The 56,571-nt window shown below is 53.9% G+C and carries 57 protein-coding genes and 3 tRNA genes (2 of these 60 only partly in view); 37 read left to right on the forward strand and 23 right to left on the reverse strand.

All coding sequences use genetic code 11. The annotated features are described in order from the left end of the window. Positions 1-958: the 5' portion of a class I fumarate hydratase FumA gene (gene fumA / locus AC1MKH_RS13360; protein ID WP_276220081.1), read on the reverse strand. 689 nt of this gene lie to the left of the window's left edge; 958 of the gene's 1,647 nt are visible here — the first part of the coding sequence; the start codon lies at positions 956-958; its stop codon lies beyond the left edge, outside the window. Between the two features lie 227 nt (positions 959-1,185). Between fumA and manA the strand changes: the two genes are divergently transcribed. Both manA and AC1MKH_RS13370 read left to right on the forward strand, forming a co-directional pair. Then, the gene (gene manA / locus AC1MKH_RS13365; protein ID WP_276220080.1) at positions 1,186-2,364 is read left to right on the forward strand and encodes a mannose-6-phosphate isomerase; all 1,179 of its coding nucleotides are present in this window, start codon (positions 1,186-1,188) and stop codon (positions 2,362-2,364) included. A 99-nt stretch (positions 2,365-2,463) separates the two neighbouring features. Continuing rightward, the gene (locus AC1MKH_RS13370; protein WP_276220079.1) at positions 2,464-3,999 is read left to right on the forward strand and encodes a YdgA family protein; all 1,536 of its coding nucleotides are present in this window, start codon (positions 2,464-2,466) and stop codon (positions 3,997-3,999) included. Positions 4,000-4,126: 127 nt separating this feature from the next. On the opposite strand, the gene AC1MKH_RS13375 is transcribed toward AC1MKH_RS13370, so the two are convergent. Further along, positions 4,127-5,155, reverse strand: coding sequence for a Mal regulon transcriptional regulator MalI (locus AC1MKH_RS13375; protein ID WP_276220078.1), 1,029 nt, complete (start codon positions 5,153-5,155; stop codon positions 4,127-4,129). A gap of 172 nt (positions 5,156-5,327) precedes the next feature. On the opposite strand from AC1MKH_RS13375, the gene malX reads away from it, so the two are divergent. The 3 genes from malX (at position 5,328) to add (ending at position 9,258) form a co-directional block, all read left to right on the forward strand. Then, positions 5,328-6,920 (forward strand): maltose/glucose-specific PTS transporter subunit IIBC, encoded by a 1,593-nt coding sequence (gene malX / locus AC1MKH_RS13380; RefSeq protein WP_149462606.1) that lies wholly within the window; start codon positions 5,328-5,330, stop codon positions 6,918-6,920. A 66-nt stretch (positions 6,921-6,986) separates the two neighbouring features. Then, positions 6,987-8,159, forward strand: a complete 1,173-nt coding sequence (locus tag AC1MKH_RS13385; protein ID WP_276220077.1) for a MalY/PatB family protein — start codon at positions 6,987-6,989, stop codon at positions 8,157-8,159. Positions 8,160-8,256: 97 nt separating this feature from the next. Next, a complete protein-coding gene (gene add, locus AC1MKH_RS13390; protein ID WP_276220076.1) occupies positions 8,257-9,258 on the forward strand; it encodes an adenosine deaminase in 1,002 nt (333 codons plus the stop codon). 49 nt (positions 9,259-9,307) lie between these two features. Here the strand turns inward: add and AC1MKH_RS13395 are convergent, their stop codons facing one another. After that, positions 9,308-10,348 carry an oxidoreductase gene (locus tag AC1MKH_RS13395; RefSeq protein ID WP_276220075.1) on the reverse strand — a complete coding sequence of 347 codons (1,041 nt, stop codon included), beginning with the start codon at positions 10,346-10,348 and terminating at the stop codon, positions 9,308-9,310. A gap of 251 nt (positions 10,349-10,599) precedes the next feature. Here AC1MKH_RS13395 and blr point away from each other — a divergent pair, with 251 nt between their 5' ends. The 13 genes from blr to gstA all read left to right on the forward strand — a co-directional run bounded on the left by blr (position 10,600) and on the right by gstA (position 22,491). Next, positions 10,600-10,737, forward strand: a complete 138-nt coding sequence (gene blr, locus AC1MKH_RS13400) for a division septum protein Blr (protein ID WP_015964285.1) — start codon at positions 10,600-10,602, stop codon at positions 10,735-10,737. A gap of 116 nt (positions 10,738-10,853) precedes the next feature. After that, the gene (locus AC1MKH_RS13405; RefSeq protein ID WP_276220074.1) at positions 10,854-12,254 is read left to right on the forward strand and encodes a GH1 family beta-glucosidase; all 1,401 of its coding nucleotides are present in this window, start codon (positions 10,854-10,856) and stop codon (positions 12,252-12,254) included. 281 nt (positions 12,255-12,535) lie between these two features. Continuing rightward, a complete protein-coding gene (gene ydgT, locus AC1MKH_RS13410) occupies positions 12,536-12,751 on the forward strand; it encodes a transcription modulator YdgT (RefSeq protein ID WP_015964283.1) in 216 nt (71 codons plus the stop codon). Positions 12,752-12,827: 76 nt separating this feature from the next. Next, the gene (locus AC1MKH_RS13415) at positions 12,828-13,268 is read left to right on the forward strand and encodes a DUF2569 domain-containing protein (RefSeq protein WP_276220073.1); all 441 of its coding nucleotides are present in this window, start codon (positions 12,828-12,830) and stop codon (positions 13,266-13,268) included. Between the two features lie 77 nt (positions 13,269-13,345). Continuing rightward, positions 13,346-13,927, forward strand: a complete 582-nt coding sequence (gene rsxA, locus AC1MKH_RS13420; RefSeq protein ID WP_015964281.1) for an electron transport complex subunit RsxA — start codon at positions 13,346-13,348, stop codon at positions 13,925-13,927. Further along, positions 13,927-14,502: an electron transport complex subunit RsxB gene (gene rsxB / locus AC1MKH_RS13425; protein ID WP_015964280.1), complete on the forward strand. Its 576-nt coding sequence runs from the start codon at positions 13,927-13,929 to the stop codon at positions 14,500-14,502. Before rsxA ends, rsxB begins: the two co-directional genes overlap by 1 nt. Next, positions 14,495-16,618, forward strand: coding sequence for an electron transport complex subunit RsxC (gene rsxC, locus AC1MKH_RS13430; protein WP_276220072.1), 2,124 nt, complete (start codon positions 14,495-14,497; stop codon positions 16,616-16,618). The genes rsxB and rsxC overlap by 8 nt, the downstream gene beginning before the upstream one ends. Then, on the forward strand, positions 16,619-17,671 hold the full coding sequence (gene rsxD, locus AC1MKH_RS13435; RefSeq protein WP_276220071.1) for an electron transport complex subunit RsxD: 1,053 nt from the start codon (positions 16,619-16,621) through the stop codon (positions 17,669-17,671). A gap of 9 nt (positions 17,672-17,680) precedes the next feature. Then, entirely contained in the window at positions 17,681-18,301 is a 621-nt protein-coding gene (rsxG, locus tag AC1MKH_RS13440; RefSeq protein ID WP_276220126.1) for an electron transport complex subunit RsxG, read from the forward strand. Between the two features lie 3 nt (positions 18,302-18,304). Then, positions 18,305-19,000: an electron transport complex subunit E gene (locus AC1MKH_RS13445; protein WP_276220070.1), complete on the forward strand. Its 696-nt coding sequence runs from the start codon at positions 18,305-18,307 to the stop codon at positions 18,998-19,000. Further along, the gene (gene nth, locus AC1MKH_RS13450) at positions 19,000-19,635 is read left to right on the forward strand and encodes an endonuclease III (protein WP_276220069.1); all 636 of its coding nucleotides are present in this window, start codon (positions 19,000-19,002) and stop codon (positions 19,633-19,635) included. The genes AC1MKH_RS13445 and nth overlap by 1 nt, the downstream gene beginning before the upstream one ends. Before the next feature lie 593 nt (positions 19,636-20,228). Next, positions 20,229-21,734 carry a dipeptide/tripeptide permease DtpA gene (gene dtpA, locus AC1MKH_RS13455; protein WP_276220068.1) on the forward strand — a complete coding sequence of 502 codons (1,506 nt, stop codon included), beginning with the start codon at positions 20,229-20,231 and terminating at the stop codon, positions 21,732-21,734. Between the two features lie 151 nt (positions 21,735-21,885). Then, entirely contained in the window at positions 21,886-22,491 is a 606-nt protein-coding gene (gene gstA / locus AC1MKH_RS13460) for a glutathione transferase GstA (protein WP_015964273.1), read from the forward strand. A 118-nt stretch (positions 22,492-22,609) separates the two neighbouring features. Here the strand turns inward: gstA and tyrS are convergent, their stop codons facing one another. From tyrS to anmK, 4 genes are all read right to left on the reverse strand, one after another. After that, positions 22,610-23,884: a tyrosine--tRNA ligase gene (tyrS, locus tag AC1MKH_RS13465; protein ID WP_276220067.1), complete on the reverse strand. Its 1,275-nt coding sequence runs from the start codon at positions 23,882-23,884 to the stop codon at positions 22,610-22,612. A gap of 124 nt (positions 23,885-24,008) precedes the next feature. Then, positions 24,009-24,665: a pyridoxamine 5'-phosphate oxidase gene (gene pdxH / locus AC1MKH_RS13470; RefSeq protein ID WP_276220066.1), complete on the reverse strand. Its 657-nt coding sequence runs from the start codon at positions 24,663-24,665 to the stop codon at positions 24,009-24,011. Between the two features lie 57 nt (positions 24,666-24,722). Continuing rightward, entirely contained in the window at positions 24,723-25,046 is a 324-nt protein-coding gene (mliC, locus tag AC1MKH_RS13475; RefSeq protein WP_015964270.1) for a C-type lysozyme inhibitor, read from the reverse strand. Between the two features lie 97 nt (positions 25,047-25,143). After that, entirely contained in the window at positions 25,144-26,259 is a 1,116-nt protein-coding gene (anmK, locus tag AC1MKH_RS13480) for an anhydro-N-acetylmuramic acid kinase (RefSeq protein ID WP_276220065.1), read from the reverse strand. A 283-nt stretch (positions 26,260-26,542) separates the two neighbouring features. On the opposite strand from anmK, the gene slyB reads away from it, so the two are divergent. Continuing rightward, a complete protein-coding gene (gene slyB / locus AC1MKH_RS13485) occupies positions 26,543-27,010 on the forward strand; it encodes an outer membrane lipoprotein SlyB (protein ID WP_015964268.1) in 468 nt (155 codons plus the stop codon). A 244-nt stretch (positions 27,011-27,254) separates the two neighbouring features. Then, positions 27,255-28,619, forward strand: coding sequence for a sensor domain-containing diguanylate cyclase (locus AC1MKH_RS13490; protein ID WP_276220064.1), 1,365 nt, complete (start codon positions 27,255-27,257; stop codon positions 28,617-28,619). A gap of 46 nt (positions 28,620-28,665) precedes the next feature. Here the strand turns inward: AC1MKH_RS13490 and slyA are convergent, their stop codons facing one another. Beyond that, the gene (slyA, locus tag AC1MKH_RS13495; protein ID WP_276220063.1) at positions 28,666-29,106 is read right to left on the reverse strand and encodes a transcriptional regulator SlyA; all 441 of its coding nucleotides are present in this window, start codon (positions 29,104-29,106) and stop codon (positions 28,666-28,668) included. A 240-nt stretch (positions 29,107-29,346) separates the two neighbouring features. Here slyA and AC1MKH_RS13500 point away from each other — a divergent pair, with 240 nt between their 5' ends. From AC1MKH_RS13500 to AC1MKH_RS13510, 3 genes are read left to right on the forward strand one after another with little or no spacing between them, the layout of a single operon-like run. Next, positions 29,347-29,538 (forward strand): DUF1656 domain-containing protein, encoded by a 192-nt coding sequence (locus tag AC1MKH_RS13500; protein WP_051051017.1) that lies wholly within the window; start codon positions 29,347-29,349, stop codon positions 29,536-29,538. A 10-nt stretch (positions 29,539-29,548) separates the two neighbouring features. Continuing rightward, complete coding sequence (locus tag AC1MKH_RS13505; protein WP_276220062.1) at positions 29,549-30,406, forward strand: efflux RND transporter periplasmic adaptor subunit; 858 nt, start codon at positions 29,549-29,551, stop codon at positions 30,404-30,406. After that, positions 30,403-32,427 carry an FUSC family protein gene (locus AC1MKH_RS13510; RefSeq protein WP_276220061.1) on the forward strand — a complete coding sequence of 675 codons (2,025 nt, stop codon included), beginning with the start codon at positions 30,403-30,405 and terminating at the stop codon, positions 32,425-32,427. The genes AC1MKH_RS13505 and AC1MKH_RS13510 overlap by 4 nt, the downstream gene beginning before the upstream one ends. On the opposite strand, the gene sodC is transcribed toward AC1MKH_RS13510, so the two are convergent. From sodC to AC1MKH_RS13525, 3 genes are all read right to left on the reverse strand, one after another. Further along, positions 32,420-32,941 carry a superoxide dismutase [Cu-Zn] SodC gene (gene sodC / locus AC1MKH_RS13515; protein WP_015964262.1) on the reverse strand — a complete coding sequence of 174 codons (522 nt, stop codon included), beginning with the start codon at positions 32,939-32,941 and terminating at the stop codon, positions 32,420-32,422. The two genes, AC1MKH_RS13510 and sodC, sit on opposite strands and share 8 nt — an antisense overlap. Positions 32,942-33,017: 76 nt before the next feature. Further along, positions 33,018-33,914 carry an aldo/keto reductase gene (locus AC1MKH_RS13520; protein WP_276220060.1) on the reverse strand — a complete coding sequence of 299 codons (897 nt, stop codon included), beginning with the start codon at positions 33,912-33,914 and terminating at the stop codon, positions 33,018-33,020. 48 nt (positions 33,915-33,962) lie between these two features. After that, entirely contained in the window at positions 33,963-34,202 is a 240-nt protein-coding gene (locus tag AC1MKH_RS13525; RefSeq protein ID WP_015964260.1) for a DUF1289 domain-containing protein, read from the reverse strand. A 127-nt stretch (positions 34,203-34,329) separates the two neighbouring features. Here AC1MKH_RS13525 and AC1MKH_RS13530 point away from each other — a divergent pair, with 127 nt between their 5' ends. The 4 genes from AC1MKH_RS13530 (at position 34,330) to rnt (ending at position 37,320) form a co-directional block, all read left to right on the forward strand. Continuing rightward, a complete protein-coding gene (locus AC1MKH_RS13530; RefSeq protein WP_276220059.1) occupies positions 34,330-34,929 on the forward strand; it encodes a TetR/AcrR family transcriptional regulator in 600 nt (199 codons plus the stop codon). Positions 34,930-34,981: 52 nt separating this feature from the next. Further along, positions 34,982-36,079 carry an alkene reductase gene (gene nemA, locus AC1MKH_RS13535; RefSeq protein WP_276220058.1) on the forward strand — a complete coding sequence of 366 codons (1,098 nt, stop codon included), beginning with the start codon at positions 34,982-34,984 and terminating at the stop codon, positions 36,077-36,079. A gap of 84 nt (positions 36,080-36,163) precedes the next feature. Beyond that, the gene (gene gloA / locus AC1MKH_RS13540) at positions 36,164-36,571 is read left to right on the forward strand and encodes a lactoylglutathione lyase (protein WP_015964257.1); all 408 of its coding nucleotides are present in this window, start codon (positions 36,164-36,166) and stop codon (positions 36,569-36,571) included. A 104-nt stretch (positions 36,572-36,675) separates the two neighbouring features. Continuing rightward, positions 36,676-37,320, forward strand: coding sequence for a ribonuclease T (gene rnt / locus AC1MKH_RS13545; protein WP_276220057.1), 645 nt, complete (start codon positions 36,676-36,678; stop codon positions 37,318-37,320). 75 nt (positions 37,321-37,395) lie between these two features. On the opposite strand, the gene AC1MKH_RS13550 is transcribed toward rnt, so the two are convergent. Continuing rightward, positions 37,396-37,743: a Grx4 family monothiol glutaredoxin gene (locus AC1MKH_RS13550; protein ID WP_015964255.1), complete on the reverse strand. Its 348-nt coding sequence runs from the start codon at positions 37,741-37,743 to the stop codon at positions 37,396-37,398. A gap of 339 nt (positions 37,744-38,082) precedes the next feature. Between AC1MKH_RS13550 and AC1MKH_RS13555 the strand changes: the two genes are divergently transcribed. Beyond that, entirely contained in the window at positions 38,083-38,940 is an 858-nt protein-coding gene (locus tag AC1MKH_RS13555) for a C40 family peptidase (protein WP_276220056.1), read from the forward strand. A 122-nt stretch (positions 38,941-39,062) separates the two neighbouring features. After that, positions 39,063-39,644: a superoxide dismutase [Fe] gene (gene sodB / locus AC1MKH_RS13560; protein WP_015964253.1), complete on the forward strand. Its 582-nt coding sequence runs from the start codon at positions 39,063-39,065 to the stop codon at positions 39,642-39,644. A 38-nt stretch (positions 39,645-39,682) separates the two neighbouring features. On the opposite strand, the gene AC1MKH_RS13565 is transcribed toward sodB, so the two are convergent. Further along, a complete protein-coding gene (locus AC1MKH_RS13565) occupies positions 39,683-40,849 on the reverse strand; it encodes an MFS transporter (protein WP_276220055.1) in 1,167 nt (388 codons plus the stop codon). Positions 40,850-41,010: 161 nt separating this feature from the next. Then, positions 41,011-41,100 (reverse strand): cytochrome bd-I oxidase subunit CydH, encoded by a 90-nt coding sequence (gene cydH / locus AC1MKH_RS13570; RefSeq protein WP_015964251.1) that lies wholly within the window; start codon positions 41,098-41,100, stop codon positions 41,011-41,013. A gap of 294 nt (positions 41,101-41,394) precedes the next feature. On the opposite strand from cydH, the gene purR reads away from it, so the two are divergent. After that, positions 41,395-42,420, forward strand: a complete 1,026-nt coding sequence (purR, locus tag AC1MKH_RS13575; protein ID WP_276220054.1) for an HTH-type transcriptional repressor PurR — start codon at positions 41,395-41,397, stop codon at positions 42,418-42,420. Here the strand turns inward: purR and punR are convergent. Beyond that, the gene (punR, locus tag AC1MKH_RS13580) at positions 42,417-43,349 is read right to left on the reverse strand and encodes a DNA-binding transcriptional activator PunR (RefSeq protein WP_276220053.1); all 933 of its coding nucleotides are present in this window, start codon (positions 43,347-43,349) and stop codon (positions 42,417-42,419) included. The two genes, purR and punR, sit on opposite strands and share 4 nt — an antisense overlap. Before the next feature lie 108 nt (positions 43,350-43,457). Between punR and punC the strand changes: the two genes are divergently transcribed. Then, positions 43,458-44,642, forward strand: a complete 1,185-nt coding sequence (punC, locus tag AC1MKH_RS13585; RefSeq protein ID WP_276220052.1) for a purine nucleoside transporter PunC — start codon at positions 43,458-43,460, stop codon at positions 44,640-44,642. Between the two features lie 297 nt (positions 44,643-44,939). After that, positions 44,940-46,088: a cyclopropane fatty acyl phospholipid synthase gene (gene cfa, locus AC1MKH_RS13590; RefSeq protein ID WP_276220051.1), complete on the forward strand. Its 1,149-nt coding sequence runs from the start codon at positions 44,940-44,942 to the stop codon at positions 46,086-46,088. A gap of 34 nt (positions 46,089-46,122) precedes the next feature. On the opposite strand, the gene AC1MKH_RS13595 is transcribed toward cfa, so the two are convergent. Then, positions 46,123-46,767, reverse strand: coding sequence for a riboflavin synthase subunit alpha (locus tag AC1MKH_RS13595; protein WP_276220050.1), 645 nt, complete (start codon positions 46,765-46,767; stop codon positions 46,123-46,125). A gap of 237 nt (positions 46,768-47,004) precedes the next feature. On the opposite strand from AC1MKH_RS13595, the gene mdtK reads away from it, so the two are divergent. Then, a complete protein-coding gene (mdtK, locus tag AC1MKH_RS13600; RefSeq protein ID WP_276220049.1) occupies positions 47,005-48,378 on the forward strand; it encodes an MdtK family multidrug efflux MATE transporter in 1,374 nt (457 codons plus the stop codon). Between the two features lie 33 nt (positions 48,379-48,411). On the opposite strand, the gene zinT is transcribed toward mdtK, so the two are convergent. Further along, positions 48,412-49,062 (reverse strand): metal-binding protein ZinT, encoded by a 651-nt coding sequence (zinT, locus tag AC1MKH_RS13605; RefSeq protein WP_276220048.1) that lies wholly within the window; start codon positions 49,060-49,062, stop codon positions 48,412-48,414. Between the two features lie 239 nt (positions 49,063-49,301). Here zinT and AC1MKH_RS13610 point away from each other — a divergent pair. The 3 genes from AC1MKH_RS13610 (at position 49,302) to AC1MKH_RS13620 (ending at position 49,540) form a co-directional block, all read left to right on the forward strand. Continuing rightward, positions 49,302-49,378: transfer RNA gene (locus AC1MKH_RS13610), tRNA-Val, on the forward strand. A 4-nt stretch (positions 49,379-49,382) separates the two neighbouring features. Then, positions 49,383-49,459 (forward strand) — tRNA-Val (locus AC1MKH_RS13615). A gap of 4 nt (positions 49,460-49,463) precedes the next feature. Next, positions 49,464-49,540 (forward strand) — tRNA-Val (locus AC1MKH_RS13620). Positions 49,541-49,668: 128 nt separating this feature from the next. On the opposite strand, the gene AC1MKH_RS13625 is transcribed toward AC1MKH_RS13620, so the two are convergent. The 6 genes from AC1MKH_RS13625 to AC1MKH_RS13650 form a co-directional block, all read right to left on the reverse strand. Beyond that, a complete protein-coding gene (locus AC1MKH_RS13625) occupies positions 49,669-49,965 on the reverse strand; it encodes a fimbrial protein (protein WP_276220047.1) in 297 nt (98 codons plus the stop codon). A 253-nt stretch (positions 49,966-50,218) separates the two neighbouring features. Next, a complete protein-coding gene (locus tag AC1MKH_RS13630; protein WP_276220046.1) occupies positions 50,219-51,115 on the reverse strand; it encodes a MurR/RpiR family transcriptional regulator in 897 nt (298 codons plus the stop codon). Then, on the reverse strand, positions 51,112-52,056 hold the full coding sequence (locus tag AC1MKH_RS13635) for an iron-siderophore ABC transporter substrate-binding protein (RefSeq protein WP_276220045.1): 945 nt from the start codon (positions 52,054-52,056) through the stop codon (positions 51,112-51,114). The genes AC1MKH_RS13630 and AC1MKH_RS13635 overlap by 4 nt, the downstream gene beginning before the upstream one ends. 10 nt (positions 52,057-52,066) lie before the next feature. Continuing rightward, the gene (locus AC1MKH_RS13640; protein ID WP_276220044.1) at positions 52,067-53,119 is read right to left on the reverse strand and encodes a FecCD family ABC transporter permease; all 1,053 of its coding nucleotides are present in this window, start codon (positions 53,117-53,119) and stop codon (positions 52,067-52,069) included. Then, complete coding sequence (locus AC1MKH_RS13645) at positions 53,116-54,141, reverse strand: FecCD family ABC transporter permease (protein ID WP_442961925.1); 1,026 nt, start codon at positions 54,139-54,141, stop codon at positions 53,116-53,118. Before AC1MKH_RS13645 ends, AC1MKH_RS13640 begins: the two co-directional genes overlap by 4 nt. Next, on the reverse strand, positions 54,141-54,962 hold the full coding sequence (locus tag AC1MKH_RS13650; protein ID WP_276220042.1) for an ABC transporter ATP-binding protein: 822 nt from the start codon (positions 54,960-54,962) through the stop codon (positions 54,141-54,143). Before AC1MKH_RS13650 ends, AC1MKH_RS13645 begins: the two co-directional genes overlap by 1 nt. A gap of 407 nt (positions 54,963-55,369) precedes the next feature. Here AC1MKH_RS13650 and AC1MKH_RS13655 point away from each other — a divergent pair, with 407 nt between their 5' ends. Next, positions 55,370-56,571 carry the 5' portion of a TonB-dependent siderophore receptor gene (locus AC1MKH_RS13655; protein WP_276220041.1) on the forward strand. 955 nt of this gene lie beyond the right edge of the window, so only the first 1,202 of its 2,157 coding nucleotides appear in the window; its start codon is at positions 55,370-55,372; its stop codon lies off the right edge, out of view.

Here is a 56,571-nt window from a genome sequence, read left to right on the forward strand (position 1 = left end):
CCGAGCAGGAAACGCCCATGCCCACCGGGCAGGATGCGCCGTGGCGCGGCAGACGGATCACGCGGATGTCGTGAGCAAAGTATTTGCCACCGAACTGCGCGCCCAGGCCGAGGTTTTGCGCTTCAATCAGCAACTCTTTTTCGAGTTCGATATCGCGGAACGCCTGGCCGTGCTCGTTCCCTTCCGTCGGCAGACCATCGTAATATTTGGTCGAGGCCATTTTCACGGTTTTCAGCGTCGTTTCGGCAGAAGTACCGCCAATTACGAACGCGATGTGATACGGCGGACAGGCCGCAGTACCCAGGGTGCGCATCTTCTCAACCAGATAATTTTTCAGTTTCGCCGGGGTAATCAGCGCTTTGGTTTCCTGATAAAGATAGGTTTTGTTAGCAGAACCGCCGCCCTTCGCCACGCACAGGAATTTGTATTCGTCGCCATCGACGCTGTAGAGGTCAATCTGCGCCGGCAGGTTAGTGCCCGTGTTCACCTCTTTGTACATGTCCAGCGGGGCGTTTTGCGAGTAGCGCAGGTTATCTTCAATAAAGGTGTCATACACCCCGCGCGACAGCGCCGCTTCATCACCGCCGCCGGTCCACACGCGCTGGCCTTTTTTACCGACAATAATCGCCGTGCCGGTGTCCTGGCAGGTTGGCAGAATGCCTTTAGCGGCGATATCAGAGTTACGCAGGAACTGAAGCGCAACGTACTTATCGTTTTCGCTGGCTTCCGGGTCGCTGAGGATATCGGCAACCTGCTGTTGGTGCGCAGGACGGAGCATAAAAGAGGCATCGTGGAATGCGTGTTTAGCGAGGAGTGTCAGGGCTTGCGGGTCAACTTTCAGCACTTCCTGGCCGGCAAACTCGTCCACGCTGACGTAATCGGAACTGAGGAGGTAATACTCGGTTTCATCCTTTTTCAGTGGAAAAGGATCCTGATAGTAAAAAGGTTTGTTCGACATTGTATTCTCACTTACTGCTTCAGGTGATGTTTTCTACCCGTTTGGGAATGTAGGGCAAACATGCAGAGCACATATCCATTTGCCCGGCTCAAAAGCGAGTCACCCTATCGTACACAATTTTTTAACAAAAACTGAGACTAGTACGACTTTTTATTTTTCCGGTGACGCCATAGCGCATTTATTGCTTTAATACCGCCAAAGAATCCACATTGATACAGGGCTTGATAATGCAAAAACTCATCAACTCAGTGCAAAACTATGCCTGGGGCAGTAAAAGTGCGTTAACGGAACTCTACGGCATCGCCAACCCGGACAATCTGCCCATGGCAGAACTCTGGATGGGCGCGCATCCGAAGAGCAGCTCAAAAATTACCGATAGCCAGGGAACCGTACGTTCACTGCGCGACGTGATTGACGCCGACAAAGCCACTCTTTTGGGCCGCGAGGTCGCCGACCGTTTTGGCGAGCTGCCGTTCTTGTTTAAGGTGCTGTGCGCGGCGCAGCCGCTGTCCATTCAGGTACACCCAAACAAACGCGCCTCGGAAATTGGCTTTGCCAAAGAGAACGCGGCGGGTATCGCCATGGACGCGGCTGAACGTAACTATAAAGATCCGAACCATAAGCCGGAGCTGGTCTTTGCCCTGACGCCTTTCCTGGCGATGAACGCGTTTCGCGAATTCAGCGAGATTGTTTCACTGCTGCAACCCGTTGCCGGGGCGCATACCGCCATTGCCCATTTCCTCGAACAGCCGAACGGCGAGCGTCTGAGCGCCCTTTTCGCCAGCCTGCTGAATATGCAGGGCGAAGAGAAAGCGCGCGCGCTGGCAATCTTGCGCTCCGCACTGGAGAGCCAGCAAGGCGAGCCGTGGCAGACCATTCGCGTCATTTCAGAATTTTACCCGGACGACAGCGGCTTGTTCTCACCGCTGCTGCTGAACGTGGTGACACTCAAGCCGGGCGAAGCGATGTTCCTGTTTGCTGAAACGCCGCACGCCTACCTTCAGGGTACCGCACTGGAAGTGATGGCCAACTCCGATAACGTGCTGCGCGCCGGGCTGACGCCGAAATACATTGATATTCCGGAACTGGTGGCAAACGTGAAGTTTGAGGCTAAACCGGCGGCGGAGCTGCTCACCCAACCGGTGAAAAACGGTTCTGAACTGGACTTCCCAATTCCGGTCGACGACTTCGCGTTTTCGTTGCACGATCTCAGCGCACAGCCGACAGCTATCGCCCAGCAGAGCGCCGCGATCCTGTTCTGCCTGGAAGGTGAAGCTGTCCTGAGTAAAGGCGAAGAATCCCTCACCCTGAAGCCAGGCGAATCCGCGTTTATCAGCGCGGCAGAATCACCGGTTCAGGTGAGCGGCAACGGCAAACTGGCGCGAGTCTATAATAAGCTAAAGTAAATACTGAAGTTTTAGCGTGGGCTTGCTAATCTTAAACACAGCCTTATGACATAACCGGGCGATATGATTTCGCCCGGTTTCATTTTATGGATAAATGCTATGAAAAAATCGCTGGTCGCTGTTGGGGTTGTTGTTGCGTTAGGGGTTATCTGGACAGGTGGTGCCTGGTACACCGGGAAACAGCTGGAAAGTCGTTTTGCGGACATGGTGGCGCAGGCCAATGACCAACTGAAACGTACCGCACCGGAAGCAGGCCTGGAGCTGAGCTATCAGGATTACCAGCGCGGCATCTTTAGCAGCCAACTGAAAATGGTGGTTAAGCCGATTGCCGGCGCAGATAAAGCCCTGCTCAAACCGGGCCAGAGTGTCGTGTTTAACGAAGATGTTGACCACGGCCCGTTCCCTCTGGCAGCGTTAAAACGATTTAATCTCGTTCCGTCTATGGCCTCGGTGAATACCACTTTGGTAAACAATGACGTGACCAAACCGCTGTTTGATATCGCCAAAGGTGAAACTCCGTTTGTGGTAGACACCCGTATCAGTTATAGCGGTGATACCCACTCAGCTATTAATCTCAAACCGCTGAACTATGAAAAAGACGCTGAAAAAGTGGCGTTCAGCGGCGGTGATTTTGAACTCTCGGCAGACCGTGATGGTAACGTCGTGTCGCTTACCGGCGAAGCAGAAAGCGGCCTCGTAAATGCGGTCAATGAATACAATCAGAAGGTGCAGCTCACCTTTAATAATCTCAAAACCGAAGGCAGCAGCAAACTGGCGAGCTTCGACGAACGCGTCGGCAACCAGAAAATCAGCCTGGATAAAGTGGCGGTCTCCGTTGAAGGCAAAGAGCTGACCGTTCTGGAAGGTATGACGCTGGATGGTAAATCCGACCTTTCTGCTGACGGCAAGAAAGTGAACAGCCAGCTCGATTACGCCGTTAACAGCCTGAAGCTGCAAAGCCAGGATATGGGTAGCGGCAAACTGACGCTGAAAGTCGGCAATATTGACGGTCAGGCGTGGCACCAGTTTAGTCAGCAGTATAATGCGCAGGCACAGGCACTGCTGGCTCAGCCGGAACTGCAAAGTAACCCGGAACTGTACCAGGAAAAAATTACCGAAGCGTTCTTTAGCGCGCTGCCGGTACTGCTGAAGGGCGATCCGTCAATTACCGTCGCGCCGCTCAGCTGGAAAAACGCCAAAGGCGAAACCACCCTGAATCTGTCGTTGCTGCTTAAAGATCCCGCGCAGGCCACTCAGCCGGTACAAACGCTGGCGCAGCAGGTGGACACGCTGGTGAAATCAATCGACGGTAAGCTGGTTATCCCGATGGATATGGCGACCGAATTTATGACCCAGATTGCGAAACTGGAAGGGTATCAGCAGGAAGAGGCCCAGAAACTGGCCAGCCAGCAGGTTAAAGGCTTCGCCGCGATGGGCCAGATGTTCCGTCTGACCACCACGGATGACAACCAGGTGACCTCCAGCCTGCAGTACGCTAACGGCCAGGTGACGCTGAACGGCAATAAAATGCCGCTGGAAGACTTTGCGGGAATGTTTGGTTTGCAGGCGCCAGCCATTCAGGAGAGTGAACCGCAGCCGCCAGTCACGCCGAGCGAACCGGCTCCGGCACAGTAAACAACGTGCACTTTGTTCTTGCCGGATGCGGCGTAAACGCCTTATCCGGCCTACAAAACAGTGCAAATTCAATATATTGCAGAAACCCTGTAGGCCTGATAAGCGTAGCGCATCAGGCATTTTCGCACTATTTTCTTGCCACCAGCCTTGGCGGCATAATCACATTGCGGGTTGACGTCTGCCCGGTTTCAATGCGCTGTAAAATTCGCTCGGCTACGCTTTCGCCCATCTCACGCGCCGGGGTTGTGACCCAGGTTAACGGTACGTCATCTAATGCACTTTCCGGCACTTCGGCAAACGCCGCCAGCGTGACGCGCTGGTCAAAATAGCTCTCGACGCTGCCTTCTCCGCTTTGTCGCCCGCCGCGCATCAGGCCGAACCAGGCCCCCATGGCGATCACATTGTTGTAGCACAGCACCGCAGTGATGGTCGGGTTATGGCGCAATAACGACGTGATGGCTTCAGCCGCCTGCTTCTGGCTGGATTCGCACTCAACAACCCATTCACTGTGAAACGGCAGGCCGTACTTAATCAGCGTTGAGCAATAGCCGCCAACCCGTTCAGCACGCGTTAACGACGCGCTCTGCCCACCCAGCCAGGCAATACGCTGGTGCCCACGGCGAATGAGATCTTCGGTCACCACCTGCGCCGCCTGCATGTTATCGGGGCGAATTAAATCCACCTCATCGAGATAACTCGCACGAGAAGCGAACACCAGCGGAATATTCGACGCCTCCGCTTTCTCGCGCAGCTCGCTGGCTTGATCCACCGCTCCGGCAATTACCACGCCATCCACGCCTTGCGCCACCAGCGCATCAAAACGCGCCAGCATGTTCTCCCCCTTGCGCCCGCTTTGGGTCAGAAAAACCATTTTGCCCTGCGACTCCAGCGACGCCGTCAGCCCGGCGGTCAGCTCCGCATAAAACGGTGACGACAGTGAGCCGACAATCAGCCCAATGACGCCGGTTTGCCCGCCGCGCAGAGACACCGCCTGACGATTACGCACAAAGCCCAACTGGTCGATGGCCTGATATACCCGCTCACCGGTCGCGCTGGAGATCCGCCCTTTCCCGCTGAGTACCAGTGAGACCGTACTCACCGATACGCCAGCGGCCAGAGCGACATCATTGATCGTGACTTTTTTTGCAATTGCCATAAGGACTGGCGATTCCTTTTAAGTGATCGATAAAACGTTTTACCTAATAAGATACTTTATAAACGTTATCATCATTTCATTATGTGATTTCACTCGCACTAAAATTGGGTAAAACGTTTTATCTTGCGCTCCACAACATCTTCAACCCATTTTTTGTACAAGGAGTCGTTCGATGACGACCAGAGCAGCACAAAAAGTCACATTGTGGGAGTTCTTTCAACAGCTTGGCAAGACATTCATGCTTCCTGTCGCCCTGCTGTCTTTCTGTGGGATCATGCTGGGGATCGGCAGCTCCCTAAGCAGCCATGACGTTCTCACGCTCCTGCCGTGGCTCGACACCCCGTTCCTGCAGGCGCTCTTTATCTGGATGAGCAAAGTCGGTTCTTTCGCGTTTAGCTTCCTGCCGGTGATGTTCTGTATCGCCATCCCGCTGGGGCTGGCGCGTGAAAACAAAGGTGTTGCGGCCTTCGCCGGTTTTGTCGGTTACGCGGTCATGAACCTGGCGGTCAACTTCTGGCTGACGGCTAAAGGTATCCTGCCGACCACCGATGCCGCGGTTCTGAAAGCCAATAACATCCAGAATATCCTCGGTATTCAGTCTATCGACACCGGTATTCTTGGCGCGGTGATCGCCGGGATCATCGTCTGGCTGCTGCATGAACGTTTCCACACCATCCGCCTGCCGGATGCGCTGGCGTTCTTTGGCGGCACCCGCTTTGTTCCGATTATCACCACCGTCGTTCTGGGTCTGGTTGGCCTGGTGATCCCCTTGATTTGGCCGGTATTTGCGATGGGCATCAATGCGCTGGGTCATGTTATCAACAGTGCGGGCGACTTTGGCCCAATGATCTTTGGTACCGGTGAACGTCTGCTGCTGCCGTTTGGTCTGCACCACATTCTGGTCGCGCTGATTCGCTTTACCGAAGCTGGCGGCACGATGGATGTCTGCGGTCATTCTGTCAGCGGTGCATTGACCATCTTCCAGGCACAGTTAAGCTGCCCGGATACCCACGGCTTCTCCGAAAGCGCCACTCGCTTCCTGTCGCAGGGTAAAATGCCTGCCTTCCTCGGCGGCCTGCCGGGCGCGGCACTGGCGATGTACCACTGCGCTCGCCCGGAAAACCGTCACAAAATTAAAGGCCTGCTGATTTCTGGCGTCATTGCCTGCGTCGTGGGCGGCACCACTGAACCGCTGGAATTCCTGTTCCTGTTCGTGGCTCCTGTGTTGTACGTTATCCACGCGCTGCTGACTGGCCTTGGCTTCACCATGATGGCGATTCTTGGCGTCACCATTGGCAACACTGACGGCAACGTTATCGACTTCGTGGTCTTCGGTATTCTGCACGGCCTCTCCACCAAATGGTATATGGTGCCGGTGGTGGCTGCGGTGTGGTTCGTCGCCTATTACGCGATTTTCCGCTTCGCCATTACCCGCTTTAACATCAAAACGCCGGGGCGTGATATTGAAAGCAGCAGCGCCGTCGAAAAAGCGGTCACCGGGACTATCGGTAAATCCGGTTACAACACCCCAGCTATCCTGGCGGCACTCGGTGGGTCTGAAAACATTGTCTCTCTTGATAACTGCATCACCCGCCTGCGTTTGTCCGTCGAGGATATGTCAAAAGTCGACGTTGAAGCGCTGAAAGCGAATCGCGCGATTGGTGTCGTACAGCTTAACCAGCATAACCTGCAAGTGGTGATTGGGCCGCAGGTGCAATCCGTGAAAGATGAGATTGCGGTGCTGATGAATACCGTTCAGGCATAAAACGCCCTTTGCCCCTGCCGCTCGCAGGGGCAAAATAGCGTCCTCGCTAACAGTTAAGGATTTCACATGTTTGACTTCTCAACGGTGATAGACCGGCATGGCACATGGTGTACCCAGTGGGATTATGTTGCCGACCGTTTTGGTGACGCCGACCTCCTTCCGTTTACCATCTCCGATATGGATTTCGCCACCGCTCCCTGTATTCTCGATGCGCTGACCAAACGCCTGGCGCACGGCGTCTTCGGCTACAGCCGCTGGAAAAACGATGAGTTTCCACCCGCCATCGTGCACTGGTTCGCCCGCCGTTTTCATAGCGTGATCGACCGGGAGAGCATTGTTTACGGGCCATCCGTCATCTATATGGTGGCAGAGATGATTCGCCAGTGGTCCGCGCCCGGTGACGGGATTGTGGTGCATACGCCCGCGTATGATGCCTTCTTCAAAACCATTACCGGCAATCAGCGCACGATTGTCGGCGTGCCGCTGGAGAAAGTCGATAACCAGTGGTTCTACGATATGGTGAAGCTGGAAGCAGCCCTGGCACAGCCGCAAAACAAAATTCTGCTGTTGTGCAGCCCGCATAACCCCACCGGGAAAGTGTGGACGCGCGATGAGCTGAACACGATGGCTGAACTGTGTGAGAAACATGGTGTGCGGGTCATCAGCGATGAAATTCACATGGATATGGTGTGGGGCAACCACCAGCATACTCCGTGGTGCGACGTGGCGCGCAGCCCATGGGCGCTGTTCACATCGGGTTCAAAAAGCTTCAATATTCCGGCCTTTACCGGGGCCTATGGGTTGATAGCCGACGAAACCGCGCGCAACGATTACCTGTTTGCGCTGAAAAGCCGCGACGGCCTCTCTTCCCCATCGGTACCGGCACTGGTGGCGCACATCGCGGCTTACCGCGAAGGCGAGCCGTGGCTGGATGCTCTGCGCAGCTATTTACAGGATAATATGCGTTACATCGCGCAGACGCTGAATACCGCATTTCCGGAGCTGAACTGGGCGATGCCCGAGTCTACGTATCTGGCATGGGTCGATTTGCGTCCATTAAACATTGACGACAACGCGCTACAGGATGTGCTGATCAAACAGCAAAAAGTGGCGATCATGCCGGGTTATACCTATGGCGAGGAAGGCAACGGCTTTATTCGCCTGAACGCGGGCTGCCCTCGTTCTAAATTAGAACAAGGTGTCGAGCGTTTGATCGCGGCCATCAATACGTTACGCTAACGATTTTGCGCAACGATAATTTTTTGTTGCGCAAATAGCTTTTTGCAGTGAAATGTTTTTATAATAGCGCGCACTTAATCTAATAAAGAGTGCGACCATGATTGATACTACGCTCCCCCTCACTGACATTCATCGCCATCTTGATGGCAATATTCGCGCCCAAACTATTCTCGATCTTGGCCGTCAGCACAATTTAACCCTTCCTGCGTCCAGCCTTGAGGCATTAATTCCGCATGTGCAGGTCACCAGTAATGAACCTGACCTGGTGAGCTTTCTAAGCAAACTCGACTGGGGCGTCAAAGTACTTGCCAACCTCGATGCCTGTCGCCGCGTGGCGTACGAGAACATCGAAGATGCCGCCCGGAACGGTCTGCACTATGTTGAACTGCGTTTTTCACCGGGCTATATGGCGATGACTCACCAGCTTCAGGTTGAGGGTGTGGTAGAGGCCGTAATCGCCGGTGTGCGTGAAGGCTGCCGCGATTTCAACGTCGAGGCGCGTTTAATTGGCATCATGAGCCGTACCTTTGGCGAAACCGCCTGCCTGCGCGAACTGGATGCCCTGCTGGCGCATCGCGACGGCATTACTGCGCTGGATCTGGCGGGTGACGAGCTTGGTTTTCCGGGGAGCCTGTTCCTTAGCCACTTCAACCGTGCACGCGATGCAGGGCTGCGCATTACCGTGCACGCGGGCGAAGCCGCTGGCCCGGAAAGCATCTGGCAGGCGATTCGCGAACTGGGTGCGGAACGTATCGGTCACGGCGTCAAAGCCGTTGAAGACGCGGCGCTGATGGAATTCCTGGCGAAACAGCGTATCGGCGTGGAATCCTGCCTGACATCGAACATCCAGACCAGCACCGTGCCATCGCTGGCCCAGCATCCGCTGAAAATCTTCCTGGAACATGGCGTGCTGGCGAGCATCAACACCGATGACCCGGCGGTTCAGGGTATCGATATTCAACACGAATATCGCGTTGCCGCACCGGCAGCCGGGCTGACGCCTGCGCAAATTCGTCAGGCGCAAATCAACGGGCTTGAAATTGCTTTCCTGTCGGAAGCTGAAAAATCCGCGCTGCGCGCACGCGTACAAGGCGCATAAAAAAACGGGCGCACAGCGTGTGCTGCGCGCCCGTTCTTCATTATCTTCATCAGGTCAGAGAAAGCACCGCGCGATGTTTCGCGGATTCAATCCCCAGCTCAATCAATTCCATAATCTGAATGGCCTGGCTTGCCGGAACCGGATTCTCACCCGCACCGTTTAACGCATCACGGATCGCCGCGTAGTAAGCCGGATAGTTGCCCGGCGTGGTGAGCAGCGTCTCTTCAACACGATCTTCACCGTCTACCCGCGTCAGCACGCCATCGCGCATGTCGTAACCCCAGTCTTCCTGCGGCAGACGTTCACCGTTCTTCAGGCGCTCTTCCTGCGGGTCGAGGCCATACTTCACGTAGCTGGCACGCGAACCGTGCACGATATAACGCGCCGTTTCAGCAGCAGCCAACAACGTGCCGTGCAGCACCACACGGCGTTGCGGATACACCAGCACCGCATGGAAGTAATCCGTCGCCTGCGCGCCAGGACGCAGCTGCGCGAGATCGACGGACAAACTGACCGGCAGACCAAATAGATTTACTGCCTGGTCCAGCAGATGCGGGCCTAAATCGTACCAGATGCCGCTGCCAGGCCCTGCCAGCTCGCGCCAGCGGTTACGCACCTGCGGGCGATAGCGGTCGAAGTGCGATTCAAAATAAGCCACCTCGCCCAGTCGGCCTTCGTTAATCAGCGACTTCACGGTTAAGAAATCGCTGTCCCAGCGGCGGTTATGGAACACTGACAGCAATTTACCCTGGCTTTTTGCCAGCGCATCCAGCTCTCGCGCTTGTGACAGTGTCACGGTAAAGGGTTTATCAACCACCACGTGTTTACCCGCCTCCAGCGCGGCTTTCGCCAGCGGGAAGTGGGTATCGTTCGGCGTAGGAATCACCACCAGGTCGATAGTGGGATCGGCGAAAATGTGTTTAGGTTCAGAGACCACGCTGACATTGGGCCAGTCGGCTTTAACTTTGTCGGCGTCGCTACTGGACACCACGGCCAGCTCCATCCCTGGCGTTCCGCTGATAAGCGGCGCATGAAAGGTTTTGCTGGCATAACCATACCCAATTAATCCGACACGAATACTGTCACTCATAATAGCCTCTTATCTGTGCTGTTTTTGTCCGACCCGGTGAAGCACCCGTCGCCGTGTAATCGATTTCTTATTTCACAACATATTGCGGAGATGAACAACAGATTAATAACATTATGGCGTACAGAAGCGGGTAATTATCGGAAAAATGAGCGAAAGACATGAATCGTTTCGGCTGAGGACTTGCGTTGCGCGCCAGGCGAGGTAAGATCTTCGTCCGTATCATTAATTTTGTCGAAATTGTCTTAATTACTATGTCTATTGTCTTTACACGGATCGTTGAACTGATCGGTTGGGGCGTACTTAGCGTCTCGGTTCTTCTTCTTGTTATCGCGCACCATATTGATAACTACCAACCACCAGAGCCGATTGCGGCGGTACAAAAGAAATAAGTCTGTTCGCTGAACAGTGACGGCGATCGCAACTGTGTAACCGGTTTCTGAAACCGGTTGCAACACCCTCTTCCCCCTCTTTACACTCAACTTATTGCACAGATAAGGAGAGTTTCATGGCTGCTTTTCCAAAAGATTTCCTCTGGGGTGCTGCAACAGCAGCCTATCAGGTCGAAGGCGCACACGATGAAGATGGCAAAGGGCTGTCTATCTGGGACGTTTTTTCGCACCTTCCCGGAACGACTTATCAAGGAACCAACGGCGATGTCGCCGTAGACCACTATCACCGTATGCAGGAAGATGTCGCACTGATGGCGGAAATGGGCCTGCAAAGCTACCGTTTTTCCATCTCCTGGCCGCGTTTATTACCGAATGGTCGTGGCGAAGTTAATGAAGCCGGGGTTAAATTTTACAGCGATTTGATTGATGCCCTGCTGGCGCACAATATTGTGCCGATGATTACGCTTTATCACTGGGATTTACCCCAGGCGTTGCAGGATGAAGGCGGCTGGGAAGTCCGTTCAACGGCGGAAGCCTTCGAAGAGTACGCTCGTCTGTGCTACGCCCGCTTCGGTTCACGGGTCAAACTTTGGGCGACGTTTAACGAAACCATCGTCTTTATCGGTCACGGCTATATTACCGGTAGCCATCCGCCGTCGGTGAAAGACCCGGCCCGGGCGATTCAGGCTTGCCACCAGGTCTTTATCGCTCATGCCATGGCAGTAAAAGCCTTCCGTGAAATGAACATCGAGGGCCAGATTGGCTTTGTTAACGTACTGCAACCGCATACGCCGCTCACTGATTCGCCGGACGATACCGCCGCAAGCGAACTGGCTGACGCTATTCACACCCACTGGCTTTACGATCCGGTGCTGAAAGGCACCTATCCGGCTGAACTTCTTGCCCAAACGCAAGCCCTGTGGGGCGTGCCGCGCTTTGTGCCCGGTGATGATGAATTATTACGTAATTATCGCTGCGATTTTATCGGCCTGAACTACTACCGTCGCGAAACCGTGACGGCCAATCCGGGCGAGACGCTAACGCAGTCCAATCATAGTGGCGAAAAAAATAGCGGCGGCGAATTTGGCTTTAAAGGTTTGTTTAAATTTGTCCGTAACCCCAACGGCGTTTATACGGATTGGGACTGGGAGATTTGGCCGCAAGGGCTGACCGACGGCATTATGGCTATCAAACAACGCTATGGCGATATCCCCATCTACATCACGGAAAACGGCCTCGGTGCCAAAGATCCGATTGTTAACGGTGACATCGTTGACCAACCGCGCATCGATTATTTAGCTATGCATATTGATGCGCTGGAAAAAGCGATTGCGTTAGGTGCAGATGTCCGCGGTTATTATCCGTGGTCGTTCATCGACCTGCTAAGCTGGCTGAACGGTTACAAAAAACAGTATGGTTTTGTTTATGTCGATCATCAGCAAAACCTTGCCCGTAAGCGCAAGAAAAGCTTTTACTGGTATAAAGAAGTGATCAACAGCCACGGCAACGTGCGCTAATCCGCTCTGGGCGCCCTGGGGCGCCCAAACGCTTTTCCTGATAACGTCATTTCCTGCGATATATCAATAACGCCATTTTCTGTTCTTGAATTTGTCATTTATAACCCAAATAATTACAGCGTCCTGAAGAGAGTATGCCCGTTGCGGGCTGAACTCTTAATGAAAACGGGTGTCGATAAACTAACTTGTTGTCAAACTGAGTGATGCGCCATTGTGGTGCCGTGCTTTTGCGCCCCCTTCAGGCCCTGCGTGATTTAACATTATAAAATGGATACCTACAAATGACCGTCCTGGATTATTTATTGAAATTCCGTAAAGTCAGCTCGCTGGACAATCTCGAAAAACTTTATGATCATCTTAACTATTCGCTTTCCGACACCAATGAATTAATCAATATGTATCGCGCTGCCGATCACCGTCGGGCGGAGCTGGTTTCTGGCGGTCGTTTGTTCGATATCGGCCAGGTGCCAAAATCCGTTTGGCATTACGTGCAGTAACTATTGTTATCATCAGCGTCAGTTGCTTATACTCCACCGCCATATTTATAACTGACGCTGATAATCAGGAGACGAAATGTCGTCAAATTCTGCAGAACGAATTGGTGGATGGTTGCTCGGCCCGCTGGCGTGGCTGTTGGTCGCCCTGCTTAGCATTAGCCTGCAACTGCTGATGTTCGTTAACGCCCTGCTTAATCCGCAGATCCTGAACCTGTTAAAAGCACAAAGCAGCACGCATCTGGCCCTTTGGGTTCTTTCCTTAGCATTCGTGATTGCCATGTGGTATTACACCCTGTGGCTGACCATTGCTTTCTTTAAGCGCCGTAAAAATGTGCCTAAGCACTATATTATCTGGTTACTGGTCTCATTATTGCTGGCGCTTAAGGCGTTTGCATTCGCACCGGTGTCCGACGTCATCGCGCTACGCCAGTTATTGCTGCCGTTGGCCGCTGCGGCGCTGATTGTGCCCTATCTCAAACGCTCATCTCGCGTGAAGCGTACGTTTGTGAACCCTTAATAACCACACTCTTGCCCAGTTGTCGATGGACGCACTTTCGTCGATAATAGGCGGCTTTTTTTGTTACAGGTCGAATGATGACTGACTATTTATTGCTCTTTATCGGTACCGTACTGGTAAATAACTTCGTCCTGGTGAAGTTCCTCGGGCTGTGCCCGTTTATGGGCGTGTCCAAAAAACTGGAAACAGCAATGGGCATGGGGCTTGCGACCACCTTCGTGATGACGCTGGCGTCCATTTGCGCGTGGCTGATTGATACCTGGATACTGATTCCGCTTAATCTGATTTATTTGCGCACGCTGGCCTTTATTCTGGTGATTGCCGTTGTGGTGCAATTCACCGAAATGGTGGTGCGTAAAACCAGCCCGGCGCTTTATCGTCTGCTGGGCATCTTCTTACCGCTGATCACCACCAACTGCGCAGTGCTCGGCGTGGCGCTGCTCAACATTAACCTCGGACATAACTTTTTACAGTCGGCGCTGTATGGCTTCTCCGCCGCCGTCGGTTTCTCGCTGGTGATGGTACTGTTTGCCTCTATTCGCGAACGTCTGGTGGTGTCGAATGTGCCTGCGCCGTTTCGCGGTAACGCCATTGCGCTGATTACCGCAGGGTTAATGTCGCTGGCGTTTATGGGCTTTAGCGGGTTGGTGAAGTTGTAATGATGACCTTCTGGATTGCCGTCGCCGCTATCAGCGTTTTAGGGCTGATTTTCGGCGTCATACTGGGATACGCCTCACGCCGTTTCGCGGTGGAAGATGACCCCGTTGTTGAAAAAATTGATGAACTCTTACCGCAAAGCCAGTGCGGGCAGTGCGGCTATCCGGGCTGTCGTCCCTATGCCGAAGCGGTAAGCAACGGTGAAAAAATCAACTGCTGCGCCCCCGGCGGCGAAGCGGTAATGTTGAAAATTGCCGAATTACTTAACGTCGATCCGCAACCTGTCGACGGCGATACCGCCGTTCAGGAACCGGCGCGGATGCTGGCCGTGATCGACGAAAACAACTGTATCGGTTGTACCAAGTGCATTCAGGCGTGCCCGGTGGACGCCATTGTCGGCGCGACCCGCGCAATGCACACGGTAATGAGCGACCTCTGCACCGGCTGCAATCTCTGCGTTGCGCCCTGCCCGACCCAGTGTATTGAACTGCGCCCGGTCGCCACCACAACCGACAGCTGGAAATGGGACCTGCAAAGTATCCCGGTACGTAATATTCCTGTGGAACAACATGCTTAAGTTATTTTCCGCGTTCAGAAAAGAGAAAATCTGGGATTTCGATGGGGGGATTCACCCACCGGAAATGAAAACTCAGTCTAATGGCACGCCGCTGCGCCAGGTCCCCCTTGCGCAGCGTTTCGTCATTCCTCTGAAGCAACATATTGGTGCTGAAGGCGAGCTGTGCGTGAAGCCCGGCGATCGCGTGCTGCGTGGTCAGCCGTTGACGCGCGGCTGGGGGCGAATGCTGCCCGTACACGCGCCAACCTCCGGAACCGTCGTTGCCATTGAGCCGCACGCCACGGCACACCCTTCCGCCTTGCCGGAAATGAGCGTCATCATTGATGCCGATGGCGAAGATCAGTGGGTTTCACGCGACGGCTGGCACGAGTACCAGAATCGTTCGCGTGAAGAATTGATTGAGCGAATTCATCAGTTCGGCGTCGCGGGCCTTGGCGGCGCGGGTTTCCCGACCGGCACAAAACTGCGCGGCGGCGGCGATAAAATCACCATGCTGATTATCAATGCGGCGGAGTGCGAGCCGTATATCACGGCGGATGACCGGCTGATGCAGGATTGTGCGGCGCAGGTTATCGAAGGTATTCGTATCCTGGGTCATATCCTGCAACCGCAGCAGATTCTTATTGGCATTGAAGATAACAAACCGCAGGCCATATCAATGCTGCGAGCGGTGCTGGCGGGCGCACATGATATCAGCCTGCGGGTCATTCCCACCAAATATCCGTCCGGTGGCGCGAAGCAATTGACGCAAATTCTCACCGGCAAGCAGGTTCCGCACGGCGGCCGCTCATCCGATATCGGCGTACTGATGCAAAACGTCGGTACCGCGTTTGCAGTGAAACGCGCGGTGATTGACGGTGAACCATTAACCGAACGCGTGGTGACCTTAACCGGTGAATCCGTGAGCCGCCCGGGTAACGTTTGGGCGCGTCTGGGCACGCCGGTCAGTCATCTGCTTGAAGACGCGGGTTTCTGCCCCTCCGCTGAACAGCTTGTGATTATGGGCGGCCCGTTGATGGGCTTTACCCTGCCGTGGCTGGATGTCCCGGTGGTCAAAATCACCAACTGTCTGCTGGCACCATCGCCATCGGAAATGGGCGAGCCCGAAGAAGAAAAAGGCTGCATTCGCTGTAGCGCCTGTGCAGATGCCTGCCCGGCCGATCTTCTGCCGCAGCAGCTTTACTGGTTCAGCAAAGGCCAGCAACACGATAAAGCGACTGCGCATAATATCTCTGATTGCATCGAGTGCGGCGCCTGCGCGTGGGTCTGCCCAAGCAGCATTCCTCTGGTGCAGTACTTCCGTCAGGAAAAAGCAGAAATCTCAGCAATTCGTCTTGAAGAGCAGCGTGCCGCAGAAGCGAAAGCCCGCTTTGAAGCACGTCAGAATCGTCTTGAGCGTGAAAAACTGGCGCGCGCTGAACGTCATAAAAAAGCAGCCGTACAGCCAGCGGCGAAAGATCAGGATGCGATTAATGCCGCTCTGGCGCGCGTGAAAGAGAAGCAGCAGCAGGCCACGCAGCCGGTCATCATCAAAGCAGGTGCACTGCCGGATAACAGCGCCGTGATTGCAGCCCGCGAAGCACGTAAGGCGAAAGCCCGTGCTGCCCAGGCAGAAAAACAACCAAGCGATGCGGTAGACCCGCGTAAAGCGGCCGTCGAAGCTGCCATCGCACGCGCTAAGGCGCGTAAAGCGGAGCAGCAAGCGGTCAGTGAACCCGTTGCGCTAACAGAAACGGTTGATCCGCGTAAAGCGGCCGTTGAAGCCGCTATTGCACGGGCCAAAGCGCGTAAAGCGGAACAGCAAGCGGCCAGTGAACCCGCTGCGACAGTGGAAACGGTGGATCCGCGTAAAGCCGCCGTTGAAGCCGCCATCGCACGGGCCAAAGCGCGTAAAGCGGAACAGCAAGCGGCCAGTGAACCCGCTGCGACAGTGGAAACGGTGGATCCGCGTAAAGCCGCCGTTGAAGCCGCCATCGCACGGGCCAAAGCGCGTAAAGCCGAACAACAGGCCGCAAATGAGTCGGCTGCCAATGATGATCCGCGCAAAGCGGCCGTTGCGGCAGCGATTGCCCGCGTTCAGGCGAAAAAAGCCGCGCAAGCTGTAAACGAGGAATAAATGGTTTTCAAGATAGCGAGTTCCCCTTATACCCATAACCAACGCCAGACATCGCGTATCATGATGCTGGTGATTTTGGCCGCCCTGCCCGGCATTGCGGTGCAAAGCTGGTTTTTCGGCTGGGGAACCCTGATTCAGCTTCTGCTGGCCTCGCTGACGGCCTGGGCAACGGAATCGTTCATATTGCGTCTGCGTAAGCAGTCTATTGCCGCGACGCTTGCGGATAACTCGGCCTGGCTGACCGGCATTCTGCTGGCCATCAGTATCCCGCCTTTCGCCCCGTGGTGGATGGTGGTCCTGGGCACAGCCTTTGCGGTGATCATCGCTAAACAACTGTATGGCGGCTTAGGGCAGAACCCGTTTAACCCGGCAATGATTGGCTATGTTGTGCTGCTGATCTCCTTCCCGGTGCAGATGACCTCCTGGCTGCCGCCGCATGAAATTGCCGCCAACACACCCGGTTTTATCGACGCATTACAGGTGATTTTCACCGGCCATACGGCTGCGGGTCAGGACATGAACGCGCTGAAAATGGGCATTGATGGCATCAGCCAGGCCACGCCGCTGGATACCTTCAAAACGTCGCGTCACGCGGGTCATTCGCCAGACAGCATCATGCAATCGTCCATTTATCACGGCGCGCTGGCGGGCATTGGCTGGCAGTGGGTAAACCTGGCATATCTGGCAGGCGGGCTGTTTTTACTGTGGAAAGGTGCCATTCGCTGGCATATCCCGGTGAGCTTCCTGTTGAGCCTCGCCGTCTGCGCGACGCTTGGCTGGCTGTTTAACCCGGAAAATGTCGCCTCGCCGCAAATGCATCTGCTGTCTGGCGCGACCATGCTGGGTGCATTCTTCATTCTGACCGACCCGGTGACCGCCTCTACGACCAACCGTGGACGCCTGATTTTCGGCGCGCTGGCAGGCCTGCTGGTGTGGTTGATTCGCAGCTTCGGGGGTTACCCGGATGGCGTTGCTTTTGCCGTATTGCTGGCGAACATTACCGTACCGTTGATTGACTACTATACGCGCCCGCGCGTTTACGGCCATCGCTGAGGATTAATGATGTTAAAAACGATGCGTAAACATGGGGTAACCCTGGCACTGTTTGCCGCAGGCTCTACTGGCCTGACGGCGGCTATCGACCAGTTGACCAAAAATACCATCGCCGATCAGGCGGCTAAACAGCAGAACGCGCTGTTTCAACAGGTGATCCCGGCGGACCGCTATAATAACGATTTGCTGCAAAGCTGCTATCTGGTTACCGCGCCAGAGCTGGGGAAAGGCACGCATAAGGTCTATATCGCTCGTCAGGGCGAGCAGGCGGTTGCCGCCGTGATGGAAGCGACCGCGCCGGATGGCTACTCTGGCGCCATTCAGCTTTTGGTCGGCGCCGATTTCAGCGGTACCGTGTTGGGCAGCCGAGTGACTGAACATCACGAAACACCGGGGCTGGGCGATAAAATTGAACTACGAATTTCCGACTGGATCACCCACTTCGCCGGGAAAACCATCGCCAGCGAGAGCGACGCAACGTGGGCGGTGAAAAAAGATGGCGGCCAGTTTGATCAGTTTACCGGCGCGACCATTACCCCTCGCGCCGTAGTCAATGCGGTAAAACGCGCCGGGCTGTACGCTCAAACGTTACCGAATCAACTTTCTAACCTGCAGGCCTGTGGAGAGTAAACCATGAGCGAAGTAAAAGAGGTTATTGTCCAGGGGCTGTGGAAGAACAACTCCGCACTGGTTCAGCTGCTGGGGATGTGTCCGCTTCTGGCGGTGACGTCAACGGCCACCAATGCGCTGGGCCTTGGTCTGGCCACGACCCTGGTTCTGACGTTAACCAACTTTGCCATCTCCTGCCTGCGTCGCTGGACGCCTGCGGAGATTCGTATTCCTATCTACGTGATGATTATCGCGTCGGTAGTGAGCGCCGTGCAAATGCTGATCAACGCCTACGCCTTCGGCCTTTACCAGTCGTTGGGGATTTTTATCCCGCTGATCGTGACCAACTGTATCGTCGTGGGGCGTGCTGAAGCCTTTGCTGCCAAAAAAGGGCCAGCGTTATCGGCGCTGGATGGTTTTGCTATCGGCATGGGCGCGACCTGCACCATGTTTGTGCTGGGCTCCCTTCGCGAGTTATTGGGTAACGGTACGCTGTTCGACGGTGCAGACGGCCTGCTGGGCAGTTGGGCGAAAGCACTGCGTATCGAGGTATTCCATACGGATACGCCCTTCCTGTTAGCGATGCTCCCGCCGGGTGCTTTTATTGGTCTGGGCATGCTGCTGGCGATTAAATATCTGATTGATGAACGGACGAAACAACGCAAGGCGAAAGCCGTGCCCGCCACGGACGTCGGCGTTGAAACTGCTGAGAAGGCCTGATGAATAAAGCAAAACGGCTGGAGATTTTAAGCCGCCTGCGGGACAACAACCCGCATCCGACAACCGAACTCAATTTTAGCTCCCCTTTCGAGTTGCTGATCGCGGTGCTGCTTTCCGCGCAGGCTACGGATGTGAGCGTCAATAAAGCGACAGCGAAACTCTATCCGGTCGCTAATACGCCTCAGGCGATGCTGGAGCTGGGCGTGGAAGGCGTGAAGTCTTATATCAAGACCATCGGCCTGTTTAACAGCAAAGCCGAGAACGTGATAAAAACCTGCCGGATGCTGATTGAGTTGCATAAAGGTGAAGTTCCGGAAGATCGCGCGGCGCTGGAAGCGCTGCCTGGCGTGGGGCGCAAAACGGCCAACGTGGTGCTCAATACCGCGTTTGGCTGGCCGACCATCGCGGTTGATACCCATATCTTCCGCGTCTGTAATCGCACGCAGTTTGCTCCCGGCAAGAACGTCGAGCAGGTTGAAGAAAAGCTTCTGAAAGTTGTACCGGCAGAGTTTAAGGTCGATTGTCACCATTGGTTGATTCTCCATGGCCGCTACACCTGCATTGCCCGCAAACCGCGTTGTGGTTCCTGCATCATCGAAGATCTCTGTGAATTCAAAGAGAAGGTCGATATCTAGACTTAGAAGGCGGTCCTATTTCCTTCGGTGCCGCCGCTGTCTCCCCGCCATTACGCTGTTAATCATTAGAATATGGGAAATTATTGGTGTGAATGCCATGCATTAAACACTTATTCTGGTTAATTCTTTTTTTATCACCTAAATTTTCTATATCTCCTGGGTTTTGAACAGCCTGGTAACATTGTGTTATCTCAATGTTATCTTCTGCTCATATAACGCCCATCAATTCAATGTGTCACCCTTATGACACAAGACGATCAACCAGTTATTTTTCAGAATCCAGGCTATATCACTGCCTCAAAAGCGAATCAGCAGAAGATATGGTCACTACGCCATTTTTCGCCCTGGTCAGCAGAGTAAAACGCTACCTAATGGCGATGCGTGAAATTTAAATCTAAATAACATTTATATATCTGGTCATTTGTAGTAACTTACGTATTTGTAACAGAGTATGACAAAAGCCTTGTGCGAAAGCACTGGATAGTGAACATTACTCCCCGTTTCCCCTCCAGAATAACTATAAAGGCGGATGTCGATACGAATTTCCGCCCAGTAACGCCCCGTTAAGATGGGATGTAAAAAAAGAGGTATATGTGTCTACTGCAAACAATAAACCAACTGAAAGCGTAAGTTTGAACGCTTTTAAACAACCAAAAGCGTTCTATTTGATCTTCTCGATCGAACTTTGGGAACGTTTTGGTTACTACGGCTTGCAAGGTATTATGGCTGTCTACCTGGTTAAACAACTGGGTATGTCCGAAGCCGATTCGATTACGTTGTTCTCCTCCTTCAGTGCCCTGGTCTACGGTTTAGTCGCTATCGGCGGCTGGCTGGGCGACAAAATTCTGGGGACCAAACGCGTTATTATGCTGGGCGCAATTGTGCTGGCGATTGGTTATGCGCTGGTTGCATGGTCCGGTCATGACGCGGCTGTCGTGTATATGGGTATGGCGACCATTGCGGTCGGTAACGGTCTGTTCAAGGCTAACCCATCATCCCTGCTTTCTACCTGCTACGACAAAGATGATCCGCGTCTGGACGGTGCATTCACCATGTACTACATGTCCGTTAACATCGGTTCCTTCTTCTCTATGCTGGCAACCCCGTGGCTGGCTGCGAAATTTGGCTGGAGCGTTGCATTCGCACTGAGCGTTGTAGGTATGCTGATTACCGTCGTCAACTTCGCGTTCTGCCAGCGTTGGGTGAAACAGTACGGTTCTAAACCTGACTTTGAGCCTATTAACTACCGTAATCTGCTGCTGACTATCGTAGGTGTTGTCATTCTGGTCACTATCGCGACCTGGCTGCTGCACAACCAGGATGTCGCACGTATGGTGCTGGGCGTGGTTGCGCTGGGTATCGTAGTTATTTTCGGTAAAGAAGCGTTTGCGATGCAGGGTGCTGCTCGTCGCAAAATGATTGTGGCGTTCATCCTGATGCTGGAAGCGATTGTGTTCTTCGTTCTCTACAGCCAGATGCCGACCTCGCTGAACTTCTTCGCCATCCGTAACGTTGAGCATTCCATTCTGGGTATCGCGTTTGAGCCGGAACAGTATCAGGCGCTGAACCCGTTCTGGATCATCATCGGTAGCCCGATTCTGGCCGCTATCTACAACAAGATGGGCGACCGTCTGCCGATGCCGCACAAGTTTGCCATCGGTATGGTGCTCTGCTCTGGTGCCTTCCTGGTACTGCCGCTGGGTGCGAAATTCGCCACCGATGCAGGTATCGTTTCCGTAAACTGGCTGATTCTGAGCTACTGCCTACAGAGTATCGGTGAACTGATGATCTCCGGCCTTGGCCTCGCGATGGTTGCCCAACTGGTTCCACAACGTCTGATGGGCTTCATTATGGGTAGCTGGTTCCTGACCACTGCCGGTGCGGCGCTGATTGCTGGCCGCGTAGCCAACCTGATGGCGGTGCCTGAGAACGTTACTGACCCGCTGATGTCGCTGGACGTCTACGGTAAAGTCTTCATGCAGATTGGTATTGCCACTGGCGTTATCGCCGTGTTGATGCTGCTGACTGCTTCGAAGCTGAATCGCATGACTCAGGACGACGACAAAACCGTAACTGCGCAGAAAACTGCTTCCGCGTAATGTCATCGGGAAACATTTGAATTTGAGCCGTTAACGCGAGTTAACGGCTTTTTTTTTATCCCCGCTGGCACTAACATAGCGAAATGCCCTTCGTCACCTCTGCGTGGCTCAAGATAAAAAAACCGATGACATCTGCCAGAAGGAGTTAGCTATGAAGCTGTTTTATAAACCCGGAGCCTGTTCCCTCGCGTCGCATATTTCGCTGCGTGAAAGTGGGCTTGATTTCACCCTCGTGGGCGTAGACCTGCAAAAGAAAGTGACTGAAACCGGGGAAGATTTCCTGCAAACCAACCCTAAAGGGCAGGTTCCCACGCTCCAGCTGGACGATAACACCGTTCTGACCGAAGGCGTTGCCATCATGCAATACATTGCCGACAGTGTCGCCGACCGTCAGCTACTTGCACCGGTCAGCAGCATCAGCCGCTATAAGACGCTGGAATGGCTCAACTTCATCGCCACCGAGCTGCATAAGGGCTTCACCCCTCTGTTCCGCCCGGATACGCCGGAAGATTACAAACCGACCGCTCGCGCGCTGCTGGACAAAAAAATGGCCTATATCGATAGCGAGCTGGCCGATTGCGAATGGATTAGCGGCTCACGCTTTACGATTGCCGATGCGTATCTGTTCACCGTACTGCGCTGGGCATTCGCGGTAAAACTGGAGATGAGCGGTTATAAAAATATTGCGGCCTATATGGCGCGGGTCGCGGCGCGACCTGCCGTTGCGGCCGCGATGGCGGCTGAAGGTCTGAAATAACACAAAATTTGTACGATTTTGTAGGCCGGATAAGCGCCAGTGCCATCCGGCAATATGCCGCAACAGATGTAAAAAAGGGCGTGATTTCTCACGCCCTTTTCATCTCTGTCGCGCTGAATTACTTCCAGCACACCAGGCAGTAGTTTTTCTTACCGCGACGCAGCAGCGTGTAGCGGCCATACAGACGATCGCTTTCGCTGAAGGTATATTCCGGGTCGGACTGTTTCTCACCATTGATGGTGACCGCGTTGGAGGCGATAGTTTTACGTGCCTGACCGCGAGACGGTTGCAGCTCAGAGTCCACCAGCGCCTGCATCAGATCAGCGCCTTTCTCCATCTCAACCATCGGTACACCGTCCTGCGCCAGCTGTTCGAAGTCTGCTTCGCTCAGTGCGCTCAGGGTGCCATTAAACAGGCTTTCGGTGATGCGTTTTGCCGCCACCAGACCTTCTTCGCCATGGACCAGTCGGGTAACCTGTTCGGCCAGAACATACTGGGCACGCGGGGCTTTACCGCTGTTCTTGTCTTCGTCTTCCAGCGCATTGATCTCTTCAATGTCCATGAAGGTGAAGAATTTCAGGAAGCGATAAACGTCCGCATCGGCGGTGTTGATCCAGAACTGGTAGAATTTATACGGGCTGGTTTTCTTCGGATCGAGCCATACCGCGCCGCCTTCGGTTTTACCGAACTTGGTACCGTCTGCTTTGGTGATCAGCGGAACCGTCAGGCCGAATACCTGGTTCTGGTGCAGACGACGGGTCAAATCGATACCGGAAGTGATGTTGCCCCACTGGTCAGAACCGCCAATCTGCAGCGCAACGCCGTGCAGTTTGTTCAGGCAGGCAAAGTCATAGCCCTGCAACAGGTTATAGGAGAACTCGGTGAAGGAGATGCCCTGATCGTCACGGTTCAGACGCTGCTTAACCGCTTCTTTGTTGATCATCTGATTAACGGAGAAGTGTTTGCCGATATCACGCAGGAAGGTCAGCACATTCATGCCACCAAACCAGTCGTAGTTGTTCGCGGCAATGGCTGAGTTGTCGCCACAATCGAAATCGAGGAACGGCGCAACCTGTTTGCGGATTTTATCCACCCACTCCTGAACCGTATCTTCAGTGTTCAGTTTACGCTCGGCAGCTTTGAAGCTCGGGTCGCCAATCAGACCGGTCGCGCCACCTACCAGTGCGACGGGCTTATGGCCCGCTTGCTGGAAGCGTTTCAGGCATAACAATGGAACAAGATGCCCCAAATGCAAGCTGTCAGCGGTGGGATCGAAGCCGCAATAGAGCGCGATCGGGCCTTGCGCCAGTCGCTCTGCTAACGCTTCCTCGTCCGTCACCTGGGCCACGAGGCCCCGCTCTTGCAATTGTTTAATCAAGTTACTGCTTGCCATCAAATTCTCCATGTATAAACGACTGCACCTCTGTCGGTACACGACTTTTTCGCCTGACGCGAAAGGGATATAGAATAAAGCGCCAGCCCTTTCAGCACCAGCGCTTAACGCAACAATTTTGCCCTTAAGGCGCGAGTCGGTCGATTTTCCAGTCGTTCGCGTCACGCTGGTATAAAAAACGGTCGTGCAGACGGTGTTCACCGCCCTGCCAGAACTCCATCTGTTCGATAGAGACGCGATACCCGCCCCAGAAACTCGGCAGTGGGACATCGCCCTGTTGGAACTTCTGTTTCAGTTCAAGGAATTTGCTTTCGAGGATGCCGCGCGCAGAAATACGGCTGGACTGTTTTGAGACCCAGGCGCCAATTTGGCTGTCGCGCGGGCGGCTGTGGAAGTATTTAACCACTTCAAGCGTAGAGAGACGTTCGGCTTTGCCGGTGACCATCACCTGACGTTCCAGCGTATGCCAGGGGAACAACAGGCTGATACGCGGATTTTGTTCCAGATGATGCGCTTTGCGGCTGCCGAGGTTGGTGTAGAACACCATCCCTTTTTCATCATAGTGCTTGAGCAAAACGATACGCTGGTAAGGTTGACCGTTTTCATCAACGGTCGCCACCACCATCGCGGTAGGATCGGCGAGCTTCGCCTCACAAGCCTGAGACAACCAGCGCTCAAACAGCGTCAGCGGGTCAGAGGGAAGATCGCGGCGGCGAAGACCGCCACGGGTATACTCTCGGCGCAGATGCGCAATTTGCTGCAATTCGTCGTTATCGGACATAGCGATTGTGATTGTCAGAAATGGGTAGCGTTATTGTGCGCCGCCCGGGTGAAAATCTCAACGCTTAGGGTTTTGTAACTGACAGTTATTCAGCACGATACGGTCACGTTTGTAGACGGTAGCGTCGTTGCCTTTCGACCAGAAAACGTAAATGCCGTCAGTGTAACGCGCCCCGGATGCCGACAGCCCCTGCGGCAGATGCAACTGCTGATTGTCATAAACGAAGCTGACTTCCTGGCGCGGATTGTTCAGTTTGACGGTAAGTGGTTTCTCATCACACTGGTACTCCAGCGTGTCAGTTTGCATCCGTTCCATAAACTGGTTGTAGGTGCTGCAACCAGCCAGCATTAAAGGAATAACAGCGATAAGTAATTTTTTCATTGGCGTGCCTTACGACTTTCCTGGTCCACAGGAGGTACGAATCCCCCCTTTTCCCTGAGTTTATCGTGCAGCACGCCAGGATGATTTCAGCAAACTCCTATTTGCGCGGATTTGCTGGAAAAATAGCGCCCAGAACACTCTCCTGCGATGCGCCGGTCACCGAAGGCAGATTTCCCGGTAAACCCGCAAGAGTACGCCAGGCAAGCCATGCAAAGGCCAGCGCTTCCATGTCGTCCCCGCTGATACCGTATTCATCCGTCGCGGCGACTTCCGTTCCCGGCAGCATGCCGGCCAGGCGAGTCATCACCATCGGGTTACGGCTACCGCCACCGCATACCAGCAGACGATCGCAGCCACCGCTCAGCAACACCTGCTCGCTGATGGTGGTGGCCGTTAACTCGGCGAGCGTCGCCTGCACATCCTGCGGGCGTAGCGCCGGGAATTGCCCAAGGATGCGCTCAATCCAGCCATAGTTGAAGTACTCGCGCCCGGTGCTCTTCGGCGCAGGCGCAGCAAAATACGGGTCGCAGAGCATCTCCTGCAACAGCGGCAACAACACTTTGCCTTCGCTGGCCCATGCCGCATCTTTGTCATACGGTTTTTTCAGATTGCGCCAGATCCAGGCGTCCATCAGCATATTGCCAGGGCCGGTATCAAAACCGCGAACCGGCTGACCCGGAATGAGCAAAGAGAGGTTGGCAATCCCGCCGATATTCAGAATCATTCGTCGCTCGCCAGGATGCGCCAGCAACGCGTGGTGGAATGCAGGCACCAGTGGTGCGCCCTGCCCACCCAGCGCCATATCGCGACGGCGAAAATCACCGACCACCGTGACGCCCGTTCGCGCCGCAACAATATTGTTATCGCCAATTTGCAGCGTATGAGGCGCATCGCCCGTTGGTTCATGCCAGACGGTTTGCCCGTGACAGCCTATCGCCACGATATCATCAGGCCGCAGATTTTCCTGCTTCATCAGCGCCAGTACCGCATCGGCAAACAACCTTCCCAGACGTGTATCTAACTGACCAAACTGTGAGAGCGTCAGCTGTTGCCCCTGACAAACGGCCAATACCGCTTCTTTCAGGTCAATGGGAATGGGAAACGCGAGGCTGGCCAGTTGCGCCACTCTGCTTTCATCAATAGCCGCCAGCACAACATCAACCCCGTCGAGACTGGTTCCCGACATCACGCCAATATAACGGCCTGATTTCATACGCCTTCCTTAGTTGCATAAGCAGTGGAATTACACTCCACCATAAAGCAATGCCCAATGCTATGATGCAATAATAATTTTTAGTGATATTTTATACAGCAGCTGCACGCCTGGATAAAAAATGTGCGGTTTTCAGGAGGAGTGTTTAACGTTGGTTAAGTTATTCCACGTTATTATTTGCCTATAGTTGTGCAGAATATATAACCTGCCATGAGCAAATACCATATAATTACCTGATACGGATGCTCGCAAGAGCGTTTCTTGGTGAACAGGAGATTCATAAATGATGTTACGTGTTTTGGCCGCTTCTATGATCGGTTTATCGTTAGCAGGGTGCGTTAGCAGCAGCGGTCTGTCCGGCGATGTCTATTCAGCTTCCGAAGCCAAGCAGGTTCAGAATGTCACCTACGGTACCATCGTCAACACGCGTCCGGTACAGATTCAGGGCGGTGATGATAGCAACGTCATTGGCGCTATCGGCGGCGCGGTGCTGGGTGGTTTCCTCGGTAATACCATCGGTGGCGGTACAGGCCGTTCACTGGCAACAGCAGCCGGCGCTGTCGCGGGTGGCGTAGCAGGCCAGGGCGTCCAGGGTGCGATGAACAAAACCCAGGGTGTTGAGCTGGAAATTCGCAAAGATGACGGCAACACCATTATGGTGGTACAGAAACAGGGTGATACCCGCTTCTCTGCTGGCCAGCGCGTCGTGATGGCGAGCAACGGTAGCCAGGTGACCGTTTCCCCGCGTTAATGATTTTCAGCGTGGCCCACTCGGGTCACGCTTCCTTGCCTTTCGTTGCTGACACTTCCTTACCTATCTCCAGACTCATTTAGATTTATTGACGGCATGAATATAAAGAAGTCATTCCGTTCAATTATTATTTGCGCAAAAACAATATTCCTTTGGATAAATTACTCTAAGATTAATCCCACCAGGCTGGATGCCTTGTGAAGCTGAGAGTACTTTCACTCCGAATAATATTGGAATGTCGTCTATGCTGATGAAATTGAAGTTTCCGTTACAGCGTTTTTTGGTTTACTTCACCATTTGTATTATAGGGATTGTTATCCTTAACCATTTTTCGGCGGCGATAATTCATCGTACACCTACGATTGCGCCGTTGCTCTTCCCTATTTTGACTATGTTTTTAATGGTTTTTCATGCCATGATTGCCGCCTTCATGGTAATGAAATACTCCTGCGATAAACATCGTCTTTATCTCACGCCGATAGCCTTCGCCTTTGCGGGCTCAGCCATTCTGATGCTGGGCACGCTGGACAGCTTCCCGGACTGGTTTATGTGTACCGGCTTGACGAAGGTTAACTATAACGACACGCTAATTTTTTATTTTTTCCGAAATATCATGATGGCGTTTCTTTTTATTTTCGCTGTCATTTTGTATGCATTTAAAAAACGTGAGATGCATACCTTTAAAATCCATACGATTATTCTCGTAGGCATCCTACTATTTACGTTGGGCATGCTGTTATTATCCTGGCTTTACTCCAGTCATTACGAATTGCTGAGCGTCGATTTCGTAGATAATAACACCTATCAGTTTACGCAATTGTGGGGAAACCAGCTGGGATGGGTATTAATTGCCCTATGGGTTATCGCTCTGCTGGCAATTCTGGTTGTGACACAGCTCAATAATATATTCTGGTACAGCGGAGCCTTCTTCTGCGCCTGCTACATCTTTACCCTGATTGTGCTGATGTCGTCGGGGCATAGTGCGGGTTATACCTGGTATGAAGCCCGTTTGTTCGAAACCATCTCCACTATGTTCCTGATTCTGGTGCTGCTCTGCGATGTCTTTACGCTCTATCGTCAGTCCAACACCCGGTACATGCATTCGTATCAAAACTCTATCCGCGATCCGCTGACGCAACTTTTTAACCGTAGCTATTTCTACGACACGTTTACCGCATTGATGCCAAAAGTCGCTACCGGGCAGCCTATCTCGGTGATTGTCAGCGACCTGGACCACTTTAAACGTATCAACGACAAATACGGCCATTTGCAGGGCGATAAGGTGATTCAGTTTGTCTCAAAGGTGCTACAGGATTCCGTTCGGCAAAATGATGTTGCCGCGCGCATTGGCGGAGAAGAGTTCGCCCTGCTGCTGGTCGGCGCGTCCTCGAACGTTGCCGAAGGGATTGCCGAACGTATTCGTGTCGCCATCGCCAGCCAGGACGCTGAAAGTAGTCAATCGCAACTGCCGGAGCCTATCACTATCAGTATGGGCGTTTTCACCGCCACTGACCTGACGGTTAACGTAGAAGAGTGCGTACGTCGGGCGGATGAAGCGATGTATCGGGCAAAAGAAGCCGGACGCAACCGCGTGGTGGTGTGGGAATAAGGCGTAAAAAAGCCCTGCCTTCTGGCAGGGCTTCTGAGGAACAAAATCAATCTCTGGATTGCAGATCGATAATGTTTTGTTCCAGCTTATGGATGAGCGCAACCAGTTGGTCAGTCTCTTCCGACGAGATCCCCGAAAGAATTTCGCCCCGTGTCTTACTGATCACCGCTTCCATCTCTTCAATCAATGGTTCGGCTTTTTCAGTCAGTTTTATTCGCTTAGCACGACGATCGTTTGCGCACGTTTGGCGAGAGATAAGCCCTTTCTCTTCCAGCTGATCCAGAGTGCGAACCAATGACGGTTGCTCGATGCCGATCGCTTTAGCCAGCTGGATCTGCGACTGCTCAGGGGGCAACTGATGAATATTATGCAGCGTGACCCAGTGCGTCTGCGTGAGTTCCAGAGGTTTGAGGCGATGGTCGATCAGAGCACGCCAAATGCGCACCAACCGTGCCAGATCAGAACCTAATGGCGATTCCAATTTCATCTCCTTATAATTAGCTTGCTAAGTTATTATACTGATTTTAGAATAGTGTGCAGTATTTAAATACTCAAAACAAATGTATTGCTGCATACGCGCAAAGCAGAGCAATGATTTACACTGTGTTAAAATTGTCTGCATTTCGTTAGCGTTACGCTCACTATCGAGTCTTAACTCTTCAATTGCAAAGGATTTCTGCTTGTGAAGTCGATTCTTCAACTCCCGGGACTACCGCTGCAAGACCTCATGGTGGGTGCCTCTATCTATTTCCCACCGCTATTTAAAGCCGTCCTGCTCGGCTTTCTTATCTGGCTGGTTGCGCACCAGCAACTCCGTGACTGGATGTACGCGGGCGATATCTGGCATCCCTTGCTGATGGATCTCTCGCTGTTTGCCCTGTCCGTATGTGGCGCGTTGCTGATTTTAGTTCTGTGGTGAAGCTATCTAAATGAAAAAATTAAAATATTTCTCTACGCTTCTGGTTGCTGCTTTGGCGGCAATCGCGGTCTGGCTGTGCTGGAACTACTATATGCAGTCACCCTGGACGCGCGATGGGAAAATCCGCTCAGAGCAGGTCAATATTACCCCGCAGGTTTCCGGCAGCATTCTGAAATTGAATGTGAAGGACAACCAGTTTGTTAAAGCAGGCGACGTCCTGTTTGAGATTGACCCAACGCCGTGGCGCATTGCCGTGATGAACGCCGAAGCGCAGCTGGCAAAAGCGCAGTCCGACCTTGTGAAAGCTAACCATGAAGCCACGCGCCGTCAGAACCTGCCGCATAATTATATTTCAGCAGAAGATCTTGATAGCGCAAATATGTCGGTCAAAGCCGCTAAAGCCACCGAGGATGCCGCCGCCGCAGAGCTTGAACATGCCCGCTGGCAGCTGACGCAAACCCTCGTCAAAGCGCCGGTCGACGGCTGGGTTACTAACCTGTCTACACGCGTCGGCAACTATGCCACTCAGGGCCAACCGGTGTTTGCGCTGATCGACAGTCATTCATTCTATGTCGTCGGCTATTTTGAAGAGACCAAGCTGCGCCATATCGCACCAGGCGATAGTGCCTCTATTCAGCTCTACAGCAACGGCAAAACGTTACAGGGTCACGTTAACAGCATTGGTCGCGCGATTTACGACCAAAGCCTGGAAAGCGACAGCAGCCTGGTGGCCGACATCAAACCCAATATCCCGTGGGTTCGTCTGGCGCAGCGTGTGCCGGTGCGTATCGAATTTGATAGCCTGCCGGATGACGTCGTGCTGGTCGCCGGGACGACCTGCTCCGTGTCGATTGGCAGCCAAAAATGACCTTACCGAGTCTGAGCCTGGCGTCACTGCCCTGGTTTAAGGCAACCCCGGCGCAGTGGCGATACGCATTACGTAACGGTATCGCCATGTGCCTGGCGCTGAGCATCGCCTACTACCTGCAACTGGATGAACCTTACTGGGCGATGACCTCCGCGGCGGTGGTGAGTTTTCCTACCGTCGGCGGCGTTATCAGCAAGAGTTTTGGTCGCATCGCCGGTAGCCTGTTTGGCGCCTGGGCGGCGGTGATTATTGCGGGTCATACCTTAACCGATCCGTGGCTGTTTTTAGTCTGTATGGCAGGCTGGATAAGCTTTTGCACCTGGGCGTGCGCGATGTTCACCAATAACGTGGCCTACGCGTTTCAACTGGCGGGCTATACCTGCGCCATTATCGCCTTCCCGGTGATCAACGTCACCGATGCCACCGAACTATGGACTATCGCACAGGCGCGTGTTTGCGAAGTGATTGTCGGCATTTTATGCGGCGGGTTGATGATGATGATCCTGCCCAGTACGTCCGACGGCACCGCACTGCTGACCGCGCTTAAAAACATGCATGCTCGCCTGCTTGAACACGCCAGCCTGCTCTGGCAACCGGTGACGACCGATGCGATTCGCACCGCCCATGAAAGCGTCATCGGCCAGATTCTTACCATGAACCTGCTGCGTATTCAGGCATTCTGGAGCCATTATCGTTTTCGCCAGCAAAACTCGCTGTTGAATGCGCTTCTCCACCAGCAACTGCGGCTAACCAGCGTGATCTCCAGCCTGCGACGCATGCTGCTCAACTGGCCCAATCCACCGGAGAACATTCGCCCGGTGATTGAACAACTTTTGCAGGCGCTGGCGCGGCCCGGTTGCGATATTTACACCGTTGCGCGGATCATTGCGCCGCTGGCTCCGACCGACCCGCAGGATTACCGTCATCGCGCATTCTGGGATCGTCTGCGATATTTCTGCCGAGTGTATCTCAGCAGCAGTCGATGGCTTTCGCGGCTGGAAAACGCCACTGCCGTTTCTGAATTTACCGTACCTGCCGCGCCCGCCCTGATGCGCCATACGGACCACGCGGAGGCCGCCTGGAACGGCGTGCGTACTTTCTGCGCCCTGCTGGCTGTCGGCGCGTGGGCTATCAGCACGCAATGGGAGTCGGGTGCCGCAGCGCTGACGTTATCGGCTATCTGCTGTGTACTCTATTCCGTTTCACCTTCGCCGTTTAACTCACTGACGCTATTGATGCGCACCCTGGTGCTGCTCTCTCTGTTCAGCTTTGTGGTTAAATTTGGCCTGATGGTGCAAATAACCGATTTATGGCAATTTCTGCTTTTTCTGTTTCCGCTGCTGACCACTATGCAGTTACTCAAATTACAAATGCCGAAGCGCGCCGGGCTGTGGGGGCAACTGATTGTCTTTATGGGCTCGTTTATCGCCGTGACCAATCCGCCGGTCTATGACTTTGCGGATTTTCTGAATGATAATCTGGCTAAGATCCTCGGCGTTGGGCTGGCATGGATGGCCTTTGCCGTATTAAAACCCGGCTCCGATGCGCGAAAAAGCCGTCGCCATATTCGTGCGTTACGGCGTCACTTCGTTGATCAACTCAGCCGCCATCCCAACAACAGCGAGCACGATTTTGAGTCGCTGGTTTACCATCATATCAGTCAGTTAAGTAGCAGTAAGGATGAACTGGCTCGGCGCTGGCTGCTGCGCTGGGGGGTCGTGCTGTTGAACTGTAGTCACGTGGTGTGGCAATTACGCAGTTGGGAAGCGCGCTCCGACCCGCTTTCGCAGGTGCGGGATCTCTGTATCAGCCTGCTGCGCGATGTGATGAGCGAGCGCGGCGTACAGCAACGCCCGCTCACCACGTCATTACAGGAATTACAACGTATTTCCGAAGCACTGTCCCATCACCACCAGCCGGCCGCCCGTGAACTGGCGTCGATTGTCTGGCGACTGCACTGCTCATTATCGCAGCTGGAACAGGCGCCGGTAGCCGGGACGATTACCGAACGAACTACTTAATCACCCCACAAGCATAGCGCGCCCCGCCGCCGCCCAGCGGTTTGGGATGATCGGACATGTTATCGCCACCCACGTGGATCATCAGCGCTTTGCCTTCAATGTCCGCAAATTTCTTCAGGCGTGGCGCGTACACCGGCGTGGTGGCTTTTCCGTCTTTATCAACGATTAACGCAGGTAAATCACCGAGATGGCCTTTGCCATCCGGCCCTTCATGTTTACCGGTTTTTTCAGGATCGAAATGGCCACCTGCAGCTTCCGCAGCGCTGGCTTTCCCCTCTTTGATGGCGGGCTGGCAACTGCCGTTGGCATGAATATGGAAACCGTGTTCTCCAGGCGGTAATGCCTTGAGATCGGGCGCAAACTCCAGCCCTTTATCCGTTTCGCTAATTTTGATGCTACCAATTGACTGGCCGACGCTCTGGGATGTGACAAGATTCATTTCAACATTGTCACCCGCAGCCTGTGCGCCAGCTGAAAAAGCCAGCGCAAGGATCGTCAGAGTAAATCGTTTCATGAGACCTCCGTTACTGTCGTGTCCCCGTTAAGTGTAAACCAGGGACACGTTTTTCACCGAAGGTCGGGGAAATGGCTCAGGGAACGTCAAAGCCCAACGCTGCTTTGCGGATGCGGAACCACTGCTGACGCGTCATTTCCAGCGACTGAGATTCAATCGCTGAACGTACACGCTCGATTTTACCGGAACCGATGATTGGCAACGGTTTCGACGGCAGACGCATCACCCAGGCGTAAACCACCTGCTCGATGCTGGCAGCGTTTAGCTCTGTGGCCACCTGCGCCAGTTCAGCGCGTAACGGCTGGAACTCATCATCGTTAAATAAGCGACCACCGCCAAGGCAGGACCACGCCATCGGGCGAATACGCAGTTGCTGGAGTTGATCCAGCGTGCCGTCCAGAATCGTCGGCTGATGAATGGGCGAGATTTCTACCTGGTTGGTCGCCAGCGTAAACGGCAGACGCGACTGCAACAGCGTGAACTGTGCAGGCGTAAAGTTAGAGACGCCGAAGTGGCGCACTTTTCCGCTCTGATGCAAGTTCAGAAATGCTTCTGCCACTTCGTCGGCATCCATTAACGGGTCCGGGCGATGAATCAACAGCAGATCCAGACGGTCGGTCGCCAGGTTAATCAACGACTGCTCTGCACTGCTGATAATGTGCTTGCTGTCGGTAATATAGTGGCCCAGCACGTTTTCGGCTTTCGCCGTGGTGGCGATACCGCACTTGGTGACGATTTCCATACGCTCGCGCAGATGCGGCGCCAGCTTCATCGCTTCGCCGAATGCCGCTTCACACTGATATCCACCGTAAATATCCGCGTGATCGACCGTCGTCACGCCCAGGTCGAGGTGCTCTTCAATAAAACTCACTAACTGACGGGCGGACATGTTCCAGTCCATCAAACGCCAGTATCCCATGACGAAACGTGAAAATTCCGGCCCTTGCGGCGCCAGGGTAATACGCTGAACCATAACAGCTTCCTCAACGAAAATTTGCTACGAGTATACGCAATTCTGCCGTTAAAACAGTGAGGGCTGCTGAGGTTCTTCGGCATCGTTGGTTTTGTTTGCGCGTAATTTGCGCAGCAGACGCTGTCGGCAGAGGCGTAACACCTCCTGCTTTTGCGTATCGCTCATCTTTTGCCAGTTGAAGCGCTCATCGCGGCTGCGCATACAGCCACGGCAATATCCGCGCTCATCACTCTGACATATACCCCGGCACGGACTCTGCACCGGGAAAAATTCCAGCTGCTCCGCCACGTTGGCCTCCTGTTAACGACGCTTCTTCACATTGAAGACGTTTACGCCCACCTCTGCAACTTTATTGTCAACGTGCCAGGCGAAAAAAACTTGCACTAGACCGATTGGTCTATTAAATTATTTCCCCATGAGCAAACACAGTGAACACGATACCCGCGAACACATTCTGGCCACCGGCGAGCAGCTTTGCATGCAACGCGGTTTTGTTGGAATGGGCTTAAGCGAACTGTTGAAAACGGCGGAAGTTCCGAAAGGATCGTTCTACCACTATTTCCGTTCGAAAGAAGCCTTTGGCGTCGCGATGCTCGAACGCTATTTTGCCGATTATCACCAGCGCCTTGCGCAACACTTTGCCGCAGGTGAAGGAACTTATCGCGATCGCCTGCTGGCTTACTATCAGCAGGCCGTTAACCAGTTTTGCCAGCAGGGAAAAATTAGCGGTTGTTTAACCGTGAAGCTCTCTGCGGAAGTGTGCGACCTGTCGGAAGACATGCGCGCAGAAATGAATAAGGGCGCCAGCCAAATCATCAACCTGCTGGCACAGGCGCTGGAACAAGGTCGTCGTCACGGTTGTTTACGCTTCGACGGCGAGGCGCATACCCAGGCAGAAGTGCTCTATTCACTTTGGCTCGGCGCGAACCTCCAGGCCAAGATTTCAAAGAGCTCAACGCCGCTGGAAAGCGCGCTGGCTCACGCCAAAATTATGATTGCAACGCCCGCACAATAAGGGCGTTTTATTTTATCGAATCACTAGACGACCGGTCTACTCAGGAGTCACCATGTCGCAAGAAAAACTGTTTACCCCACTGAAAGTGGGTGCTGTTACTGCCCCTAACCGTGTCTTTATGGCCCCGCTCACCCGCTTACGCAGCATTGAGCCCGGCGATATCCCAACGCCGCTGATGGCTGAGTATTACCGTCAACGCGCCAGTTCAGGGCTGATTATTTCTGAAGCGACGCAAATCTCCGCCCAGGCGAAGGGCTATGCCGGCGCGCCGGGTCTCTACAGCAAAGAGCAAATTGCCGCATGGCAAAAAATCACCGCAGGTGTTCACGCTGAAGGCGGCCGCATTGCCGTACAATTCTGGCACACCGGGCGTATTTCCCACTCCAGCCTGCAACCTGGCGGCCAGGCACCGGTTGCGCCGTCTGCCCTGAGCGCAGGAACGCGGACTTCCCTGCGTGACGAAAACGGTCATGCTATTCGCGTTGATACCTCTATGCCGCGGGCGCTGGAAACCGAAGAGATCCCGGGAATTGTGAATGATTTCCGTCAGGCGGTCGCCAATGCCCGTGAAGCCGGTTTCGACCTGGTTGAACTGCACTCTGCGCACGGATATCTGCTGCATCAGTTCCTTTCGCCTTCTTCTAACCACCGTACCGATCAATACGGCGGCAGCGTCGAAAACCGTGCGCGTCTGGTGCTGGAAGTGGTTGACGCCGCTATCGAAGAATGGGGTGCCGACCGCATTGGGATCCGCGTATCGCCGATTGGTTCCTTCCAGAACGTGGATAATGGCCCGAACGAAGAAGCCGATGCGCTGTATCTGATTGAAGAACTTGGCAAACGAGGCATTGCTTACCTGCACATGTCTGAACCAGACTGGGCCGGTGGCGAACCGTACAGCGAAACGTTCCGTGAGAAAGTGCGCGCCCGCTTCCAGGGTGTGATTATCGGTGCCGGGGCCTACACGCCGGAAAAAGCCGAAGATCTGATCCAAAAAGGGTTGATTGACGCCGTTGCCTTTGGCCGCGCGTATATCGCCAACCCGGACCTGGTGGCTCGCCTGCAGCGCAAAGCGGAGCTCAACCCGCAGCGTCCGGAAAGCTTCTATGGCGGCGACGCCGAAGGTTACACCGATTACCCTACACTGTAATCGTGCATTGATAGCGGCAGGGATCCGCCGCTATACTAAAATAATGTTTTGTTTTAAATAACGATTATCCAGTGAGAGGAAATTATGCGCTTATTGCACACCATGCTTCGTGTTGGCGACCTGCAACGTTCCATCGAGTTTTACACCAAAGTACTGGGTATGAAACTGCTGCGTACCAGTGAAAACACCGAATACAAATACTCCCTCGCCTTCGTCGGCTACGGAGACGAAAAAGACGAAGCGGTAATTGAGTTGACCTATAACTGGGGCGTTGATAAATACGATCTCGGTAACGCTTATGGTCACATCGCCCTGAGCGTTGACAACGCCGCAGAAGCCTGTGAGCGTATTCGTAACAACGGCGGCAACGTTACCCGTGAAGCCGGCCCGGTAAAAGGCGGCACCACGGTTATCGCCTTCGTTGAAGATCCGGACGGTTATAAAATCGAACTGATTGAAGAAAAAGATGCCGGCAAAGGCCTCGGCAACTGATTCCCCACGGGCGCTACGGCGCCCGTTCTTTTATCCGCTTTTACTGCATCCCCTGGCAAAATTTGCCATAATGCGCGCTACTTTTTTCAGGTTAAGAGATTCTAATGTCCGACAATGTGCAACTGAATGGTCTGTGCGACCGTTTTCGTGGTTTTTATCCCGTGGTGATTGATGTGGAAACCGCCGGATTCAACGCCAAAACTGATGCTCTGCTCGAAATTGCAGCGATCACGTTGAAAATGGATGAAGATGGCTGGTTGATGCCGGACACCACTGCACATTTCCATGTCGAGCCGTTTGAGGGTGCGAATCTGCAACCGGAAGCGCTGGCGTTCAACGGTATTGATCCGACTGACCCTGAACGTGGCGCCGTGAGCGAACATGACGCGCTGCATGCTATTTTCAAAATGGTGCGCAAAGGCCTGAAAGACGCGGGCTGCAACCGCGCCATTATGGTCGCGCATAACGCCACCTTCGATCACAGCTTCATGATGGCCGCCGCCGAGCGCGCGAATCTGAAACGCAATCCGTTCCACCCTTTCGTGACTTTCGATACCGCTGCGCTGAGCGGGTTGGCGCTGGGGCAAACCGTTCTGTCGAAAGCCTGTATTGCGGCAGGTATGGCCTTTGACGGTGAGCAGGCGCACTCCGCACTGTACGATACGGAACAAACCGCGCAGCTGTTCTGCGAAATCGTCAACCGCTGGAAACGTCTGGGCGGCTGGCCGCTGCCAATAGCCGCTGAATAAATCACATAAAAAAAGCGACCGTTTCAGGTCGCTTTTTTTTGCCGGGAGGCGGTTAACGCCGTAACCGCCAGCGAATTACTCCGCTTTCGGCTCTTCTTCTTTATATTTCGCCGCAGTTTCTTTGATCAACTGCTGCAATTCACCGCGCTGGTACATCTCGATGATGATGTCGCAGCCGCCAACCAGCTCGCCATCAACCCACAGCTGCGGGAAGGTCGGCCAGTTCGCGTATTTCGGCAGCTCAGCGCGGATTTCCGGGTTTTGCAGAATATCTACGTAAGCAAAACGTTCGCCACAGGCAGAGAGCGCCTGGACAGCTTGTGCGGAAAAACCGCAGCTTGGCAGTTTCGGGGAACCCTTCATGTACAGCAGGATGGGGTTCTCGGCGATCTGACGTTGGATTGTTTCAACAGTTGTGCTCATTGTCTTACTTCCTTAACTTCGAATACCACATGTAGTCTGACATTGTAGCGTTTCAGACCTCAGACGGAAAATAACATTTTATTCACTCTTTACTATTTTACCGTCTGAGCGCAGAAGATGCCTTCGAAATGTCACTTTAGCAGCCCGCAGCCAAAAAAACTGTGCATTTTTTGGCTGATTGTATTTCGATTGCTGTTTTTTTTTGCACTTGCTAACGAAACACTATTTTAGATACAAAATCGCTATTAACTTTATTGGTTTATATGGATTAGAATTGATGAGTTTTGTAAATCATACCCAGGCATGAATTTTATGCCTCCATACTCAGAGGATTGCTCAGTGGCGCGAATAAAAAAAATGTCGATCACGCTCTGTGCTTTGCTGTTTTCATCATTAGCATTCTCGCCGCTCTCGCACGCTTCCGGTCACACGAAAGCCACGGCGGCGCAAAAATCGCTTTCCGCCAAAGGAAGCGAACGGAAGAAGAAAAATACCGTCAGCAAAAGCAGCAGCAAGAAGAAGTCCACCGCCTCAACCAGTAAAAAAACCACCACTAAGGCGACGGCAAGTAAAAAAATTGCCTCTACCGCCAGCAAATCATCCCGCACCGCGCGCACTGCCAGTACCACGAAGACGGCCACTACGCGCCGCAGCAAAAGCAGCGCGATGAAAACCGCAGCGGCAAACGTCACCACCAAATGCGTGGTCCGGAAAGGCCATAAGAAATCCTGTACCACCAGCACGGTGGAGAGCAAACCGTTAACTATCGCCGAAGCGCATAAGGCGCGCGTGCAGAAAGCACAAAAAACCGCGATGAATAAATTGATGGACCAGATTGGCAAACCTTATCGCTGGGGCGGCACCTCTCCGCGCACCGGTTTTGATTGCAGCGGTCTGGTGTATTACGCGTATAAAGATCTGGTGAAATTCCGGATCCCACGTACCGCTAATGAAATGTACCACCTGCGCGATGCCCGTGCGATTGACCGTGGTGAGCTGGAGAGCGGCGATTTAGTGTTCTTCCGCACGCGTGGCCGTGGCACCGCCGATCACGTTGGCGTCTATATCGGCGGCGGGAAGTTTATTCAGTCTCCGCGTACCGGGCGCGATATTCAAATTACCTCGCTCAGTGAAGACTACTGGGATCGCCACTACGTCGGCGCACGCCGCGTGATGACGCCGAAAACCATCCGCTAACCCCTGCCCTGCCACGTTGCTGGCAGGGTAACCTTCTCTTTTATCACACCTTTTAATTTGCTACTCTATCCACACTCAGTACAGGGTTACTGGGGATATTAACTATAAAAAGGAGAGTAGCAATGTCGTTCGAATTACCTGCATTACCGTATGCCAAAGACGCTCTGGCACCGCACATTTCTGCCGAGACGCTCGAATATCATTATGGGAAACACCACCAGACTTACGTCACCAACCTGAACAATATGGTGAAAGGGACGGCGTTTGAAGGCAAATCGCTGGAAGAGATCATTCGCACCTCTGAAGGCGGCGTGTTTAACAACGCAGCGCAGGTCTGGAACCACACCTTCTACTGGCACTGCCTGGCACCGAACGCCGGTGGCGAACCGACCGGTGAAGTGGCAGAAGCCATCAACCGTGCTTTCGGTAGCTTTGCTGAGTTTAAAGCGCAGTTCAGCGATGCAGCCGCGAAGAACTTCGGTTCTGGCTGGACCTGGCTTGTGAAAAAAGCCGACGGCAGCCTGGCGATTGTCTCTACCTCTAACGCGGGTACGCCGTTGACCACGGATGCCAAACCGCTGCTGACGGTAGATGTGTGGGAGCACGCTTACTATATTGATTACCGCAATGCGCGCGTGAGCTATCTGGAGCACTTCTGGGCGCTGGTAAACTGGAAGTTTGTTGCTGAGAATCTGGCGGCATAAAGAAATGACGCAGAAGGGTATCCCCTTCTGCGTTTTTGTTACTGGCTGACCACGGCCTCTTCACCCTGTGAACGGCTGCTGAAGAAGACCAGCAGCAGCGCAAACCCTGCCACAATCGCCCCCATTACCGGCACAAAGCTGTAACCCAGTCCACCGGAGATCACCGCGCCACCAGCTACGGCACCCAGCGCATTGCCGAGATTAAACGCGCCAATGTTTACCGAAGAAGAGAGCCCCGGCGCTTCGTGCGCAACACGCATTACGCGCATCTGCAATGGTGGCACCACCGCAAAGGTCGCCGCGCCCCACACCACCATACTGAACGCCGCGCCGATTTCCGTACGCGCCAGGAACGGGATCGCCAGCATAATCAGCATCAACAGCAGCAGAAAACCTTTCAGCGTACCGCTCACTGAACGGTCAGCAAATTTACCGCCAAGATAGTTACCGATTGAGAAGCCCACGCCAATCAGTACCAGCATTAATGTGATAAAGGCAGGCGTCGCATTCGTGATGGTGTGCAGAACCGGAGAAATGTAGGTATAGAGCGTGAACATCGCCCCAGCGCCCAGTACGGTCGTGAGCAACGCAGACAATACCTGTGGGCGTACCAGCACCGACAGTTCACGTTTCACGTCTGGTTTCTCACCCGCCCCGCCCTTCGGCAGCGACAACCACAGGCCGATTATTGCAATTACGCCCAGCCCTGCCGTCGCCAGGAACGACATGCGCCAGCCGATGGTCTCCCCAAGCCACGTGGCCGCCGGAACGCCACCGATATTGGCGATGGTCAACCCCATAAACATGGTCGCTACCGCGCTGGCTTGTTTATGTTTTGGCACCACGCTTGCGGCAACCACCGACCCCAGACCAAAGAACGCGCCGTGGTTGAGGCTGGTTATAATGCGTGACAGCATCAGCGTGGTGTAATCCGGGGCGATAGCAGAAAGGACGTTACCCAGGGTAAAAATCGCCATCAGGAAAATTAAGGCGTTGCGGCGTGCGCGATGTGAGAGTAGCAGCGTCATCAGCGGCGCGCCAACCATGACACCTACGGCGTAGGCGCTGATCAACATACCTGCGGCAGGAATCGAGACATCAACCCCTTTGGCAATAACGGGTAATAGCCCCATCGGCGAAAATTCGGTGGTACCTATCCCGAATGCGCCTACGGCTAACGCCAGTAAGGGATAATTCACTTTCATGCTTTGACTCCGGTTTGCCGCAAACGCAGGGCGGCGTGACAACAGATAGCAAAAGCATGACATCAATCACAAAAAAACAGAAGTGAACAAATTAGCAAAATATTTTTGCTGAATTGATAACAATCTCAGAGAGGGAGAGCAGCCTCTCCCTTTAGGATGGGTTAATGCAGGACGGCGGTCAGCGCGGCAGCCACGATCAGCGCCAGCGTAATAACCGTGGTGGTAATTGACATCTTCAGTTCGGTACTCATCAATTTTTCTCCTTATTATCCCCACACCAAAAGTGAGCTATGTCATTTTTGCACACTTATTCGCAAAAATCTTCCCGGATTTCACGCAATAACCGATTTTGCGCTTCCACTTTTGGCAAAGATAAGACAAAATTCGACGCTTATTAAAAAGTGTATCGGCCATTGACCCCCTCCTGTCGTCCTGTGTCGTTTTCCCGGCGAACCGCAATTTATAACATTGCGCCAGGGTGAGTGAAGGCAAACGTTTTCGTATTGAATCGATCAGGGGCAGGCCCGGGTCTGGAGTGAGATGGAATGGCAACTATTAAAGATGTAGCGAAGCGCGCAAACGTTTCCACTACAACTGTATCACATGTGATTAACAAGACGCGTTTTGTCGCCGAAGAGACGCGTGAAGCGGTGTGGGCGGCAATCAAAGAATTGCACTACTCTCCCAGCGCCGTGGCCCGTAGCCTGAAGGTCAATCACACCAAGTCCATTGGTTTGTTGGCGACCAGCAGTGAAGCTGCCTACTTTGCAGAAATTATTGAAGCCGTTGAGAAGAACTGCTTCCAGAAAGGCTATACCCTGATCCTCGGGAATGCGTGGAACAACCTTGAAAAACAGCGCGCGTATCTCTCCATGATGGCGCAGAAGCGCGTGGACGGCCTGCTGGTGATGTGTTCCGAATATCCGGATTCGCTGCTGCAGATGCTGGAAGAGTACCGTCATATTCCGATGGTGGTTATGGACTGGGGCGAAGCGAAAGCTGACTTTACCGACTCAGTTATCGATAACGCCTTCGAAGGCGGCTATATGGCTGGTCGTTATCTGGTGGAACGTGGGCATCGCGAAATTGGCGTGATCCCAGGCCCGCTGGAGCGCAATACCGGCGCAGGTCGTCTGGCTGGCTTTATGAAAGCCATGGAAGAGATGATGATCAAGGTGCCGGAAAACTGGATTGTGCAGGGCGATTTCGAACCGGAATCCGGCTATCGCGCGATGCAGCAAATACTGTCCCAGAATCCGCGCCCTACCGCTATCTTCTGTGGTGGCGATGTCATGGCGATGGGCGCGTTGTGCGCCGCAGACGAAATGGGGCTGCGCGTGCCGCAGGATATCTCGCTGATTGGTTACGACAACGTGCGCAACTCGCGTTTCTTTACCCCGGCGCTGACCACCATCCACCAGCCGAAGGATTCCCTCGGGGAAACCGCCTTCAATATGCTGATGGACCGAATTGTCAGTAAACGCGAAGAGTCGCAGTCCATTGAAGTGCACCCGCGCCTGATTGAACGCCGTTCCGTGGCCGACGGCCCGTTCCGCGATTACCGCCGTTAAGCCTCTTTGCGGACGCTCGAATCGGGCGTTCGCAACCATTCGTTGTTCAGCGTTTCACTGTCCCCTAAATACTCGAGTAACCAGCTTAGCGCCGGTGAACTGTCGTTTTGCTGCCAGGTCAGACAACAGGCCGCATCGGGAAACGGGTTTTCCAGTTCCAGAGCAACCCATTCACCTTTATCTATCTTCGGTCGCGCAAAATGCTCTGGTACCATGCCAACGCATAATCCTGCGGATAAGCAGGTTTCTGACGATTCCCAGTCAGGCACCACGACCCGCTTCTGGTTGTCCAGTAACCAGGTAGTACGTTTAGGTAACGAACGTGACGTATCTTCGCGCACCAGCGACGGCCAGTTGCGCAACACGTCATCACTGAGCGGCCCCGCCATCTGCGCCAGCGGATGCGTACGGGCTACCACACACTGCCAGCTCAGCATGCCCATATCGCGAAACGCATAGCGCCCCCCCACGGGAATCGCGCGCGTCGCGCCAATCGCTAACTCAACGCGCCCATCCGCCAGTGCATCCCACACCCCGTTAAATACCTCCTGATACACCAACAGCTCTACGTCACTGAAGTGGCGATAAAAATCGACAATCATCTGTCGGGTGCGCTCTGGTTTTACGATATTGTCCACCGCGATGGCCAACTGCCCTCTCCAGCCATTAGCAATTTGCTGACACTGCTGACGGGTGATCTGCATTTTTTTGATAACAGAACGCCCCTCTTTCAAAAACCATGCCCCGGCGGGGGTTAATTCTACATCCCGGTGGCGACGTTCAAACAGCGGAACCGCCAGCCACTCCTCCAGTTGACGTACCGTATAACTGATTGCAGAAGGTACACGGTGCAGCTCATTTGCCGCGCCACTAAAGCTGCCATTCCGCGCAACGGCATCCACGACTTCCAGTGAATATTCAGACCACATTTTCTGCTCACAAATTTTTTGAAACCAACACGCAAATATTAGCGTTTCACAAGGCAAATTTCACTCTCTACACTCTCAGCCTCTTCCAAAACAAGAAAAGGCGTTTTTATGCAACCTGGGAAAGGATTTTTAGTCTGGCTCGCCGGCCTGAGCGTATTAGGCTTTTTGGCCACCGATATGTATCTTCCGGCCTTCGCCGTGATTCAAAACGATCTCCAAACGCCGGCAGCGGCTGTCAGCGCCAGCCTGAGTCTGTTCCTTGCCGGGTTTGCTCTCGCGCAGCTGCTTTGGGGGCCGCTTTCAGATCGTTATGGCCGCAAGCCTGTTCTGCTGATTGGTCTGACCATCTTCGCCTTTGGCTGTCTGGGTATGCTGTGGGTTCGTGATGCCACCACCCTGCTGATTCTGCGTTTTGTACAAGCCGTTGGAGTCTGCGCTGCGGCAGTGACCTGGCAGGCTATGGTGACGGATTATTTTCCGGCACAGCGGACTAACCGTATTTTTGCCACCATCATGCCGCTGGTCGGGCTTTCTCCGGCGCTGGCACCGTTACTGGGAAGCTGGATCCTGCATCATTTTGAATGGCAGGCCATCTTTGCCACCCTGTTTATCATCACCGTTATGTTGATGATTCCGGCCCTGCGCCTGAAACCCGCACATAAAAAGAACGCGGTCAGTGAAAACAAACTGACCTTTATGAAACTCCTGCGCAGTCAGGACTATCGCGGCAACGTACTTATCTACGCCGCCTGCTCCGCCAGCTTCTTTGCCTGGCTGACCGGTTCGCCATTTATTCTCAATGCCATGGGCTACAGCCCAACGGTGATTGGCCTGAGCTACGTCCCACAGACTATCGCGTTCCTGGTCGGCGGTTATGGCTGCCGAGCCGCGTTGCAAAAATGGGATGGCGGGAAACTGTTACCGTGGTTGCTAATGGTGTTTGCGGTAAGCGTACTTGCCACCTGGGGCGTCGGCCTCACCGCACATGTGTCGCTCATCGCGCTGCTGATTCCATTCTGCGTGATGGCAATGGCTAACGGCGCGATTTACCCGATCGTCGTGGCGCGCGCGCTGCGTCCATTCCCTCAGGCAACAGGCCGCGCGGCAGCATTACAGAATACGCTGCAATTAGGTCTTTGCTTCCTCGCAAGCCTGGTGGTTTCTTCATTGATTGCCGCCCCGCTGCTGGCCACCACCAGCGTAATGGTCGCCACCGTCGTTCTCGCCGGGATTGGCTATAAGATGCAGGCTGGCGCAGAGGAAAATTCAGCTGAAGAAACGTCTCGTGCCTAACATCATGAATATCAATGTTATTAACTCGTAGTTAGTTTGCTAAGATTTTTGATTGAATCAGTAGATTTTGCGTCCTATACTGAATCGGTGTCACATAATTACGATAGTTATTACTTGTTAACGGGAGCAGGACGCCTCCCGGTTCCCCAGGGATGGTCTTTTCGGCAAGGGTAATCTCCCTTCCTCTGTGCTACGTCGGATAGCAGGCTCACGGAAGTTCCGTGAGATTTCTCACAAACTCTAAAAAGCGTCTACGCTGTTTTAAGGTTCTGATCACCGGGTCGGGATGGAGAAGCTATGAGCTCATCGTGTATAGAAGAAGTTAGCGTACCGAATGATGACTGGTACCGCATCACCAACGAACTGTTAAGCCGGGCAGGCATTGAAATTAACGGTAACGCCCCCGCAGACTTGCAGGTCAAAAATCCCCAGTTTTTTAAGCGCGTATTGCAGGAAGGTTCTCTGGGGCTAGGCGAAAGCTATATGGACGGTTGGTGGGAATGCGAGCGTCTGGATATTTTCTTCCAGAAAGTCCTGCGTGCTGGACTGGAAAATCAACTGCCCCGCCACCTGAAAGATACGCTGCGCATCGCGGCGGCCCGTCTGTTTAATCTGCAAAGTAAAAAACGCGCCTGGATGGTGGGTAAAGAGCATTACGATCTTGGCAACGATCTCTTCAGCCGCATGCTGGATCCCTTTATGCAGTACTCCTGTGGCTACTGGAAAGATGCCCAGACTCTGGAAGAGGCCCAGCAGGCGAAGCTCAATCTGATCTGCCAGAAACTGAAACTTGAGCCCGGTATGCGCGTGCTGGATATTGGCTGCGGCTGGGGCGGGCTGGCTCAGTTCATGGCCGAGCACTATGGCGTGAGCGTGGTCGGCGTAACCATTTCCGCTGAGCAACAAAAAATGGCGCAACAGCGCTGTGAAGGACTGGACGTCACCATTCTGCTTCAGGACTACCGTGATCTGCACGATAAGTTTGACCGCATCGTTTCCGTCGGCATGTTTGAACACGTCGGGCCAAAAAACTACGCCACCTATTTCTCTGTGGTGGACAGAAACCTGAAACCAGACGGTTTATTCCTGTTGCACACCATCGGTTCAAAACGTACGGACCTGAACGTCGATCCGTGGATTAACAAATACATCTTCCCGAACGGCTGCCTCCCCTCCGTGCGCCATATCGCTAACGCCAGTGAGCCGCATTTTGTGATGGAAGACTGGCACAACTTTGGTGCGGATTACGACACCACGCTGATGGCCTGGCATGACCGTTTTCTGGAAAGCTGGCCGGAAATCGCTGACAACTATTCGGAACGTTTCAAAAGAATGTTTTCGTATTATCTGAATGCCTGCGCGGGGGCGTTTCGTGCGCGTGACATTCATCTCTGGCAGGTGGTTTTCTCGCGGGGCGTGGAGCACGGTTTACGCGTCGCACGCTAGTCAATCTCCCCCGGCATCCACCGGGGGATTTTTTTTAGGCTTCAGGCTGCGCGGCTGCGATGGCTGCGGCTTCTTTCGCTGCCAGTACGCGTTCCACCGTATCAACAACGGCCTGCGTCTGCGGGTCAATCTCGATATTGATTTTATCGCCCAGACGCTTCGCGCCAAGGGTGGTGCGTTGCAGAGTTTCCGGAATCAGATGCACGCAGAAGCGCGTTGGCGTCACTTCACCGACCGTCAGGCTGATTCCATCAATACCGATAAAGCCTTTATACAGGATGTACTTCATCAGTGACGGGTCCTGGATTTTAAACCAGATCTGTTTGTTGTTTTCGGAGGCGACAATTTTCGCCACTTCCGCGGTGGTCATAATATGGCCCGACATCAAATGCCCGCCAATTTCGTCGCTGAATTTTGCCGCACGTTCAACGTTAACCACATCGCCGACGTTCACATCACCCAGATTGGTGATCCGCAGTGTCTCTTTCATCAGATCAAAGCTAATCTGATTACCGTTAATTTCGGTCACGGTCAGACAGCAGCCGTTGTGCGCTACCGATGCGCCCGTTTCCAGGCCATCCAGCATGTAGTCCGGCAGCTCTACAACGTGCGTGCGGAAATTCGGTTTTTCATCGATGGACACGATTTTTGCCGTGCCCTGCACAATACCAGTAAACATGCACTTAACTCCTGTCGATAATTACTCCGGCGGGGCTTACGGCCACACCGTATTTTCTGATACGAACAATAACAGTTGCCCAAACAGGTTGCCAGCCTCGGCGTAAAGACGTCGATTTTTAGACTGGCTTAATGGCAAATCCCCGCTACAATAGCTGGCAATCCTCTTTATTATCTTCTTGCTGCCTGTTCAGGCGGCTTTTCTGTCTCTCAAATAACAAAAAATATAGGTGTTAACGTGCAGAAGTATTTTAGCGAAGCGCGTCAGTTATTGGCTCTGGCTATCCCCGTTATTCTTGCGCAGGTTGCCCAAACGGCAATGGGGTTTGTGGATACCGTGATGGCGGGCGGTTACAGCGCGACCGATATGGCCGCCGTGGCTATCGGGACCTCCATCTGGTTACCGGCCATTTTATTTGGTCACGGTCTGCTGCTGGCGCTGACGCCAGTCATTGCTCAGCTCAATGGCTCGGGCCGACGCGAGCGTATCGCGGCGCAGGTTAGCCAGGGGTTCTGGCTGGCGGGCCTGGTGTCCGTGTTAATAATGGTTGTTCTCTGGAACGCGGGCTATATCATCCGCTCGATGCATAATATCGACCCGGCGCTGGCGGATAAAGCCGTCGGCTATTTACGCGCACTGCTGTGGGGTGCGCCGGGCTATCTGTGCTTCCAGGTCGCGCGTAACCAGTGCGAAGGGCTGGCGAAAACCAAACCGGGCATGGTGATGGGGTTTATTGGTTTACTGGTTAACATTCCGGTGAACTATATCTTTATCTACGGTCATTTCGGCATGCCGGAACTGGGCGGCGTGGGCTGCGGCGTCGCCACGGCGGCAGTCTATTGGGTGATGTTTATCAGCATGCTTTATTACATCAAGCATGCCGGTTCAATGCGCGATATCCGTAATAATGAGGGTTTTGTTAAACCCGATGTCACCGTTCTTAAACGCCTCTCTTCACTCGGGTTGCCGATTGCGCTGGCGCTGTTTTTCGAAGTCACGCTGTTTGCCGTGGTGGCATTGTTGGTGTCGCCGTTGGGTATTGTCGATGTCGCAGGACACCAGATTGCGCTGAACTTTAGCTCGTTGATGTTCGTTCTGCCGATGTCGCTGGCGGCAGCGGTCACTATTCGCGTGGGATTCCGTTTGGGCCAGGGCTCAACGCTGGATGCGCAAACATCGGCATGGACCGGGCTGGGCGTTGGCGTTTGTATGGCGGTACTGACGGCCATTTTTACCGTGTCGCTGCGAGAGCACATCGCCCTGCTGTATAACGATAACCCTGAAGTGGTGACGCTCGCAGCACAGTTGATGTTGCTGGCGGCGCTGTACCAGATTTCTGACTCCATTCAGGTGATCGGCAGCGGTATTTTGCGTGGTTATAAAGATACGCGCTCCATCTTCTTTATCACCTTTATCGCCTATTGGGTGTTGGGCCTGCCGAGCGGTTACGTGCTGGCACTCACCGATCTGGTGGTTGAGAGAATGGGGCCTGCCGGTTTCTGGCTCGGTTTTATTATCGGCCTGACCTCTGCGGCGATTATGATGATGCTGAGAATGCGCTTTTTACAGCGTCAGCCCTCAAGCCTGATATTGCAGCGAGCTTCGCGCTAATCCTTTAAAGGCCGCATCCGTGCGGCTTTTTCATTAATGATGCAGCATTTCATCAACGACCTGCTCCGTGGTCATTTGCCACGGATAGTAGGTCGGCCAGTTATCCATCTCTTTCAACAGCGCTTCCTGTGATGTGTTGCCCATAAAAATGTGGAAATGGGCGGATTTACGCGGCGCGATGGTGTGATCGCTAAACTGCACGAATTTTGGCGCGGCTGAGCCTGCATCCTGACACTCAAAAAGATAACGTACGCCTTTTTTTCCTGACGCATAGGTCAATATTTTATGCCCGGCATAACGGTAGTGGCAGGTGTTCACCTTATCGCCGACATGAAACTCCATCACGCCATTTTCAATACCAATCGTCTCGACGTCGGTCGCATACCCCTGGCGGTAATAAGCCTTGATCTCTTCGGCGGTTTTACCCGATTCTTTTGCAGCTTTTTGCTTAAAAACAGGATCAAGGTCGCCTTTCAGCAGCAGGCCGTTAACGGATTGCCATACGCCATCCCAGTCAGAAAGCGCACGATCTTTTACCGCACTGTCTTCGAAAATACCGTTCGCCGCTTGTTGCTCGGCTGCCGTTAGCGGTACGCCATGGCTATGGTCGCCATGCGCATAGGCTGCGCTGGCCGTCATCAATGCTACTGTCAGTGTTATTTTCCCCAGATGTTTCAACGCCATTCCCTCATTCGTTAAAAAAATGAATGTTATATTATAACATTTCAAACTTCAACACGAACCCGGCAACTCGTCATCTCACCTCTCGCCTGTAAGCCGCACGGGTCAACGATTCATCCCTAACGGCAGAAAAATACGCCAGATGTGCATAAAACTTCTCCAGTCACATGAAATTGCACATTTTCCCCTTGCCACATCCGGCGGGTGCCGCTAATATTCGTCCCCGTTGTCACGACAACAATGCGTTCGTAGCTCAGTTGGTTAGAGCACCACCTTGACATGGTGGGGGTCGTTGGTTCGAGTCCAATCGAACGCACCATTTTGCGTTTATAGCTCAGTTGGTTAGAGCACCACCTTGACATGGTGGGGGTCGTTGGTTCGAGTCCAATTAAACGCACCATTATGCGTTCGTAGCTCAGTTGGTTAGAGCACCACCTTGACATGGTGGGGGTCGTTGGTTCGAGTCCAATCGAACGCACCATTCTCGTTTTATCTCCCCTCTTTTTTCTTACTCTTTATCTTCTGCTCCTCATCTGTTTTGAATAAATAAAAAGCACCATGAGTAATGAACAACAATTTGCCCATTACCCACGATGCCTTCAATAATATTCAGCGATAAGTAATCTGTAATACCTGTAAATCAGGGTTGTCCGCAACGTTATACACTTGTGCCGTCGCGAGATGCTGCATCATCGTAAATTGTGCACCCTGACGTAAAGATTGCGTTTCGCGCTGCTGCTTTCCATCACGGAAACAGGAGACGTGAACCACATCACGCTCAGGATTGACGCGGCAGGCTTCTTCAACAATCGAGCCGCGGAAGTGAATTACCCCTGAATTAGCGTTCGCCAATACCGGGCATGCAAAGAGAGCGGCCATCAGGCCATACTGAAGAGTACGTTTCATCCGTGTATACCTCACGTCCTGTGAGAAAGTCCTGTGACGCGGTGGACGAAGCCCATCAATCATTGATAAGCGTTTATTTCAACCATCCCACATCACATCCAAATAAGCCGAGAATGATTTAAGAATTTTCTCAAGCTCAGAATTAATGTAGCGTGATTTTTTACGGCTGAAAATAGTATTACCCGCGATATCTTCTATCGATAATCAAAAATGAGATGTCGCGCAAGTCTACGTCGTAGAGCTCATACTCAAATTATTTGCGACCTGATGATTTTCCAATCGATCGATGTAACTCATTGATTCTCTTCATTGAACGAATAGTGCGCTGCGATGTGGTTGATGCCACGCTCAGCACCAGCATTTCAAGGCAAACCATCACCGCGCCATGCAGCGGCACGCGTCCATTTTCACCGCGCGGAACCTCGATCACCACCTGAGACAGTTCGCTGAATCGTGATTCCGTCGCCTGGGTCAACAAAATAACCGGAATTCCCAAACGCTTCGCCTCGCCAAGCGCGGTTAGTCCTTCCCGGTGCGGCGACTTCTGTCCCATCATGATCAGCACATCACCGCGCTGCATAGAGATAAGCTGTTCCGCCAGGCTGAAGCCGGTACGGTTAAGCACATAAGACGGTAAACCAATGCGGCTGAATAAGCGCGCGGTGTATTCCGAAAGGATCCCGGATGCGCCAATACCAAATAATCCGACCTGACGCGCCTCACTCAGCAGCGCGACGGCCTGGGCGATAGCGACACGGTTGTGTGGGCTTGCCAGCATTTCACAGGCGCGCTGGTGCCCTTCCAGCACAAAGTCGATGCTGGAATGTACGTCGCTGGTTAATTCGCTGACCGTCGAGACCATTTTCTCCGACGAGGTAATGGTGGGGCCAAACCAGTGTGCCATCGTTTGTTTTAAATCACGCAGCCCGGCAAACCCCAGAGCCTGGATCGCGCGCACCACGGTCGCATCTGATGTGTTCGTGGCGTGGGCGATTTCCATCGCCGTGTGGTCGAGCACCGCTTCTCGATTGTCATCAATCCACTGCACGACAGCCAACAGGCGCGGGGAAAGCTGCGCGCTACGGTGGCGCAATCGTTCGCCAAACAGATCGACCCGGCGTTTATCCTTGCGTTGCGGCATCCGTGTCATTTTGCGTCTCCTGGCACTGGCCGCCCGGCGATATGCGATTGTACCTGGGCCACCATCAGACTCAGCGCGGCAAAGGAGTTGGAAATCACCTCTTCACGCGGCAGCAGAATGTAGCGCCCGGTACGGCAGGCCCGCATAAAATCACACCAGCCCGGCATCACTTTTTCCATTGCCTGTCGCTCATCCTGCGGTTTGCCGCCCGTGTCTGAACGGTATGTTGCAAAGATAAAGTCCGCATCAAGATCGGGTAGTTGTTCCGCGCTGACGTCGATACGCTGCCCGTCAGGAATCGCATCAATCAGCGGCGGAAAGCGGAACCCGGCATCGCGTAACACGCGTCCCAGCGTGTGATAGCTATGATGCACGGTGACTTTGCCATTATTGGCCTGAATCACCGAAACCGTGATTTTCTGCGTATCTATCGTCTGTTTAAGCTGCGCGATTTGCGCCTGATAGCGATGTTCCAGTACAGCAAGGCGCGCCTGAGTGCCGGTGAGCTGCGCCAGTTTGCTGTAGATACGCGGCGCACTGCCGAGCAGATGATCGATACTGACCGTCGGCGCGATTTTCGCCAGTTGCTCCACCGGCACATTCCGGTTCGGTTCAGTAATAATCAGATCGGGCTTTGCCGCGGCAATCGCTTCTAAATCGATATCAGCCGTGCCAATAAATGCGATGTCGCTGTTATCAAAGTCGATGCCGGTGAGCTGCGCACTGGAGCGCAAATAGTGGCTGCCATCCGGGCGCGTTCGACCGTGGCTGGCAATCGGCGGCGCACCCAGCTCGATCAACGGGATCGTGATATCCAGATCGTGAAGAGAGACGATTCGCTGCGGATGCACGGGTACCTGCACGACACGCCCGAGATCGTCGGTAAACGGTTGAGTTTGCGCACCTGCCGATGCCACCACGCCTGCCAGCATGAGTAATAACCAACGCATGATTCAGTCCTTATAAAACGTCGCGACGACGCCATAACAGCAAAATGAAGAAGGGACAGCCAAACAGAGAAATCACAATGCCTGCCGGAATTTGTAAGGGAGCAAAAGCCAGCCGTCCAACCGTGTCGGTCACCAGTACCAACAGAGCACCGATCAGCGCGCTGCCACTCAGCAACGCCACCTGCCCGCCGCGCAACCAGAATCGCGCCATATGCGGGGCCATAAGCCCCACAAATCCCAGGCTGCCGACGCAGGAAACGCTCGCCGAGGTCAGCAGGACGGGTGCCAAAAACCGCAGCCAGGTTAAGCGCGTAATATTCACGCCTAGCCCGTTAGCAACCTGATTGCCCAGCAGCGCCACATCTGCCGCCCGGGCGGTGAGATAAAGAATGATCATCGCAGGCAGCGCCCAGACCAGCGCCACCAGCAGCAGCGGCCAGGTCGCGGCGTGCAAACTTCCGGCAAGCCAGGTCATCGCCGTTTGCACATCGCGAATATCTGCCGTGGTGATAAAAATGCCCATCGCCGCCGACAGCGCCCAGGAGACACCAATGCCGACCAGAATAAAACGCGGTCGTGAGAGATCCCTTGCCAGCACCATCACCAACAGCGCAATCAGCAGCCCGCCTGCCATCCCGGCGAGTGGACGCCAGACCAGCCCCACGGACGGAAACAGTAAAATCAGCGTGAGCACCACCACGCTGGTCCCCTCTTTGACGCCAATTAAACCGGGGTCGGCAAGACCATTGCGGGTAATAGATTGCATCGCCGCCCCCGCCATACCGAGCATGCCTCCGCACAGAACCGCCATCAGCAGGCGCGGTAGACGGATATCCCGCACGATGGTCATCTGCTGCGCGTCGAGCACGTCGGGCATAAAAAGCGCCTTGCCAATAGCGCTGGCGGGAATAGGTAACGACCCGCGCGTGACGCCAAAGAGAATTAACATCACGATGATTGCCGCCAGTGTCGCCGCAATTTTTAACGCTCGCGGGCGAATCAGCCTCTGGAATACGCCCAGTGATAATCGACGAAAGCCCGCGCGTGCAATGACGTGATTCATTTGAAAAACCTCACGGCAATCAGGATAAACAGCGGTGCGCCAACCAACGCGGTCATTACGCCCGTCGCCAGTTCCTGCGGCGCCAGCAGCCAGCGGGCAAAGATATCGGCAATCAGCAACAGCGCGGCGCCCACCGGCATTGCCAGCAGTAAGCCGCTGCGCAGGTTGTGTCCGGCCAGATAATGCACAATATGCGGCACCACCAGGCCGATAAAGCCAATGGGTCCGGCGACCGTCACCGCGCCGCCGCACAGCAGCGCAATAGCGACAACCGACAACGCACGTGTGCGCGTCACATTCACGCCCAGCCCGCGGGCAACGTTATCGCCGAGCGCCAGTTGAGAGATACGCGAAGCCAGCAGCATAGCCATGAGCAGGCCTGTTGCCATGGGGATCACGGCAATGCGAAGCACGCCCTGGCTCACGCCCGCCAGATCGCCCGCAAGCCAGGTGCGCATGGCCTGTAACGTTTGTTCATCGAGGATCAGAATCGCCGCGCTTACCGCTGATGCAAATGCGGACAGCGCCACACCGCAAAGGGTGATTTTCATCGCCGTCGGGCCACTGCGCCCGGCGCTGGCGGTGAACATCACCAGCGCGAATAATCCACCCGCGCCGCAGGCCGCCACCAGCGGTTGCATTACGCCCCAGTGCGCCGAAGAAACACCCAACGCCGAGCAGATCACCACCGCCAGCGTAGCACCGGCATTCAGCCCAAGAATATGCGGCTCGCCCAGCGGATTGCGGATAATCGTTTGCAGAAGCATCCCGGCGACGCCCAGCGCCGCGCCGGTAAGCAGCGCGGCGATAAGACGCGTCAATCGCAGGCTGACAATAATGCGATGGTCAAAATTGCGCGGATCGTAATTCAGCAGCGCCTCTACCACCGTGCGTGGGGAAATGGTCCGTGCCCCTAAGCCAAGATGGATTACCGCACTCGCCACGAGCACCAGCGTTAGAGGCACAACCGCCAGCGTTGCACGACGCAAAGAAGGGTGTCGGGCGATCGACGAAGCCGCCATCATGCGTGGTCCGCCACTGCGCGAAACGGCATAAACCACGGTTTGCCATTCTGCGGGTTTATCATCATCTCGACGTCCACATCAAACACATGGCGGATCAGCTCCGGCGTACAGCGCGTAAGGTCGTCCAGCACCTCAACGATTCGGCCCTGTTTCATCAGCACCAGCGTATCGGCGTAGTTGACCGCGAAATTGAGGTCGTGCAGAACGGTGACCACGGTGCGGCCATGATCGCGGGTTAAGCGTTGCAGAAGTTGCAGGATCTCCACCTGATAACGCAGATCGAGCCACGCCGTCGGTTCATCAAGCAGAATGGTCGGTGTCTGCTGCGCCAGCGCCATCGCTATCCAGCAGCGTTGACGCTGCCCGCCAGAGAGACTCTCAACGGGTAAGTGCGCCAGAGCAGCGGTGCCCGTCAGGGCCAGCGCGTCTGTCACCGCGCGTTCATCATCATCAGACCATTGGCGAATCAGCCCCTGCCAGGGAAAACGTCCCCTTGAGACCAGTTCAAAAACGGTTAATCCTTCCGGCGTGATCGGCGACTGCGGCAAAATACCCATCTGTCGGGCGACCTGTTTAGTGGGCTGTTGATGAATGTCGCGCCCGTTCAGGTGTACGCTTCCACCCTGCGGTTTTAACGTCCGCGCGATGGTCGATAACAGCGTCGATTTTCCCGACCCGTTAGCGCCGATCAGAACAGTGAGTTTCCCGGCAGGAAGCGTAAGGTTGATGTCATTGACGATACGCTGGCTGCCATAGCCCGCGCATAACGATTTCAGCACAATGCCTTGTTCGGCGTGCGGTGATTGCCGTTGTGGCATGGTTTAACTCTCCGGCCACTGCGGCCTGGCTTCAAATTGGAATAAATCTCATTCTCTTTTGATCATGCAGCGTCGTAATGTAGTAGTCAATAGCGCTACATCTTCAGCTCGCTTTACGGCTACATCGTGTACACAATGCCGGTCAGAAAGTCAGTAATACATTATTTATCAGGTATATATTTTCTTTTCACTCCAATTACCGCCGCCAATTTCGGTGCGAATCACGCCCCTCTTTTTTTATTACCATAATCATTTACTACTACATTCCCGCATGATTGAATGATTCTCAATTACAAACCTGAGCGCATCTCACGATCGCAAACAGGTATGCCATGCAATACCGGGCAATGACTTTTCGTGATTTTGAGCTGCCAGATACGGCAGCTTTTTTATGGGAAAACAGACAGATGACACACTTAACCCCGACGTTCACGGGAAAAAATGGCTACGCGCTTTTTTCACTGATCTTCCTTGGCGTGACAACCGCCCCTTCCGTCAGCGCGGCCACTGCCGAACAGAAGCCGACGGAAGAGACGATGACGGTCGACGCAAGCGTCGCGCAGGCCGATAAAAACGTGACCGACGGCTATCAACCACTGAGCACCTCTACCGCCACACTCACATCGATGCCGATGCTGGATATTCCGCAGGTCGTGAATACGGTCAGCGATCAGGTACTCACCGATCAGCATGCCACTACGCTTGATGAAGCGTTATATAACGTCGCCAACGTGGTGCAAACCAATACTCTCGGCGGGACGCAGGATGCGTTTACCCGTCGAGGCTTCGGCGCCAACCGCGACGGTTCGATAATGACCAACGGCCTGCGTACCGTGTTGCCCCGCAGCTTCAACGCCGCCACGTCACGCGTGGAAGTGCTGAAAGGCCCCTCCTCTACGCTGTACGGAATTCTCGACCCTGGCGGGTTGATTAACGTCGTGACCAAACGCCCGGAACAACAATTTGCAGGCGAGATGTCTGCCACCTCCAGCAGCTTTGGCGGCGGTACCGGGCAGCTTGATGTGACCGGTCCGATTGAAGGCACGCGGCTGGCTTATCGGTTAATTGGCGAATATCAGCACGAAGATTACTGGCGTAATTTTGGCAAGGAACAGAGCAGCTTTATCGCCCCTTCCCTGACCTGGTTTGGCGACGATGCGACGGTTAACGTGTCGTACTCGCACCGCAACTATCGCACGCCGTTCGATCGCGGCACCATTTTTGACCTCGATACCGGGCACGCGGTGAAGGTTTCGCGCAAGGAGCGTTTCGATGAGCCTTACAATGAAACCAACGGTGAGTCGGATCTGGCGCAACTGAATGCCGAGTATCGCCTCAACCCCGAATGGACGGCGCGTTTTGATTACAGTTTCAGCCAGGATAAATATGACGACAACCAGGCGCGCGTGACGGCCTATGACTCCGCCACCGGCGATCTGACGCGCCGCGTCGATGCCACGCAGGGATCAACCCAGCGGATGCACAGCACGCGGGCAGATCTTCAGGGCAATATTGTGATTGGTGGTTTCTATAACGAGCTTTTGACCGGCGTAGCGTATGAAAATTACGATCTGCTGCGTACGGACATGATTCGCTGTAAGAATGTAAA

Source organism: Pseudocitrobacter sp. CD920760 (genome assembly GCF_057782505.1).

Coding starts and splice junctions, on each gene's coding strand:
- manA (WP_276220080.1), top strand. CDS start 1,186: ATGCAAAAACTCATCAACTCAGTGCAAAACTATGCCTGGGGCAGTAAA.
- AC1MKH_RS13370 (WP_276220079.1), top strand. CDS start 2,464: ATGAAAAAATCGCTGGTCGCTGTTGGGGTTGTTGTTGCGTTAGGGGTT.
- AC1MKH_RS13375 (WP_276220078.1), bottom strand. CDS start 5,155: ATGGCAATTGCAAAAAAAGTCACGATCAATGATGTCGCTCTGGCCGCT.
- malX (WP_149462606.1), top strand. CDS start 5,328: ATGACGACCAGAGCAGCACAAAAAGTCACATTGTGGGAGTTCTTTCAA.
- AC1MKH_RS13385 (WP_276220077.1), top strand. CDS start 6,987: ATGTTTGACTTCTCAACGGTGATAGACCGGCATGGCACATGGTGTACC.
- add (WP_276220076.1), top strand. CDS start 8,257: ATGATTGATACTACGCTCCCCCTCACTGACATTCATCGCCATCTTGAT.
- AC1MKH_RS13395 (WP_276220075.1), bottom strand. CDS start 10,348: ATGAGTGACAGTATTCGTGTCGGATTAATTGGGTATGGTTATGCCAGC.
- blr (WP_015964285.1), top strand. CDS start 10,600: ATGTCTATTGTCTTTACACGGATCGTTGAACTGATCGGTTGGGGCGTA.
- AC1MKH_RS13405 (WP_276220074.1), top strand. CDS start 10,854: ATGGCTGCTTTTCCAAAAGATTTCCTCTGGGGTGCTGCAACAGCAGCC.
- ydgT (WP_015964283.1), top strand. CDS start 12,536: ATGACCGTCCTGGATTATTTATTGAAATTCCGTAAAGTCAGCTCGCTG.
- AC1MKH_RS13415 (WP_276220073.1), top strand. CDS start 12,828: ATGTCGTCAAATTCTGCAGAACGAATTGGTGGATGGTTGCTCGGCCCG.
- rsxA (WP_015964281.1), top strand. CDS start 13,346: ATGACTGACTATTTATTGCTCTTTATCGGTACCGTACTGGTAAATAAC.
- rsxB (WP_015964280.1), top strand. CDS start 13,927: ATGATGACCTTCTGGATTGCCGTCGCCGCTATCAGCGTTTTAGGGCTG.
- rsxC (WP_276220072.1), top strand. CDS start 14,495: ATGCTTAAGTTATTTTCCGCGTTCAGAAAAGAGAAAATCTGGGATTTC.
- rsxD (WP_276220071.1), top strand. CDS start 16,619: ATGGTTTTCAAGATAGCGAGTTCCCCTTATACCCATAACCAACGCCAG.
- rsxG (WP_276220126.1), top strand. CDS start 17,681: ATGTTAAAAACGATGCGTAAACATGGGGTAACCCTGGCACTGTTTGCC.
- AC1MKH_RS13445 (WP_276220070.1), top strand. CDS start 18,305: ATGAGCGAAGTAAAAGAGGTTATTGTCCAGGGGCTGTGGAAGAACAAC.
- nth (WP_276220069.1), top strand. CDS start 19,000: ATGAATAAAGCAAAACGGCTGGAGATTTTAAGCCGCCTGCGGGACAAC.
- gstA (WP_015964273.1), top strand. CDS start 21,886: ATGAAGCTGTTTTATAAACCCGGAGCCTGTTCCCTCGCGTCGCATATT.
- tyrS (WP_276220067.1), bottom strand. CDS start 23,884: ATGGCAAGCAGTAACTTGATTAAACAATTGCAAGAGCGGGGCCTCGTG.
- pdxH (WP_276220066.1), bottom strand. CDS start 24,665: ATGTCCGATAACGACGAATTGCAGCAAATTGCGCATCTGCGCCGAGAG.
- mliC (WP_015964270.1), bottom strand. CDS start 25,046: ATGAAAAAATTACTTATCGCTGTTATTCCTTTAATGCTGGCTGGTTGC.
- anmK (WP_276220065.1), bottom strand. CDS start 26,259: ATGAAATCAGGCCGTTATATTGGCGTGATGTCGGGAACCAGTCTCGAC.
- slyB (WP_015964268.1), top strand. CDS start 26,543: ATGATGTTACGTGTTTTGGCCGCTTCTATGATCGGTTTATCGTTAGCA.
- AC1MKH_RS13490 (WP_276220064.1), top strand. CDS start 27,255: ATGCTGATGAAATTGAAGTTTCCGTTACAGCGTTTTTTGGTTTACTTC.
- slyA (WP_276220063.1), bottom strand. CDS start 29,106: ATGAAATTGGAATCGCCATTAGGTTCTGATCTGGCACGGTTGGTGCGC.
- AC1MKH_RS13500 (WP_051051017.1), top strand. CDS start 29,347: ATGGTGGGTGCCTCTATCTATTTCCCACCGCTATTTAAAGCCGTCCTG.
- AC1MKH_RS13505 (WP_276220062.1), top strand. CDS start 29,549: ATGAAAAAATTAAAATATTTCTCTACGCTTCTGGTTGCTGCTTTGGCG.
- AC1MKH_RS13510 (WP_276220061.1), top strand. CDS start 30,403: ATGACCTTACCGAGTCTGAGCCTGGCGTCACTGCCCTGGTTTAAGGCA.
- sodC (WP_015964262.1), bottom strand. CDS start 32,941: ATGAAACGATTTACTCTGACGATCCTTGCGCTGGCTTTTTCAGCTGGC.
- AC1MKH_RS13520 (WP_276220060.1), bottom strand. CDS start 33,914: ATGGTTCAGCGTATTACCCTGGCGCCGCAAGGGCCGGAATTTTCACGT.
- AC1MKH_RS13530 (WP_276220059.1), top strand. CDS start 34,330: ATGAGCAAACACAGTGAACACGATACCCGCGAACACATTCTGGCCACC.
- nemA (WP_276220058.1), top strand. CDS start 34,982: ATGTCGCAAGAAAAACTGTTTACCCCACTGAAAGTGGGTGCTGTTACT.
- gloA (WP_015964257.1), top strand. CDS start 36,164: ATGCGCTTATTGCACACCATGCTTCGTGTTGGCGACCTGCAACGTTCC.
- rnt (WP_276220057.1), top strand. CDS start 36,676: ATGTCCGACAATGTGCAACTGAATGGTCTGTGCGACCGTTTTCGTGGT.
- AC1MKH_RS13550 (WP_015964255.1), bottom strand. CDS start 37,743: ATGAGCACAACTGTTGAAACAATCCAACGTCAGATCGCCGAGAACCCC.
- sodB (WP_015964253.1), top strand. CDS start 39,063: ATGTCGTTCGAATTACCTGCATTACCGTATGCCAAAGACGCTCTGGCA.
- AC1MKH_RS13565 (WP_276220055.1), bottom strand. CDS start 40,849: ATGAAAGTGAATTATCCCTTACTGGCGTTAGCCGTAGGCGCATTCGGG.
- cydH (WP_015964251.1), bottom strand. CDS start 41,100: ATGAGTACCGAACTGAAGATGTCAATTACCACCACGGTTATTACGCTG.
- purR (WP_276220054.1), top strand. CDS start 41,395: ATGGCAACTATTAAAGATGTAGCGAAGCGCGCAAACGTTTCCACTACA.
- punR (WP_276220053.1), bottom strand. CDS start 43,349: ATGTGGTCTGAATATTCACTGGAAGTCGTGGATGCCGTTGCGCGGAAT.
- punC (WP_276220052.1), top strand. CDS start 43,458: ATGCAACCTGGGAAAGGATTTTTAGTCTGGCTCGCCGGCCTGAGCGTA.
- cfa (WP_276220051.1), top strand. CDS start 44,940: ATGAGCTCATCGTGTATAGAAGAAGTTAGCGTACCGAATGATGACTGG.
- AC1MKH_RS13595 (WP_276220050.1), bottom strand. CDS start 46,767: ATGTTTACTGGTATTGTGCAGGGCACGGCAAAAATCGTGTCCATCGAT.
- zinT (WP_276220048.1), bottom strand. CDS start 49,062: ATGGCGTTGAAACATCTGGGGAAAATAACACTGACAGTAGCATTGATG.
- AC1MKH_RS13625 (WP_276220047.1), bottom strand. CDS start 49,965: ATGAAACGTACTCTTCAGTATGGCCTGATGGCCGCTCTCTTTGCATGC.
- AC1MKH_RS13630 (WP_276220046.1), bottom strand. CDS start 51,115: ATGACACGGATGCCGCAACGCAAGGATAAACGCCGGGTCGATCTGTTT.
- AC1MKH_RS13635 (WP_276220045.1), bottom strand. CDS start 52,056: ATGCGTTGGTTATTACTCATGCTGGCAGGCGTGGTGGCATCGGCAGGT.
- AC1MKH_RS13640 (WP_276220044.1), bottom strand. CDS start 53,119: ATGAATCACGTCATTGCACGCGCGGGCTTTCGTCGATTATCACTGGGC.
- AC1MKH_RS13645 (WP_442961925.1), bottom strand. CDS start 54,141: ATGGCGGCTTCGTCGATCGCCCGACACCCTTCTTTGCGTCGTGCAACG.
- AC1MKH_RS13650 (WP_276220042.1), bottom strand. CDS start 54,962: ATGCCACAACGGCAATCACCGCACGCCGAACAAGGCATTGTGCTGAAA.